This window comes from Paenarthrobacter sp. E2MeOHC11 (assembly GCF_058744955.1).
This window is the reverse complement of record NZ_CP196673.1, coordinates 1,326,051-1,383,721: the sequence shown is the minus strand read 5'-3', so window position 1 is coordinate 1,383,721 and position 57,671 is coordinate 1,326,051. Positions and strand designations below refer to the sequence as shown.

Below are 57,671 nucleotides of genomic sequence, written 5' to 3'. Positions count from 1 at the left end.
GCAAGGTGGCCGTCAGTTCGTTGACAATGGCAAGGAAGACCAGCGCTGCACCGCCTGCAGCGGCCGGGGCAGTAAGCCGCAACGTCACTTTGAAGAAGGACGCCAAAGGGGTCTTGCCCAAGGACTGCGCGGCCTCATCGAGTTCCTTGGGCGCCTGTGCCAGGCCTGCACGGATATTCACCAAAGCCCGTGGAAGGAACAGCAGGACGTACGCGGCAATCAGGACTCCCGCGGTCTGGTAAACCCCCGGTACGGCCCGGATGCTGACGGTGACGAACGCCAGGCCCACCACGATTCCCGGCAGTGAACTGGTGACATAGTTGGAGAGTTCCAGCATCTTGCTGAACCAGCTGGGGTGCCTGACGGCAAGGTAAGCCATGGGAAATGCCACCACCGTGGTGACGATCGCTCCGGCCGCCCCGTACATGAGGGTCTGAAGGAGCGCCGGGACGAACTCCTCGGCTGCCCACACTTCCGAACCGCCCGCCATGACCCACTTGAGGACAAACCAGAGTGGGAGCCCGAAAGCCAGGACCGTGAGGGCCAGGAGGGCCAACTGCGCAGGCAGCTGGTATCCCCCCAGGGGCAACCGAATGGCCCTCGCTTGCGCGCCGGAGCCGATCCGGGCGTAGCGGGCAGAGCCGCGGCTTTTGACCTCCGCCAGCAGCAGGAGCAGGCACAGGAACACCAACACGCTGGCCAGCATGTTGCCTGTGGTCCCGTTGAAGGTGGACTGGAACTGAACCATGATGGCCGTGGTGAACGTGTCAAAGCGGATCATCGCGAAGGCGCCATACTCGGCCAACAGGTGCAGCGCCACCAGCAGAGCACCGCCGGTCATGGCAATTCGCAGTTGCGGCAACACCACCCGGACGAAGACAGCCCAGGAGCCCAGGCCCAACGACGCTGCGGACTGTTCAATGGCTGGGTCCAGCCGGCCAAGGGTTGCAGCGGCCGGAATGTACACCAACGGGAAGTAGGACAGCGTGGCGATCAGAACCCCGGACCAGAGGCCCTCCAAGGAGGGAACCGCGGACACCCAGGAGTAGCTGTTGACGAACGCCGGAATAGCCAACGGGGCAGCCAGCGCCACGGCCCACCAACGGTGTCCGCGCAGTTGGGTTCGTTCCACCAGCCACGCGCCGCCCACTCCGAGCACCAGGCACAGCGGCACGGTGAACACCATCAGCAAAACGGTGTTCAGCAGGAGCTCGCCTACGCGTGGACGCACAATGAGATCAACGGCCGTGTCCCAGCCCGTCGCGGCCGTCATGTACAGCACGTAGCCCAGCGGAATCAGCGAAAACAGCGCTATCAGCACCGCCAGTAACGACACCGTGGAAACGCCGAAAGGCGGGCGGGGGCGCCTGCCCCGGCCCGCCGTCGTCGTGCTTCCCTCTGAACGTGGAACGTTGGGAGCCGATTGTTCGGTGGTCACAGAGTTACAGGAGTCCTGCCTTGGTCATCAATTCAGTGACCTTGGTGGAGTTCAGCTTGGCGGGGTCCACCGTGGGAGCCTGCAGGTCCTTGATGGGAACAAGCTTCTCGTTGGCATCAACCTGTGAGGCGATGGCGTATTCGAAGGACGTTCCGGTCTTGAGGATCTCCTGCCCGGCCTTGCCCGTGATGAACTTCAGGAACGCCTGCGCGTCGGCCGCCTTCTTGGACGACTTCAGGACGCCGCCACCCGAGACGGAAACGAACGCGCCCGGGTCCTGGTTCTTGAAGTAGAACGGCGTGACGTTCTTGGAATTCTCGCCGGTTTTGGCCTGGTCGCCATAGTAGTAGTAGTGGTAGATCAGTGCCGCGTCCACTTCTCCGGCGTTGACGGCCTTCATGGCAGTGCTGTTGCCCTTGTAGGCCTTGAAGTTCTCCTTCATGCCCTTGAGCCACTCTTCGGTTGCGGCCTCGCCCTTGAGCTCAAGCAGTGCCGAGACAATGGCTTGGAAGTCAGCGCCGGAGGGCGACGCTGCCCACTTTCCCTTCCATTCAGGGTTTGCCAGATCCAGCATTGACTTGGGCAGCTGGTCCTCGCTGATTTTGGTCTTGTCGTACACCAGGACGGTGGAGCGCGCAGCAATTCCGGTCCACTTCCCCGTGGAGGGGCGGAATTCCGCCGGGACCTGGTCGATGGTGGCTTTATCGACGTCGGCGAACAGCCCTGCGTTCTCCACCTGCGCCATTGCAGGGGAGTTCTCGGTGAGGAAGACGTCAGCCGGTGAGGCCGCGCCTTCCTGGACAATCTGGTTGGACATTTCGGTGTCCGAGCCCTGGCGCAGGGTGACCTTGATGCCGGTCTCCTTGGTGAAGGCGTCGATCCATTCCTTGGTCAGGCTCTCATGCTGGGCGTTGTAGACCGTGATGCCATCGCCCGCGGCCGACGAACCGGACGCGTCCGGCGAGGTGGTGGTGGAGCCGCAGGCGGAAAGGCCAAGAGCGGCGGTGGCGAGGAGTGCGATTCCGGCCAGAGCGTTTTTGGGGAGCTTCATGGGGCTACTTTCTGGGAACAGGCATGGAAGTCCACGGCAGTGGTGTTGTGTCCATGCTGGCGGGAAGGTTGGGGTCCGCCGTAAAAAGCGTAGGTTAGCCATACCTTTGTCCAAAAGCCGAAAGAGCTTTAAGTGACAGGGATCACGGTAATTACGGAAGTGTTGCGTATCGTAATTCGTTTTACATACTGGCCGCAGCCTCAAATGTCATCCACGCCTGCAACTGCGTGGAAAGTTCGACGGCGGCACCCGCCGGATACGTCCCGCTCGCCGGCCGCAGGGGATTGGGGGAGAAGATCAACGGCACGCCGCCCTTGCCCCGCATCAGCTCGGGTGCTTCCCTCCGGGTCAGCCAGAAAGCTTCAGCCGTGGCGTGCACCAGGGCCCGGGCAGTCCGCCTTGTGGTTTCCTGTAGGCGGTGGTCCCGCGCGGCCAGCGCCAGATACCTGACGAGGATCCCGGTGAAGAGGCCGCCGTCACCGGTTCCATCGCCGTGGACCACGCGAGTCCCGGGGACGGTCAGCTCGCGGGCCACCGACTCAACCAAATGCTCAGCCCGTTCCAGGTTTTCCTGGCCGCCAAGTTCCAGCAATGCACCCAGAATCGGGCCTTGGTTATAGGTGTAGATGGCCTCTTCCAGGACGGTTTCACCATTCTTGATCCTCAGCCCATCCTGGTAGACGCCCCGTTCCGCGTGGAAGAGCTTGCTGTTGAGCCAGTTCACCAGCGACTGCGCCCTCTCGCGGTGGTCCGTCCGTGCGAAGTACAGAGCCACGGGAGCTGTGGCCGGCGTGTTCTTGAAGTCCCGTTGGGTGCTCCAAAAGGTTCCGCCGCCCAGGTCCTCCGTCGAGGCCGAGTCGAACTGCAGCGTCAGCTTCCTGCGGACATAGGCATTGCGCCGACGGCCCGGGTTCCTGGTCTCCTCCGCCAGCCTTTCGAGCCTCAGGGTGGAGAGGGCCAGCCAGGCCATGTCGTCGTAGAAGTGGTTCTCAAACCTGAACAGGTTCCTCAACCGGATGGTGGTGACCAGTCGTGAAGCGAGCCTGCCCGCACTGGGGCGGGAGTCGCCGTCGAACTTTGTTTGGGTGGACAATTCACGACGACCGGCGTCCACCAAGCAATCGACGTAGTGCGCCTGCCACCAATAGTGCCAAGGGCCGAAGACGCTGCGGGCGGCTTTCGCGGGAATACTCACCGCACCTAAGTGGGTGCCGGGCAGGAAAAGAAGGCGCCGGCCGAAATTGCGGGTCACTGAGCGGGCCGCGTGGTCGGCGCGTTCTGCCCACTCTGTTCGTTCCGTGAAGGAGAGCGGCTGCTCGGCAGGGGAGGAATCGGCTGGCATGTCCCCAGCCTACCGAGGGTGCGCTGGCTCACAATTCCAGTTAACATGCATTAACGGATTTGAGTTCTGCATCAAGGAGGATGGATGGACATCAAGGGCACGGTCGCGCTGATCACAGGCGGCGCATCAGGGTTGGGGGCCGCTACCGCAAAGCGTTTGTTCGACGCGGGGGCTTCGGTGGTCCTTGTGGATCTGCCGCAGTCGGCGGGGGACGCTTACGCGGCGGAACTGAACACGGGCAGCCCACACAGCCCATCGGCTCCGCGGGCCGTATTTGTCCCCGCCGACGTCACCAACGAGGCCCAGGTACAGGCCGCCGTCGACGCCGCAGTTGCACTTGGGCCGCTCCGCATCGTCGTCAACTGTGCCGGCATCGCGACCCCGGGCAAAGTCCTGGGCCGTGACGGCGTGCTGCCCCTGGAAATTTTCAACAAGGTCATCCAGATCAACCTTGTGGGCACGTTCAACGTGATCCGCCTCGCCGCCGCAGCCATGGTGGAAACCGAGCCGGTTGCCACTGAACTTGGCGGGCCCGAGCGCGGCGTTGTCATCAACACCGCGTCCGTCGCCGCATTCGAAGGCCAGATCGGGCAGCCTGCCTACGCAGCATCGAAAGGTGCCGTAGCGGCCATGACCCTGCCGCTGGCGCGCGAGTTTGCCCGTTCGCTGATCCGGGTGGCCACCATCGCGCCCGGCATCTTCGAAACGCCCATGATGGCTGGTCTTCCGCAAGCCGCCCAGGATTCCCTGGGCCAGCAGGTGCCACATCCCGCCCGCCTCGGCCGCGCGGCGGAGTACGCCAACCTGGCCGCCCATATCGTGGAGAACGCCATGCTCAACGGGGAGACCATCCGGCTGGACGGCGCCATCCGCATGGGGCTCAAATGATGGGCGACTACAGCGGCGGTTCAGTGTCCTCTGGCTCGGCGGGCGCCGTTCCGCCATCCGTGGCGGACCTGCCCACTGCCGACTTCTTCGACTTCGAGTCTCTGCTGAGCGTCCAGGAACAGCGGAAACTCAACGAACTCCGGGCCTTCCTCGCCTCGGAGATAGCCCCTTATGCCGGGCAATGGTGGGAAAAAGCCGAGTTCCCGGAGCACATCCTGCCCAAGCTCGCAGCCCTGCGGCTCAGTGCTCCGGCACAGCGTGGATATACGCACCTTTTCGCCGGCCTGGTCATCGCCGAGATGACACGCGTTGATACTTCAATTGCCACGTTCTTCATGGTCCATCACGATCTCTTCGTGGAGTCACTGTACGACTTCGGCAGCGACTCCCAACAGGACCGCTACCTCGACGACGCGTCCAACCTCCGCACCACCGGAGCCTTCGCGCTGACCGAACCGGACCATGGGTCCGATGTTGCCGGAGGTATGGAAACCACCGCCCATCGCGTTGAGCGGGCAGACCTCGACGGCGGTGACTACTGGGTGATCAACGGCGCCAAACGCTGGATCGGCAACGGGACGTTCTGCGACTACATGCTGGTGTGGGCCAAGGACGAGGCGGACGGCGCCGTGCGCGCGTTCATCGTTGACGCCTCCCTGCCGGGCATCACCCGGAGCCGCATCGAGAACAAGATCGCCCTGCGGACCGTGCAGAACGCCGACATCGTTTTCGTGGATGTCGAAGTAGCTGAGGCAGATCGCTTCGCAGGCATCAGCAGCTTTGCCGACACCAACCACCTGCTGCGCGGATCCCGGATCATGGTCGCCTGGCAGGCCGTCGGCCAGCAACTGGCAGCGTTCGACGTAGCCCGGCAGTACGCCGTGGAACGGATGCAGTTCGGCAGGCCGCTCGCCAAATTCCAGCTCATCCAGCAACACTTGGTGGACATGTTGGGAAACTCCGTAGCCAGCATGGGGATGATGGTCAGGATCGCGCAATTGCAGGAAGACATCTACACCGACGCCCAAGGTGTGCGGCACGGCGGCGCAGACATGGCACAAGTGGCGCTCGCGAAAGCATACTGCAGTGCCCGGATGCGGGAGACGGTAGCCCTGGGGCGGTCCATTCTTGGCGGCAACGGAATCGTCACCGACTACCGGATCGCCAAGATCTTTGCTGACGCCGAGGCCATCTTCACGTACGAGGGCTCGTACGAAATCAACTCGCTCATCGTTGGCCGCGCTGTGACGGGAGTTTCGGCGATCGCCTAGTCCTGCTGGGGGAGCTTCTCGCCCGCTTCCACCCGCACGTCTATCGAATTGCCACGGACAGGCATGGGGCACGTTCCGTAGGGCGTGAAAGCGCTGGGGTAATTGATACTGCGGTTGAAATCGATCACCACGGAGCCATCGGGACGGGGGCGGGGGATGAATACCTTGCGCCACTCATCCGTGGTGTCTCCGTTGGTTTCATCGTGGAAGGTCACATTGAGGGCCCCCAGCTTCTCCTCTTCGGCGTGAAGACGGATCTCGTGCGGGACGCCCGGTACCCGGAAAACCACCTCGCCCACTGAGCGATGGACCCCGTCCACCAACGGGTTGGCTGTGCCGATGGGTACGTCCTGGGGCTCGGCATAGGCTTCGAAGCGGCCTCCGACAATCCAATCAGGGTTGAAATCGTACGCCGGTACGCCGCTGAACTCCGTCAGCACGGGAGAGCCATTGTCACGGGTGCGAACAGCGTACTTATCCGCACGCATGGCGAGTTCCACCACCACCTGTTTGCCATTGGGGCCGCCGTATTGAACCCACATCAGCGACTCTTCGTCTTCCAGCACGGCAGTGACCGTTCCTTCGACCTTCTCTCCAGTCTCAACGAAAGTGAGCCCGTCAGCTGCGCTCGCTGAAAGAGATGCCGCGGTGCCGTCGGTGGACCAGAGACCGGGAACGAGTTCCAGTTCGGAGGGTGCAGCCTCAAGCCACTGGAACGACGTCAGGGTCAACCAACCATGTTCGGTGGAGAGCGCTTCCTTTCGACCGGTGCGGAACCGTTGCCAACGGGCCAGCTGGGGGTCGGTTGCGGTGGTGGGCGAGCTCATGGGTCTCCTCGGCTGTGTTCACGTCAGTTCGCGGTGGTTGCACTTCCCTCAACTATGCGCCGGGCGTCGCCATTCCCGGAATCCATGGGCAGCGCCAACGGGTGTCACCACCACATTGGAACGGCCCGCGCTGGCCCCCAACTCATGCCAGCGCGAGCCGAGATTTCTGGACTGCATCGATGGGCCTAGTACCACGTACCCGGCCCATCGCTGCTGTCTTGCTCCTTCGTGGAGCTCCCTCGACGGTCTTCTCGCCCTACCGCGGGCTCCTACGATCGCCTGCTAGTGCGACCGCCGCCGGGACCACCTGGCACCTGCGAAGGCGAGCACGGAACCCACAGCCAGCAGTGCTGCCGCAACAAACACGAATGCTGCTCCTTGGGTGCCGGTATTGGCGAGTTGCTCAGAGGCGTCCTCTCGGGCAGGTTCGGACGGTTCCATCGTCGGCAGCACAGCAACCGGGCTTGTGGTGTTCGAGGTCGGGGCCGGTGTGGCGGTGGTTGTCGTGGGGGTGGGTGTGGGGCTGGGTGTGGGGGTTGGCGTGGGGGTGGTTGTGGTGGGGCTGGGCGTGGGGGTTGGTGTGGCGGTACCATCGCCCGTTCCACTTCCGCTGCTTCGACGGGTTTGCGCCACGACCGGAGTTTCCTGGCCCGAAATGATGACCGTTCCGTTGTTTTCGTAGGAAGCCAAGGACGCATCGGTCACCTTCGTTACGACGAAGAGTTCCACGTGCTCGCCTTCGGGAAGTCCCGTCCAGGTGACCGTCAGTTCATGGGGGCTGCATTCGATGCTCGCCGGGTACTCGTCATCGTCATAGGGAGTGACAATGTTGCCGGCGTTTCCCATATTTTGGCCGACCCGGGGCGTCACCCGGCTGCAGTCGATTTCCATGCCGCTCGCCGGAGTATCGGTAATCACAACATCGTTCGTCTCAGAGGACATGGGAGGCATAGAGAAGACTGATTCAAGTTCCGTCTGGCCAGGGTCCGACCACCACATGGACTTACCCACAGATGTCGGCACTCCCGGGACGCAGTCCGAAGGGCAGGGCTCAATAACCACGGGTACGCGGACCACGCTGGAGCCCACGGTGAACGTCAACTCTTGAGTTTCACCGTTCGCCGGTTTCGCCGAGTACTGGGTGGTGAAGGAACAGGTTCCCCCCACGTCAAGGGGATGTGTGCCGACAAAATCCGTGAGGGTAAAGACAACCAGGCCGGCGTCGTTGGCCACGGCCGTGGCAACGGTGTCGCCCGCCGAGTTATCCAGATCGAAGGAAGAGGCACCGAACCATCGCAGCTCCGACGGGAGCTGGATGCTGAAGGTGTCACCGGGCTGCGAGTTGTCCGGCACGGACCATGCGCATGTCAGATCTACTTGGTCCCATTGACTGGAAACAACTGATTCCGTACTTAGGGTGATTTCCGCGTCCGCCAGCTCTGCAGCGTGGGCTGGAAGTGCCGACATGCTGAGCCCCAGAACGGCCATGACAGCCGCTAAAAGCGCGGCCACCAATGACACGGTTTTTAGATGGATCTGATTTTTCATGAGCAGGGTGGTCCTTAGAATCCGTGGTGGAATGTTCCGTCACAGGATGAGTGTTCGGGCCAGTTGGTTCGTGACGGCGTGAAAAGGCGACCGCCTATTTCGATTCGAAGGCAGAGTCCTGCGCCGCTGCCGTGGTGGCCGGTGCGATCGAGGTCAGGGGATAAAACTTCATGTGCGCAGGGCTCAGTGCGCCATCGCCCAGAGCTTCCAAGGCAGCCCTGCACTCCGACAGCCGGCAGAGATTGCTTTCGCTGAAAGGGAAGAGAACGTGCACGGCGGAGTTTTGATACATGGCCATGGCTCCGGTCCCATGCAGATGCCCGGTGACCTCTTCCCCGAGCCGGGCAAGCAGTGTCCAGCGATGGCTCCGGCTGTCCCGGGGCCGTGCAACGGAGATGATGGCCATGACGTGCGCAGCCGGGCATCCCGGGCCGGATCCCAACGCTGAGACCTCGTGGATCCGTCGCTGGAAGTGGGCTTGGGTTGCCAGTCCTGTGTAGACATCGGTACACGAGATGGGAGGCGCGTTGTCGGCAACTTCGGCCCAACCCTCCGCCAACGATTGAAGCGCATCGACGTCGAGGGTCTGTTCTGCCGCCGCGAACAGGGCCCGGAAGTCAGTCATGGTTTCACTGATGCTGACCCCGTTCCTCGCACGGGCGGCACCCAGTGATTTGGCCGTGGGAGCTGGAACCAGTGCGTTCGTGGCGAGCGAAGTTACGACGGTACGGACTTCGGGCAGGAACCAATCCGCACGGAATCGCCAACCTGTCTGGTAGCTGGTGGTCTGCCATCTACGCAGCAAAAGGTGCCGCGAGAACGTGCACTCTGCGAATGATTTTGTCCGGAACGATGTCATATCCGAACAGTGCGGGCGAAAGCCGTTTCGTGACGAAACAGCACCGAGATTCATTGCTAAAGACCTTGTATAAACCGCGTCACGACTTGCCTCCTGCCACCACTCCTATATATGGGCAGGATTATTTACGGTTTGGGGGTGCCTTAGATGGCACACAGGTCACAATCGGGCAGCAACGTGGGCGTGGACGTCGAAAGCGACGGTCACCTCATTGAGTTGGTCCGCGGCGGAGAGGTGTCCGCCTTCAATGGACTCTATGAGCGCCACGTCTCCATTGCCTCCACGGTGGCAAGACGGAACGTGGACAACCCCAGCGACGTCGAGGATGTTGTGGCTGAGGCTTTTCAGTCCGTGTTGCAAAGCCTCGTGGCGGGGAAAGGGCCGGACACGTTCTTTCGGGCGTACCTGCTGTCCACGGTGACAAGGTTGTCCCACCAGCGGAATCGAAAGGCGGGCAAGGTCCTGCCAAGCGGGGACGATTCTGTTCTGGACCAAACTTTGACCGATTCGGATGCAGCCGTCAACGCTTTCGAATCCCATACGGTAGCCAAAGCGTTCAGGGCATTGCCGGAACGTTGGCAGGCGGTGCTCTGGTATCTGGACGTGGAGCGGATGAAGCCGGCGGTTGTGGCACCCATTTTGGGGCTGTCCGCCAATGCAGTTTCAGCCCTTGCTCTTCGCGCACGCGAGGGTTTACGACGCGAATACCTTCAGAGCCACATTGCGAACCAACCCGATAGCGGATGCGTCGAGTACGTATCCAAACTCGGCACCTTCCTTCGGGGCGGTCTCTCCAGTGCAGCGGAGCGCAAAGTCCGTAATCACCTCCACGGCTGCTCCAAGTGCACCGCCGCGCTCTCTGAACTAAAGGACGTTCAGGGAAGCATGAGGGCAGTGGTGCTCCCTTTGGTGACAGGCATACCTCTCGCAGCTTGGGCCGGCAAAGGTGCCGGGCTCGGAGTCCTGGGCGGAGTAGTGCCAGTGAAGGCTGCCTTGGTGGTCCCTACCTTGGCGCAGCCAGCCGTTATGGCCATCATCGCAGCGGCGGGGGTTGGCCTGGTCCTGGGCGCCGTGGGCATAGTGGACCAACTGACTCCCGACGCCTATATGGACCAGCGGGCCGTGGAGACCGTCGCCACGCAATTGCCACAGAACCCCGGGACCTTGACGCCGACGCCGACCCCGACACCATCGAGTCCGCCGGCCGAGGCACCGGCTACGCCGCCACCGGTCGCGGCTGCACCCCCCACGCCGTTGCCGGAGCCTTCCCAGGGGCCGGCGCAAACCCCTGATCCCCTTCCTTCGCCGGTTACTACTGCAGCCCCCACGCCCACGGCTGTTCCGTCGACGCCCGCCCCGACGGATATTTCCGGCTCGGTGCGGCGGGACCGGGACGGCCGCTCCAGTGGTACACCTCTGGAAATCGACTTCAAGGTCGCCGGCACCCGACCCTTGAGCAGCGGCAAGGCTGTGTTCTCAGTGAGTCAGAATGCCTGGCTCGTGGAGGACTCGGTTCGAGCCCCGGACGGATGGACCTGCGCCATGGAAAGCAGCAGCGTGCTTAGTTGCACCACTGAGTCAGTACAGCGTGATGACCTTCACTTCCACATCGAGGCTGGTCACAAGCGCAGTCGCGACGACCAGGTTCTGACCTACACCCTGAGCGGTCCCGGGATCGCTTCCAACGATTTTTCTTACAACTTCTGATGTCGATTCCCCGAACCGGACTGCGTCATGAAGTTCCGGGTGAGAGCACTCATCCATCAGTTGGGCCCGAAAGCGGGTGATACGAACTATCCATCAAGGGGAAAAATGAACTCGCCGACAGGCACCGCTACGGTGCATCCTTGGATCCCCGCCACTGCCAAAGGCACCTTCTGATGGCACGCGTGCTGGTGACGGGCATTTGCGGCCCGGCCGGGTCATCGCTGGCCCGCCAGCTCAAGTCCAGAGGGCATTGGGTGCTTGGAGCGGACGCACAGCGTGCCCGCCCCAGTGGGGTTGACGCCGCGGCCGTTGTTTCGCCGCCCCAAGCCCCGGGATATCTTTGGGAACTGCGGGGGCTGGTGGCGAATTACGGCATTGAAATCCTCATTCCCACCATCAGCGAAGAACTGGTGCTGATGTCCGAGGCACGCAACGATTTCGCGCCGGGAGTTGAAGTCCTCATCGCTGATCCGGCATCAGTCCGGACGGCAAATGACAGGTACCTCACCATGACCTGCCTTGGCAGCGCCGGAGTCGGGGTTCCCGGGTTCGGCCTACCGAGCGCCTTCGGTTCCGTGCAGGATGCCATGGACAAATTGGGCGGCCCGTTGGTGGTGAAGCCCCGTGTTTCCCTCGACGGACGCAATGTCCGGCTTCTGGAAAGAACGTCCGACGGCGGCGCCCGGGCGGAGGGAATCTGGGCTGGCTTGGATGATACGTGGCTTGTGCAGCGCTTCGCCCCAGGCACCGAATATGCTGTCGTGGTCCATCGCTGCGGATTGCTCGCTGATCCCGATGATCTGCTCGTGGGTTTGGAGAAAGAACCACCCCCAGCAGCATGGCGAGGGGGTTTCGCCAGAGTCCGGAAGGTGGAGACGAACGCAGAGCCGGATGTCGCCCGCTTGGCAGCGTCTGCGGCTGCCGCCTTGGGTCTGACCGGGGCCTTGGCCGTGGATGTCAGGCGCATGCGGGACGGCCGGCCAGTGGTGTTGGAGATCGAGGCACGGTTCAGCGCGTACAGTGCTTTCGTCCCGCAGCTCTTGGACAACGTCCTGATGCGGTGCTCTCAGGGCCTCCTTTCGAACTGATCACGCTGGGCTACGGCTTTCGTGGGGAGTACCCTGACCGCATGGGGATGGATGCAGTGGTTGCAATAGTGGTCAGTTCTGCCTTGATTCTTGGCTCCATTTGGGCCGGCACATGCCTCGTTCAGCGGGGGGTTTCACCGAAAGGTGCAACGGGCACGCTGGGAAGTGTCTTGTCCATGGTTGAGCCCGCGACCGGTGCACCTACCAGGGTGGAGGCGGCCGCTGCGATCGAAGAGATGCGACAGCGCAGGCACGAGAATCTCACCGCGGGCCCTGGCCCGGCACATGATGAGCTGATGAGCGGAAGAATGGTCCTGCCCGGACCTGCCCACCCAAAAAAGTGAAGTCAAAATCTGAGACGCATTCCATGGGGCGAGTTCGGTACGGGTAAGATCCCGTAGGAAACATTAGTAATCCGGCTCACAGTATCCAGCGCAGTGTACGGGCCAAACCAGATCCTGAAGGTATGCATCCATGGTTCACACTGCCCATCAAGACACCGATCTCGCTGCCGAACTGCGCGCTGACGTGCGACGCGTTTCCACCCTTCTGGGTGAATCGCTGGTTCGCCAGCACGGCCCGGAACTACTTGAACTCGTGGAGCAGGTCCGCCTGCTGACCAAGGAGTCCAAGGAGGCCGCTCGTGGCGGCGCGGACGCGACTGGTCCGTGGAGTGCGCACGACGTCGTTGCCCAGGTACGCGAACTGCTCGCCTCCCTGCCGCTGGACCAGGCGACGGACTTGGTGCGGGCCTTTGCGTTCTACTTCCACCTCACCAATGCGGCGGAACAGGTTCATCGTGTCCGTGGGCTCCGCACCCGCCAGGAAAAGGATGGCTGGCTGGCTAAGGCAGTTTCCGAGATTGCCGGCCAGGCAGGCCCACAGGTCCTGCAGGATGTGATCAATGAGCTCGACGTACGCCCCATATTTACAGCGCACCCCACCGAGGCTTCACGCCGTTCCGTGCTGGACAAAGTCCGTAAGCTCTCAGACGTCCTCGCCGAGCCCACCGCCGAAGGGACGTCCGCCCGGCGTCGCCAGGACCGGCAGCTGGCCGAAATCATCGACCAGATGTGGCAGACAGATGAACTGCGCCAGGTCCGCCCCACGCCCGTGGATGAGGCCCGAAACGCCATCTACTACCTGAACAGCATCCTGACCGATGCCATGCCTGAAATGCTGACGGACCTTTCGGAACTTCTGGCCGAGCACGGTGTCACTCTGCCGGCCGCCGCCGCACCCTTGCGGTTCGGTTCGTGGATTGGTGGTGACCGTGATGGCAACCCCAACGTCACCGCCGCCGTCACCCGCGAAATCCTGCAGCTGCAGAACCAGAACGCCGTGCGCATCAGCATTGCGTTGATCGATGAGCTCATCTCGGTCCTCTCCAACTCCACGGCACTTTTTGGGGCCGACCAGGTGTTGCTGGATTCCATCACCGAGGACCTGAAGAACCTTCCGGGCCTGGACAAGCGCATCCTTGAACTAAATGCGCAGGAGCCCTACAGGCTCAAGCTGACGTGCATCAAGGCCAAGCTCATCAATACCGGACGCCGCGTTTCTGCCTCGACCTATCACGAGCCGGGTCGCGACTACTCCACCACTTCCGAATTGCTGGCAGAGTTCGGGCTGCTCGAAGACTCGTTGCGCAACCACTCGGCAGCTCTGGTGGCAGACGGAGCCTTGGCCCGCGTTCGCCGGGCAATCGCCGCTTTTGGCCTGCATCTGGCAACGCTGGACATCCGCGAGCACGCCGATTACCACCACGATGCTGTTGGCCAGCTCGTGGACCGGCTCGGCACGGAGAAGCCATACAGCGAGCTCAGCCGTGAGGAGCGCTTCACGTTCCTCGGCGCAGAACTGGCCTCACACCGCCCCCTCTCAGGGCACCCGATCAAGCTTGATGGCACAGCAGACGGCACATACGACGTCTTCCGGAGCATCCGTCAGGCGCTGCATACTTATGGTCCGGACGTTGTGGAGACCTACATCATCTCCATGACCCGTGGTGCTGACGATGTCCTGGCAGCAGCGGTCCTGGCCCGCGAGGCCGGCTTGATTGACCTCTTCGGCGGCAAGCCACGCGCCAAGATCGGTTTCGCCCCGTTGCTTGAAACGGTGGAGGAACTCCGCGCCTCGGCGGAGATCGTGGACCAGTTGCTCTCTGATCCGTCCTACAGGGAACTTGTCCGGCTCCGCGGCGACGTCCAGGAGGTCATGCTGGGTTACTCGGATTCCAACAAGGAATCCGGAGTGATGACCAGCCAGTGGGAAATCCACAAAACCCAGCGCAAGCTGCGCGACGTAGCCGCCAAGCACGGGGTCCGCGTCCGCCTCTTCCACGGCCGTGGTGGCTCTGTGGGCCGCGGTGGCGGACCGACGTACGACGCCATCATGGCGCAGCCGAATGGTGTGCTCGAGGGCGAAATCAAGTTCACCGAACAGGGCGAGGTTATCTCGGACAAGTACTCCCTGCCCGAGCTTGCGCGCGAAAACCTCGAGCTGTCCTTGGCCGCGGTCATGCAGGGCTCGGCATTGCACCGGACTCCGCGCACGTCCGATGATGAGCGCGAGCGCTACGCCAACGTCATGGAGACCATCTCCGACGCAGCGTTCGACCGCTATCGCGCACTGATCGATGACCCCGAACTCCCGGCCTACTTCCTCGCCTCCACGCCGGTGGAGCAGCTGGGGTCGTTGAACATCGGCTCTCGCCCGTCCAAGCGTCCCGATTCGGGTGCGGGCCTTGGGGGTCTCCGCGCTATCCCGTGGGTCTTCGGCTGGACGCAGTCCCGGCAGATCGTTCCGGGCTGGTTCGGCGTGGGTTCCGGACTAAAGGCTGCCCGCGAGGCAGGCAACACGGATCAGCTCCTTGAAATGATGGACCGCTGGCACTTCTTCCGCTCAGTCATCTCCAACGTGGAAATGACGCTGGCAAAGACTGACATGGAGATTGCCGGACACTACGTTTCCTCGCTTGTTCCGCAGGAATTGCACCGGCTGTTCCACATGATCCGCGACGAGTACGAGCTCACCGTAGCCGAAATTGAACGGCTCACGGGAGAGATCGAACTCCTCGACGCCCAGCCCACGCTGAAGCGTTCCTTGGAAATCCGCGACCAATACCTGGACCCGATCAGCTACCTTCAGGTCGAGCTTCTCCGCCGCGTGCGGGAAGAATCCGTATCCGGGGCCGAGATCGACGAGCGGCTCCAGCGGGCCATGCTCATCACGGTCAACGGTGTAGCCGCTGGCCTCCGCAACACCGGCTAGCAAACGCTCGTTACCTTTTTCGTAGCCTGTTTCCTGGTGCAGGATATGGGTGTGCTGGCCTGCTGATCCCGGCATGATTGTGACGCTCTGTCAGTCGATGATCTTGAGAGTGTTGTCACCGGGGTTGGTAGGTGCCGGGAGACCGCTGATAGGGGCAGGACAGTTCGGGAACGTCGTGCGTAACGTGGGTGCCGGGTCCTGACACCGATGGTGGGCCAGTGGAGGTAGTTGACTACGACTGGAGGTGCCAGATGATCACGAACCACGACGGTGTCGAGGTGTTTATTGGGCTGGATGTTGGCAAGGGCGTCCATCATGCCGTTGCCGTGGATCGGGCCGGCAGGAAATTACTGGACCGGGCGCTGCCCAACGATGAAGCCAAAATCCGGGAAATCATCGCCGAACTTGTGGACGCCGGACGTGTGTTGCTGGTCGTTGACCAGCCAGCGACTATCGGCGCGTTGCCGGTAGCCGTTGCCCAGGCCGCCGGGGTGCTGGTCGGCTACCTGCCGGGGCTGGCGATGCGCCGGATCGCGGATCTTCACCCCGGAGAGGCGAAGACCGATGCCCGGGACGCGTTCATCATCGCCGAGGCCGCCAGGACCATGCCGCATGCCCTGCGCTCGGTTCAGTTGGTCGATGAGCAGCTCGCTGAGCTGAGCATGCTTTGCGGGTTCGACGAGGATCTGGCCAAGCAGGCCACGGCGACTTCGAACCGGATCCGCGGGCTGCTCACCCAGATCCACCCAGCTCTGGAAAGGGTGCTGGGACCCTACATGGACCACCCGGCGGTGCATGACCTGCTGCGGACCTGGCCTACCCCTAAAGCGCTCCGTCACGCGGGCCGGCGCCGGATCGGGACCCGGCTGAGCAAACTCGCGCCGCGGATGGGTGAACGTCTTGCCGATGACATCATCGAGGCCTTGGGCCGGCAAACAGTCACTGTCGTGGGAACGAACGCCGCGACCATCGTGCTGCCCCAGCTCGCGGCCATGCTCGCCGGGCTCCACGAAAGCCGCGCCACGGTCCTCACCCAGGTCGAAGCTCTCGTGGAGGCCCACCCTCTTCACCCGGTCCTGATGTCTCTGCCGGCCGTGGGCATCAGGACCGCCGCACGAATCCTCACCGAAGTCGCCGGGAAAGAGTTCCCCACCGCCGGGCACCTGGCCTCTTACGCCGGGCTGGCCCCCGTCACCTGGCGATCCGGGTCCTCCATCCGCGGCGACCATTCCTCAAGAAAAGGCAACAAAGTCCTCAAGCGAACCCTGTTCCTCTCCGCATTCGCTGCGCTCAAAGACCCGCCGTCCCGGGCATACTACGAACGCAAACGAGCCGAAGGAAAACGCCACAACCAAGCACTCATCGCCCTCGCACGACGACGCTGCGACACCCTCTACGCCATGCTCCGCGACGGCACCCTCTACCAACCCCCAACACCCAAAACCGCTTGACGAAAAACATAGGGACACTCTCACGTCACGCGGGGTTTTACGGATCCCTCTCTCATCCGGTGAGAGAGGGATCCGGCCACGGGTGCAGGTGGTGAGAGAGGGATCCGGCCACGGGTGCAGGTGGTGAGAGAGGGATCCGGCCACGGGTGCAGGTGGTGAGAGAGGGATCCGGCCACGGGTGCAGGAGGCGAGAGAGGGATTGGCTTTAGGGCTGCGCAGAACGGGCGCTAGGGTGGTGGGATGCCGTCGTTCCAGACCAAGTTAAAGATCACTGGCCTCAAACCGGGCAACGCACCCGAATCGGTGATGGCTGCAGCCGTGGAGGCGTTGGAAACCCGCCACCACGTCGAATCCAACCAGCTGGACATCGTGGGCGGCGTCCCCCAGATCAGCCTCCGGTTCACGGTGGGCGACCGCGACTATTCAGGTGAGAACGACGAAGCCCGGATGTCGGCAGCCATGATGCGGGACGCCGTCGAACGTGTAGCCATCACAGGGAGCTTGTACGTGTTGCGCCGCAACCGCGGGCGCTGGGCTCCGGTCTAAACCAGGGAAGCTACTCGGGCTGTGGCACGTCGCCGGGCTTGTCGGCGTCGTACGGTTCATCCACGGGTGAGCGGCTGCCACGCCGCCGCGTGACGATCAAGCCAACCACCACACCGATCACTAGGCCGACACCCACGCCGATCAGTGAGCTGGCCCAAAAGGGGAGCTTGGTGGCGGAGCCGGTGAAATAGCCCAAGCCGACTTGCCAGACCGCCCATAGAATCGCGCCCAGACCCGCACAAAGGCTGAACCCGCGTGCGGATACGTTGGCGATGCCCGCCGCAGATGATGTTGCCAGCCTGCCGCCGGGGATGAAGCGTGCGCCGATGATCGCGCCGTATGTTGAGGAACGGCCGGCTTTGGCAATTGCCTCGTGAATGCCTCGGTGAACCCGGCGGCCCCATGACCAGCGGTCCAGGACGTGGCTGATGCGCCGCTTGAACAAGAGAAAAACCAGTACGTCGCCCAGCCAGGAAGCGAAAGCCGCGAGGAAGAAGATCAGCCAGAAGTTGGCGTGGCCGTCGGCGGCGAGGGCACCGCCGGTGATCACCACCATTTCGGAGGGGATGGGTGGGAAGATGGCGTCGCCCAGCACAATGGGAACGATCCACAGGTAGATTGCGGATCCCCACGTCTCCGGGGCGGTGATGTCCATGGGCACAAGGTACCGCACTTGCCGCTCCTGCCGCTCCGGCGCGAGACTGGCGCCATGCGAATCGAAATTCTGCACGGTGACATCACCACGCGCACGGTGGAGGCGATCGTCAATGCCGCCAACTCGTCATTGCTCGGTGGAGGGGGAGTGGATGGTGCCATCCACAGGGCCGCTGGCCCGGAACTCCTTGAGGCATGTCGCGAGCTGAGGCGCACCGAAGTGCCGGATGGATTGCCGGTGGGCGCCGCCGTCGCGACCCCGGGCTTCCAGCTCCCCGCTCGGTGGGTGGTGCATACGGTAGGTCCCAACCGGCACGCCGGGCAGACGGATCCTGCGCTGCTCGCCTCGTGCTTCCACGAAAGCCTGAAGGTGGCGGCCAGGTTGGGAGCCCGGACCGTCGCCTTCCCCGCGATCAGCGCCGGAGTCTATGGATGGGACGCCCGTCAGGTGGCCGACGTAGCGTTCGACGCCGTGAGGTCGTTTTCGTCGTCGTCGGCCGGTGGCGCGTCCGGCAGTTCTCTGACGTTGGTGGAGTTCGTTTTGTTCTCGGAGGATACGACGGCGGTCTTCCGGTCTGCTTTTGGTTCCCCACCACAATGAAGGCCTCAGTGACCCAGGGGCTGGCCGCTCAGGCTGCCGCAGTCGTGCTGCCGGGCACGTTGACCGTGCGCCGGTGACCCAGGAATTTGCCTGCCTTGAAGTACCAATAGGGCCAGGCGATCCAAGCGGATGCCCCTCCGATGATGCCAAGGCCCATCACGGCAAATCGCAGCCACTCGGGCCCGGGAATCACGAAACCGAGGCCCGCAACGGGCAGCCCGATGACCAGCGCACCGCCAATGAACCGGCCTAGCTGGGCCAGTCCGAGCGGGTAGCCCTCCACAGTGCGCAGCTTGTTGTTTGCTGCGAGGAACCACACGGCCTGCATCGTGATCGCAGCAACGGACACTGCAGTGGATGGCTCGAATGCCAGGACCTTGAGCACCAACAATGCCGAACTCGTGGCGCCGGCTCCGCAGGCTGCCACGGTGACCCATTTCAGGGGTTCGGACCATGATGTTTTAGGAAGGCGTTTGTGGACCTGGAGGATCACGGGAATGACCAGCACGTTGAAGACGGCGCCGGCAGCATCGTTGATGGTGCCGAAAACGAACGGGCCACCCTTGGGCACTTCCACGGCGTACATGGCAGCGAGGGTCGCGACGCCGGCTATGCCCACCGCGGCAGCAGAGTAGGCGAAGACCGAAGCGGTCCCGTCGCCCGGAAACTCAACCGATTTGTCCATCACACGCTCCCGGAAACTACCCCAGGATCTTCATGGTAGTCCTGCCCTGGGACGCGCGAAATGGGCGGGTCGCGGCTCCCAAAGATTTTTAGGTGCAGGCTTCGCTGAGCTTCAACCGGCTGCGGTATTCCACCGGTTGCTTGCTGATGGGATCCACAAACCGGATGCCGCGGGCCAGGAGTTGGAGCGGTTTGCTGTAGTCATCCGGCGCCTTGTCCAGCAGGTCCGGGTAGAAGGCATCGTTGATGATCCCCAGCCCCAACGAGGCCATGTGCACGCGAAGTTGATGGGTTTTTCCAGTGTGGGGTTCCAGCCGGTACAGCGCGCGCTGGTGAGTGCCGGCGTCGAACGTTGTTGTTTGTTCGATGCGCGTTTCCGCGTTGGGTTCGCCGTCGATCACTTCGGCCAGCAGGTAACTGCGGGACTTGGTCATGCGGTTGCGGACCACGGCCGGGAACTCGACGGCGGGATAGCCTGCGGCGGGCGTCGCGGCGGACACACACTCGTATTCCTTGTGGACCTGGCGTTTCTCGAAGAGAACCTGGTATTTGCCGCGCGTCTCCGGGTTGGTGGAGAGCAGCAGCAGTCCGGCGGTCATGCGGTCCAGGCGGTGCATGGGGATGAGGTCCGGGAGGTCCAGCAGGTTCCGCAGCCGGACCAGCGCGGATTCCTGGATGTACGTGCCGCCGGGGGTGGTGGGGAGGAAGTGCGGCTTGTCCACCACCAGGATGTGCTCGTCCTGGTGCAGGATGTTGATCTCGACGGGCAGGCGCGTCTCTGGTGGGAGGGTCCGGTAGTACCAAATGAAGGTGTGGTCCTCCAGTTTGGTGCTGCGATCAAGGGGTACTCCGCCCTCGCCCACGATCTCGCCGGCGTCGAAACGATCCTCGATGCCTTGGGGGTCGATGTGTCCCCAGCGGTGCATCATGTAGTCCATTGCGGTGGTCCACGGGCCCTCGTCCGGCAGGCGGAGGCGGGTCGCGTTCACGCCGTCGCGCACGGGGAGGGGGGATTGCATCACCGGACAATTCTACCGGGGCCTCGTTGCGGGGCCTCGCAACGGGGCGTCGCAACGACAGTACCGACGAGAAAAAAGTTCTTGACAATAAAAGTTGTCGGTAAGCATACTGGAGGCATGTTGGACATCGAAGTGATCGAGGACCCGGCCGCGGCGGAAGCGTCGCTGGACCCGATCCGCACGCGCATCCTGCGGGAGCTGTCCGAGCCGGCGTCCGCCACACAGTTGGCCGCCAGGGTCGGGTTGCCGCGGCAGAAGGTGAACTACCACCTCAAGGCCCTGGAACGTCATGGCTTGGTGGAGCTGGTGGAAGAGCGCAGGAAAGGCAACGTTACCGAGCGCGTACTGCGTGCGACGGCGGCGTCGTACCTGATCTCCCCGGCCGCCCTGGCATCTGTGGCGCCGGATCCTCGTCGTTTCGCCGATCGCTTCTCCGCTTTCTGGCTTCTCTCCCTTGCCTCGCGAACCGTGCAGGAGATGGGCAAGCTCATCGCCGGTGCTGCCGTGGCTAAGAAGAAGCTGGCCAGCTTCGCGATCGACGGGGAGATCACCTTCCGCTCTGCCGCGGAACGCGCAGCGTTCGCGGAAGAGCTCGGCGTGGCGGTGACCCAACTCGTGGATAAGTACCACGACGGCGGTGCTGCCGCGGTGGCGGGCGGGGCGCGCAAGCACCGGCTCGTCGTCGTACTTCACCCCGCACTTAAGACCCCTTCAACGGACCAAGACTCCTCGGAGCAAGCAGCAGAAAAGGACCAAAGCAATGACTGATAACCGGAAATTCGAAATCGAAGCGGACGTCGAACTGCCAGGCACTCCCGAGCGGGTGTGGCAGGCGGTCACCAAGGACACTCCGGCGTGGATGTTCCCCACGGATCAGTGGCCGGACGTGAAAACGGTCGAGGAATACCCGCGCCACCTGGTGTCCCGCATGGACGGTCCGGACGGGTGGTTCAACCAGCTGGAACACGTCCTGGAGCCTGTGGAGGGCGGCCGCGCCAAGCTGCATTACGTCCACAGCGGGATCTTCGCTGACAACTGGGATGAACAGTATGACGGCGCAAGCAAGCACACCGAGTTCTACCTGCACACCCTGGGCCAGTACTTGCAACACTTCGACGGCAAACCGGTGGTGTTCACGGACATCCAGGCTCCCGGCTCCTCGCAGACGCCTGAGGGTTTCGTGCAGCTGAAGCGGGCCTTGGGCGTGGAGGGTGTCGCTGCTGGTTCTACTTTCGAGGCGGACGTCGACGGCGTGGGGCAGCTCAGCGGGGAGGTCGACTTCTCCAACGAGAACTTCCTTGGGCTGCGGACCGGGGATACTCTCTACCGGTTCTTTGGGCGCAATGCCTTCGGCGCCCCGGTGGGCATGACGGTGCACGAGTTCAGTGGCTCGGGCGATTCCGAACTCACGGCCAAGGCCTGGGGCGGATTCCTGGAGAGAGTGTACGGGTAGGTTCGTCGGGGCCTACGGCGCCCAGGCCCGGGCTACGGATTCCAGGGCCGCCTCGTAGATTCCGGCCCAGTCCGTCGCGGGATCGTTCATTTGTGCCAGCTCGAGGCTGACCAGTCCGTGGACTTGTCCCCAGATGGCCATCGCCACCACCGCGGGGTTCTGGGTCCGGACCTTCCCTCCTGACTGCGCCGCGATGACTGCGTCCACCAGGGGGAGCATCGAGTCGGAGGCGACCTCCGGCGTCGGACTGCATTCGACGTAGGCGGCCATCGCGCCGCCGAACATGAGGCGGTAGAGGGCCGGGTGCTCCAGCGCCCACGCGCGGTAGGCCCGGCCAAGCCCCAGCAGCCCGTCCTTGGCGGCGTGACGTTGGGATTCGCCGAAGGATCGGAAACCGTCGTCGACGGCGGCCGTCAACAGTTGCGCCTTACCGCCGAAGAGCGAGTAGATCGCGGATGTGGACGTGTCTGCCGCGGCGGCCACATCCCTGAGGGTCACGCGGGCGGGCCCCTCACGGTCCACGAGTTCGGCGGTAACCGCCAGAAGCCTCTGCTGGACGTGCTGATCATGAACGATGGGTCTTGCCATGCCTTCAAGTGTTTCATAACATTGTTTCATAACGATGTTACGAAACCTGGCTTCAGGAACTTCGCGGTTCCCCGACTGAAGGATTCACATGGCACAGGAGATTTTCCCCGGCCGCTTCACTGCGGACATTGGGCGCGGGACCGTGACCGTCTTCCTCATTGGGATGCGGGCCAACAAGTGGTGGAAGACGGGCCGCGTAGCGAAGGTCGCGTCCGCCATGCCCACCATGATGCGGCACCTGGCTGCCAACCCGGAGGCTGGCCTGCTGGGAAGCGAGCAGTGGTTTGGGCGGACCACCATCCTGCTTAGCTACTGGGAAAGCCCCGAGCATCTGAGGCGCTTTGCTGCGGACCGCGATTCGCCTCATCTGGGTCCATGGCGGAAATTCATGAAGGAGATCGCCGGCAGCGGGGACGTCGGCGTGTGGCACGAGACCTACCAGGTGCCGGCATCTGGCATTGAGGTGGTGTACAACGGCATGCCACTGTTCGGATTAGCCAAAGCAACCTCGCACGTACCCGTCGGTCCCGGCAGCAACACGGCGAAGCAGCGCATGGGCACAGCAGGCCGGCCGGCCCATTAAGCGACCGCGACGGCGTCGGTCCGCTCGGACTTGAGGGTCCGGCGGAGGTGGGGCGAGGCGTCGAGCTTGTCCTGGGCGGCGCGAAGCGCGCGGACGGCGGACTCCAACTGCTCCGGCGGCAAGGTGTAGGGGACGCGCAGGTACTGTTCAAAGGCGCCACCCGCCCCGAAGCGGGGCCCGGCTGCCAAGCGGAGCCCGAAGTCCGGTGCCAGAACGGTCAGCGCCGTGCTGCATGGAGAGGGGAGGCGGCACCAGACGGTCAGCCCGCCCCGGGGGCGCTCGGCCTCCCATTCCGGCAGGTGCTCCGCAAGCAGTCCCAGCAACGAATCCCGGTTGTGGCGGAGCTCCTCAAGGCGGGCGTCCAACGGCTCGGCGAACGATCTGACCAGCCGGGCGGCGGCCAACTGCTCAACCACAGGCCCGCCGAGGTCCATGACGGTCCTCGTCGCCACAAAGCGGGCAATCAAGGCTTCATCAGCGCGGATCCATCCGGTCCGCAAACCCGCCCAGTGGGATTTGCTGAGCGAGCCAATAGACACCACGGCGGGACTGAAGGCCGACATCGGCGCGGTGCGGACGTCGTCGAGGTTCAACCCGCGAAGCGTCTCATCCACCACCAGCACAGTCCCGGACGACGTGGCCGCGCGCACGAGTCGCCGCCGCTGCAGATCGGACATGATGCGACCCGTGGGGTTGTGGAAGTCGGGGACGAGGTAGGCCATCGCGGGCCTCTGCTGGTTCATGGTGGCCACCATCGCATCGATGTCCCAGGCGGGTGAGGTGCCGGCTGGCAAAGCGACCGGAACCGGCTTGCATCCGGCAGAGCGGATGGCGTCCAGTGCGTTGGGGTAGGTGGGGTGCTCCACCAGGACGCGGTCCTGCTTCGCAGCCAAGGTCCGCAGCACGATGTTGAGGGCGTGCTGCGCACCGGAAGTGACCAGGATCTGGCCGGCGGATGTGGGCACGCCCTCGGCTGTGTACTTTTCCGCGATGGCTTCACGCAGGGCCGGCACTCCGACGGCGTCGTACCCAAAACCCGGGAGAAGTGCGGGAAGTTCGGTCAGCGCGTCAGCGAACGCCCGATGCACCACCTCGCCTGCTGCTGGCAGTGAGGCGTAGGCAAGGTCCAACAGTCCGTCCGGAACCGCGAGCCCGGGCGCGCTGACTGGTACCGTCCGGTGCGGGATGCAGGTCCTGCCGCGGCTGCCCTGCCCGGCGGTGAGGAAGCCCTGCTCGCGCAGGCTCGCATACGCGGCCGTAACGGTGGTGCGGCTGAGGCCAAGTGTCTGCGCCAGCGCGCGTTCGCTGGGCAGTGCGACGTCCAGCGGGATGCGCCCGTCCATCACCAGCAAACGTACGACGTCGGCCAGCTCGCGGTAGGCGGGCAGGGCGCCGGAGTTCCATTTGCCCATGAGGCGGGCGAGGGCAGTGGGATTCAATGAGCCGGACATAAGACCAGTATTCCAAACTGGCTATGGAATACAAGGCCAGTTTCCTTGGAAGATGTATTCCATGATGACCCGAAGAATCACACAACTCCTGATCGGCCTCGCGATGTATGGCATCTCCCTGGCCATGTTCATCCGGGCGGGCCTTGGCTTGGACCCCTGGGACGTGTTCCACCAAGGCGTGTCCCAGAAGACCGGCTTCAGCATCGGCGTCGTGGTTATCGCGGTCAGCTTCCTCGTCCTGCTGCTCTGGATTCCGTTGCGGCAAATGCCCGGAATCGGAACCATCGCCAATGCTGTCCTGGTGGGGCTCTTTGCCGACCTTGGGCTATGGCTCATCCCGGCGTTCTCCCATCTCGGCGGACAGATCGCCATGCTCGCCGGAGCCGTGATCCTCAATGGCATCGCATCGGCCTGCTACATCGGCGCCAGGCTCGGCCCCGGTGCCCGCGATGGCCTGATGACCGGCCTGGTCCGCCGCACGGGATGGTCCGTCAGGCTGGTCCGCACCGGCATCGAAGTGGTGGTCCTGGCTGTGGGCTTCCTGCTGGGAGGCTCGGTTGGTGTTGGAACCGTTGTGTATGCCCTCGCCATTGGCCCGATCGTGCAGGTATTGCTGCCGAAATTCATGGTGCCGGAAAAGACCGAGGCAACGGCCCCCACGGAAGCCGTGGAGGCCGCTCCCGCCGCTTGACCGCCGGATGGCGTAAAGGGACCGACGGCGGCAAGCAACTGTTCGCGGACCGTTGGAAAACTTTGGGCGGCTGGGTGATTACGGGGCCGGCTGGCAGCGCGGGCAGAAGTAGATATCCCGTTCCTCAGTTCCGTCCGGGCCAGCCAAGAGACCGCGCCGGACGGTGGTCCCGCAGCGCCTGCAGGGTTGGCGTTCCCTGCCGTAAACCCAGTACCCGGGCCTCATCGCGCGCGGTCCAAGAGTGGTCCGTCGTCCTGGACCCAGGTTTTCGCCGAGGAGGCGTTTGGCATCGTTGACCGTCTTGGCCAGATCGGGAACTTCTCCGAGGGGCAAGGCGGGATGGATGCCGGAGAGGAAGCACGCTTCGCAGCGGTAGATGTTGCCGATCCCGGCAAGCTTCCGCTGGTCCAATAAGGCGAACCCTACGGTGATGTCCGGTTCGGCCCGGAGCCTGCGCAGTGCTTCCACTTCGTCCCAGTCCGGGCCGAGCAGGTCCGGACCCAGGTGACCGACGATCTTTTCTTCCTCAGCTGTGGGGACCACTTCCAGGATACCCAGCGAGAATCCGACGGCGTCCGCCGAGGCCGTGCGGAGCACGCACCGCGCCGTGTGGCCCGGTTTGGTCCAGCGACCACCCGGCGGATAGATCATCCAGTTGCCCTCCATCTTCAGATGGGAGTGGATGGTCAGGGCCCGGGGTTTCCTGCTGGCGCCGGGTTCCCCGTCAACCGGGCCGGTGAGGCGCATCAGCAGGTGCTTGCCCCGCGGGACCACTTCGGTCATGGTCCACCCCGCCAGGTTCAGGGTGGCGAAACGGGGCACACGGAAGTCGGAGGCAGTAATGGTTTGCCCGGCCAAGGCCTCGTTCAGATGCGAGGCGGCGCGCCAAATGGAATCGCCTTCAGGCACGGATCCGGAGTCCCTTCGGAGTGGAGTAGGCGCCGGCGGCCGCGAGGGCAACGGCAATAGGGGTTTCGAGGAGGTCGTGTCCGTTGACCTTCTCCATGAAGAGCTTGTCCACGGCACCGCGGCGCACCACATCCACCAAGGCTTGGGCCGCAAGTGCCAGTACGGCATCGTCCTGGCTGAAGGTGAGCAGCGTCTTGCCGCCGCGTTCGACGTAAAGGACCAACACGCCGTCGACCATCACCACCAGGGCTCCGGCCTTCCGCCCCGGGCGGTGCCCGGACCCGGCGTCGACTGACAAGGCAGGCCAAGGCAGGGCGGCGCCGTAGGGGTTGGCCGGATCTGTTGCGGCCAGCGCCAAGGCCGAAGGCTCTGCCTTGGAAATACGGGCATCCTCCGTGAACGATCTCAGCCTGTCCACCGTCGCGGGGACAGCGAATTGGGCAGCCCCCAAATGCTCGATGAAGTAGCCGCGGCGGCACCGGCCAGCCTCCTCCAACCGGGCAAGCACTTTGTACATGAGCCCGAAGCCGCCAATGATGTTCTCGGCCATGACCGAGCCCCGGGTCACCACGCCGTACCTGTCCAGCAGCAGCTCAGCCGTGCCGCGGGCATGGATGGTGGGGTCCAGTTCCGGCGCGGGCAAAGCGGACCAGCGGCCTACAGCCGAAGGCGGCGCCGGCGCGATACCACTTGAGACCGAACCGTAGCGGCCTCCGGTGAGTCCGGGAGAGCCCAGGAGGCCTGTTCCATGGGAGCGGCCCAACCTGCTCAGGCGCGGAGCCCGCGCCCTCGGTGCCTTGGCCACCTGCCGATGTGCGGTCTTGCCGCCGGCGATCATGGCACGCACGGGAGCAAAAGTGTCTCCCGTAACCCGGCCGGCCCACACAAGGTCCCACAGGGCAGAAACCACGGCGTCGTCGCTCAACACCGAATCCATGCCGCCTGCCACTTCCGTGAGTTGCCGGAAGAAATAGCCACCGCCCGCGCTGAAGTGTTCCAGAAGCCGCTGTTGGGCATCGCCGGGTTCGAACTCCGGGGACGGGTTGAGGGTCAGCTCAGCGGAATCGGCCACATGAAGGCTGATCCAGCCGTCGTTCCCGGGCAACGACCCGGCGCCGGACCAGAGAAGCTCGCCTGCGGCCATCAGTTCGTCGAGCATGGCCGGTTTGTAGTCCGCCACCCGGCTCGCCAGTACCAAGGGCTCCCAGGCTGATGCGGGGATTGGCACGCCGGACAGTTGGTCCACGGCCGTGATGATGCCGTCCAATCCACGCAACGCCTGGCTTCTGGACTTGCCGGGCGCGGTGACGTTTTGCCAGGCCGGCAGGAACCGGCCGTAGGCGGCTGTGTCCACAGGCTCCACTTCGGCCCGGAGTGCAGCAAGGGAACGACGCCGGAGCTTCCTCAAGACCTCGGCATCGCACCACTCGCTGGACGGCGGGGCATCCGACGTCATGAACTCGGGATCTGCTCCCTCCGCTGTGGCCTTGGGGGCGACAACGTGCGGACGGAACTCACCTTCCACCACGCGACCATCCCCGGCAAGGCGTTTCAGCGCAGTATTAACGACAGCGACGCCAAGGCCAAGCCGGGCTGCAGCTTCCGATGCAGTGAAGGGCCCGTGCGTGCGGGCATACCGCGAAACGAGGTCACCCAAAGGATCATGGACCGGCTCGATAAAGGCCAGCGGCACACCCATAGGCAAGGGAACGCCGATTGCGTCGCGAAGTCTCGCGGCATCCTCCACTGCAGAGAAGCGTTCGACGCCGCCAATGGTCACCTTGAGCGCACGGTTGGCTTTCTGCAGGGCAGCGAGGTGGGATCCGGCATCGGTGACCGTGCCTGGTGGCGCGGCCGGCGGCGTTTCCTTGAGTTCTTCTACGCCCTCAACTTCAGCTGGTTCCACTCCTTCAAGCCGTTCCGCCACTTCTTCAACGCTGAGCGGACCAAGCAACCGTAGGAGATCTGCGACGCCCTCCATCCCACGCACGCGCCGGTCAGGAGCCAGCCGCTGCAACTCCATTTCCGTGGAATCGATGACTGCCGCGTCCAGGAGCTCGCGCAATTCCACGCGGCCAAGGAGCTCGTTGAGGAGCGTGGAGTCCAAGGCAAGGGCAGCAGCCCGGCGTTCCGCCAATGGGGAGTCGCCCTCGTAGAGGAACTGGGCCACATAGCCGAAGAGCAGCGATTTCGCGAAGGGGGAGGGTTGCTGTGTTGTGGTCTCCACGATCCGGAGTTCACGGCGCTCCACGGAAGCCGCAATGTCCTTCAGCGCGGGGAGGTCGTAAACATCCTGCAGGCATTCACGCACCGTTTCGAGCACGATGGGGAATGAAGGGTATTTTCGGGCGACGTCCAGCAATTGGGCTGAGCGTTGCCGTTGTTGCCACAGCGGTTGGCGCTTTGCGGGATTCTGACGGGGCAACAGCAAGGCCCGGGCAGCGCACTCACGGAACCGTGAGGCGAACAGTGCGCTGCCGCCGACTTCTGCGGTGACGATCTGTTCCAGTTCCTCAGGGTCGAACAGGAACAGCTCCGCGCCGGGAGGCTCGTCTTCCATCATGGGCACGCGGAGGACGATGCCATCGTCAGCTGCCATCGCAGAGCCGTCCAGACCGTACCGCTGCTGGAGCCGTTGGCCCACGGCCAGGGCCCACGGCGCGTGGACAGGCATTCCGAAGGGGCTGTGCAGGACTACGCGCCAGTCGCCAAGCTCGTCGTGGAACCGTTCCACCACCAGCGTTCTGTCGCTGGGCACTATCTCCGTAGCGTCCTTCTGTTCCCTGAGGTACTGGAGGAGGTTGCTGGCAGCGAAGGCATCCAATCCGCTGGCCTGGCAGCGCTCCATGGCAGGCGCCTCATCGGCCGCGGAGAGTTCGCGGATGAAGGCACCGAGCGCCCGTCCGAGGTCGACCGGACGGCCCAGGGAATCGCCCTTCCAGAAGGGGAGTTTGCCGGGCTGGCCAAAGGCAGGGGAGACCAGTACGCGGTCGTGGGTGATGTCCTCGATCTTCCAACTGGTGGCTCCAAGGGCGAAGACATCGCCCACCCTGGACTCGTACACCATCTCTTCATCGAGCTCGCCAACGCGGCGTCCGCCCTTGGCTGCGCGAGCCGAAGCTGTGGGTTCACTTCCGTCTGTGCCGCCGGGGGAGGACGATCCCTCAACTTCCGTACCGATGATGTACACGCCGAACAGCCCGCGGTCCGGGATGGTTCCACCCGACGTAACAGCCAAGCGTTGGGCGCCGGGCCTGCCCTCGATGGTCCCTGCGTGTCGATCCCAGATGATCCGGGGCCGTAGCTCAGCGAATTCGTCGGAAGGATACCTGCCCGCCAACAGGTCCAGCGTGGCCTCAAACGCGGAGCGGGGCAGGCTCGCGAACGGCGCTGATCGCCGAACCGTGCTGAACCAGTCCTCGACGTCGATACTTCCCAACGCGGTTGCCGCGACTGTCTGCTGGGCAAGGATGTCCAAGGGATTGGTGGGGATGCTCAAGCGTTCAATCTGCCCGCTCAGCATGCGTTCCACTGTGACACTGGTGTGCAGGAGATCAGCTCTGTGCTTGGGGAACAATACGCCCTCGGAAATCTCGCCCACCTGGTGGCCGGCACGCCCCACGCGTTGGAGGCCACTGGCCACCGACGGCGGAGACTCCACTTGGATGACCAGGTCCACGGCACCCATATCGATGCCGAGTTCCAGTGACGAGGTTGCCACGACGCAGCGCAGTCTGCCGGATTTGAGGTCGTCCTCGATCATGGCGCGCTGGTCCTTGGAAACGGAGCCGTGGTGTGCGCGCGCCAGCACGGGATCTGCGCCGGTAGTGCTCCCCGCCTGCGCCATCATATGGGCCGGGGTGGCGGTGGACGCCGGAACGCCGGGGTTCGTCCCGGAGCCAGCCCAATCTCCACCGCCAACCGCCATCAACTGGCGTTCGGCGTAGATTTCATTGAGCCGTGCCGTCAGGCGCTCGGAAAGGCGCCGGGAGTTGGCGAAGACAATGGTGGATTGCTTGGACAGGACCAGGTCAACGATCTGTTCCTCCACGTGGGGCCAGATGGAGGCCTGCGGCTGCAGGCCAGACGCGGGGCCGGAATCGAACGCTCCGGCCGCCCCCTGCAGGTCCGACATGTCCTCTACAGGAACTGTGACAGTAAGGTTCCAGTTCTTCTTGGACGGGGGTGCCACGATCTCCACTGGTGCTTGGCCCGCCAGGAACTGGGCCACCAATTCACGCGGTTGGACGGTAGCTGAGAGTCCGATGCGCTGAGCAGGTTTAGGCAGCAGGGCATCGAGGCGCTCCAAGGAAACGGCAAGATGTGCCCCGCGCTTGGTGCCGGCCACAGCGTGCACTTCGTCGATGATGATGGTGTCCACTTCGCTGAGCGTCTCCCGGGCACGGGAGGTCAGCATCAGGAACAGGGACTCCGGTGTGGTGATGAGGATGTCCGGAGGGTTGGTCAACAGCGTGCGGCGATCCGCCGCCGTCGTATCTCCTGAACGGACGCCGACGGTGACCAGCGGAGCGGGCAGCCCCAAACGCTTGGCGGTCTGCGTGATGCCGATCAGAGGTGCGCGCAGGTTGCGTTCGACGTCTACGCCCAGCGCCTTGAGCGGTGAAATATAGAGGACGCGTGTTTTCGTTTTGGGGCGCCTGGCGCGACCCTTGCCGTTCGCTGGGACGGATTCCAACCCCGGTAGTGCATCTGACGGCGTGGAATGCAGCCGGTCCAGGGCCCACAGGAAAGCCGCGAGGGTTTTACCGGAACCGGTGGGGGCTACTACCAGTGCATGCGAGCCTGATGAAATCGCGTTCCAGGCCCCGTCCTGCGCGGGCGTGGGCTCGGAAAAAGCGCCGAGGAACCATTCCCTGGTTGCCTGGCTGAAACGGCTGATGGCGCCATCCGACGCCTGCGGCTGCTGCATTCCTCCATCATGCCCCACGGCCCCGACAGAATAAGCCGGAGCCGTAGGGACAAGGTCAGACTGCCTGGAACGCGGTGATGGTCAGGAGCTTGATGCCGGCGTTGCTGCACGCATCGTGCGGCTCGGCGACGAACAGCGATGCGGTGTCGTTCGGCGGGTAGATACGGAAGCCGGCCGCTGGGACCTTGGTGCAATCGCCGTAGTTACCGGCCTGCGTGTAACGGATTTCAGCCCACGCCGACTTGCCCGGCGCCAGTTCGATCTTGGTGACCGGGGTGGTGGTTTCACGGGTTGCCGGTTCGCCGATCGGTTCACCACTGGCATTGGCGGTCAGGGAGACACCCGCGAAGCCTTCCAGGATGCAGCTGGTGCTCCCGGAGTTCGTCAAGATCAACTTTTCGTAGATGCTGCCCGCCGCTCCGCCGCCGGTGGAGTCAGTGGCCGCAGTCAATGACGCAGCTTTGCACAGGGTGGAGTCTGCTGACGTGGCAGTGGCCGACGACGATGGCGTCGTTGTAGCCGTTGCAGAAGGTGAACTGGGCGTCGCCGAGGCCGACGGAGTCGAAGTGGTGGGCGGGGCACTACTTGTTCCCGCCGGGCTGGGGCTGGGCCCACAGCCGGCCAGGAGCAGCAGCGAAGCGGCCGCCGTCGTCGTCACAAGTCCTGTTTTAATGCGCTGAGTCCACATGGGCACCAGCCTTGCGTTGGCCGTGACACGAGTCAATTGAGCCACGGCCAAGTGCATGGATTGGCGCCCGGATCGTGATCTTCCGGACGCCAATCCAGCGTCAATTACTTCGAGGAATCAGCCTTGGCCACTGCGGGCTTGGCCGCGCGGCTGCGGAAGAAGGCCGCACCGCCCAGACCCAGGCCAGCGATGCCGGCGATCAGGCCGGCCCAGCTGCGTGCCTGCGAGCCGTCGTCGGTGACCGCGGAGGCCTGCTCGGTGGAGACTGCTGTGGCAGCGTGGTGGTCGCCTTCCGCGGCAGCGGCGGTGATGGTGACCGACGGTGCCGGGGCCTTGAGCTCGTGCTCATCCTGCCCCTCCTTGGCGATCTCGGACCAGTCAGTCTGCCCCTGCTCGCAGGTCTGCAAAGTGGGGAAGTAAATGGTCTTGCCCGCTGCATCCGGCAGCTTGACTGACAGGACCAGTGCATCGCGCAGGTGCGGATCCAGCGGTGCCTTGGCCGTGTACACGATCTGGCTGGTCCTCTTGGTGATGGTGGTGCCGTCATCCAGCTTCTTGGGTTCGGCGAGGGTCTCTGTCACCTTCTCAACGGTCCAGTTCGGGTTGACAGTCGGCTGGGCGTCGTTCAATTCCTCGGGCAGTGAGATGGCGACTTTGGTGGTGCCGAAGGTGTCGCAACCGTGGGGTATGCCGAAGGTGACCAGCGCGTAGGAGTTTGCAGCAGTCTTGTTGGGATCTGCCCCAACATGCGCTGAGGCTCCGGCCAGGCCGGCCATCATCAGGGCGGCAGTTCCACCGGCGACAGCGGTGGCGGAAAGGGTGCGACGGAGGGCGGACTTGTTCATGGGATTGCCTTTCGGGGGCGCCGGCGGAAGCGGCGCGGGGGTACGGGTTTGGGGCCCGTCACCATGCAAAGGCTTTGCGTTTGCGGCGCGCTGTTGCGACGCCGTGGTGCCGGGCGGAACTAAGGAAGTACGACGACGGCGGGCGGGCCGCGTCGGCTGTCTTGCCTGAGGTTCCGCCAAGGGCGGGGGATGAAGACATCGGGCGTGCCCGGTGCGACAGGCGAGGCGCCGGCGTCGGGCCTGAACACCAAGGTGGGCAGCGCCAGCAAGGGCCGGAGCCAGGCTGCGAGCTGCCAGAGGGCGTCCTCGCCCTTGGTCAGAATGACGGCAGAAGCAAAGGTAGCCAGGACGTGGCCCACCAGCATTATGGCGCCAAAAGCTGTCCCGAGCTCATGGGTGTGCGTCGCTGCGATGTCCACCCCGGGGCTCAAGGATTCGCCGCCGAGGTGGTGGTTTGCCCCCGGACCGATGGCCGTGATGGGGCTCAACGCGGTGAAGGCCTCGTGAAGTGCCAATTGTCCCGCGCCCAGGAGGCCTGCCATGGTAACGAGGTTCAACTTGAAACGGGTAGCCAGCGTGGCAACCAGGGCTGTCAGCGCTACGAGCGCCAGCAGGACCGGAGCTGTGGGCAGCGTTCCGCCGCCCGCAACGTGCGCCCCTGCAGCGAGAAGAACCACCACAAGCGAGATGACGCCCGACCGCAACGCATGGAAGGGAGCCCTGGTCCGCGATGAGCGCACGTGGTCCTCCCTGATCTCTTTGGCTGCTTGATTGTCGGCGTCTTGATTCTATCGGGAGTTCGGCGCCGAACAGGCCTCGGATGGGTGGCTATGTGGATACCTGCGCCGAGGGGCGGGATCTCGGGGCTTTGGAAGAGCCAAAGGGGCGGGAGCTAACCCCTCGCGCGCCGGACGAACGTGGGTTTCGGCGGTTCAGGCACCCTGGCTCCTGGCATGGAACGTCGACGGCGGAGCTCCAGTTTGAGGCTTTCCTCGCCGCGCGCCATGGCCCAGTGGTGATTGGCAGAGAAGGCGGGTTTGAGAAGCCAGCTCAGCCGACGGAGCAGTGGTTTGGCTGCGCTGACCCGCCAATCGTAGGTGATGACGACTTCAGGTCCATCCGTCTCGAACCGCCAGCGGCCCGTTCCGTTAAGGTCCCCTGTTGCCGTGAGGGCAAAGCCGTCGAGGGTCACAGGTTCGGTAACGGTGAGCCGCCAGCGCAGGGTGTATGGGAGCCAGCCCTTGGTGTGGAGGTCGAAGCTGGCGCCAACGCCGTCAGGTCCGCCGTCGGCGACATTAGTGACCGTGAGATAAACGGAGGGCCACCATTGCTTGAGCGTCGCTGCGTTGCCGAGGACGCTCACCACTTCCTCGCGTGTGCCGGCCACGCGCCACACGGTGACGAACGCGTAGTCGGTGCTTTTGCTTGTGTTAGTGGTCCCGGCCATGATTGCCTCCGCGGTCCGCAGATTCCGAGTGTGTCTGATGGCATCCGCGATTAATCTACTCTTGGCTGCGCCGAAGGGTTAGATCCCATGCCTTGGGAAGTGCTGAGATCTAACTCCTCGGCGGTGGGGGCTACTCGCCCGAGTTCTCCCGGGAGGTAATGCCGAAGGGCGCGGACTGGAGTTCGGTGAAGTTTCCCACGCTGGCCCGGACCGTGCACTGTGGCGTGATCTGCAGAGCGGTGACGGTGAGTCCTGAGCTGTCCACTGCCAAAGCACCGCCACAACCGTCGGCGAACCGCACCCCCTTTTCACCGCCGGTCACCGCCGCGAGCATTTGCGATGGCTTACCTGAAGCCGGGCTCACGTAGAGCGGATTGAGTTCATCGGCACCGCCCGCCCACACCGGAACCAGCGTTATTTTCAGGGGGCTGGGCGTGACAACGCGGGCAGGCGTGCGGACCTCCACACCCTTGAGCCGTTGTACCGGGTAGGCCGTGCCTTTGACCGCGGGGTTCTGCGTGGCGGCCGTGGTCGCGGCCGACCCGCTGCGGAGCCAGGCATCCATTGCCTTCTGGTCCGCGGGCGCCACCGGCACCTTGGCGGTCAGCTGCACGGATCCTCCGGCGGGGATCTCCACGCCGGACATCTTCCAGCCGCAGGCAACGTCCAAACCGGTGATGGAAGCCTGGTTACGGCTCACTGTGCCACCATCCCACGTCACAGCCGGGCAGGCATCGCCATCGGCAAGTCCGGGGATGACCTCCAGGAATTCACCGGACAACGGCGCTTTCTGCGCCGAGTAGGACACCATTAAACGGACCCGACCGGAGGAAGGTTCATACGTGGCGCTTCGTGAAATGGTGAGCCCGGTCGGCAGGGCAGGGTCCTGCAACTGCGCCGACAACTGTTGTCCAGGCGGAGTGGGAGCTGCCTGCGGGCCGGCGGGGGACAGGAGAACGAAGCCCACCACCATGGCCACGATCAGTAAGACCGCGCCACCGGCAAGGAGAAGCGCTTTGCGGGTCCGCCAGAACGGGGGCGCGTCTTTTTCCTTTGCCCGTTCCTCCGCCTGTGGGCGGACTTCACGGCGCGGCATGGGGCGGGCAATCGTACCGCTGCCGGCCTGCCCCAGGTCCGGAGCCACAGCATCGACGCCGGCAGGTGGGGCCGCTGCGAAGGCTGCAAGTTCGTCATCGGTAAAGGCGCCGCGGACGACGGTAGCGGGACGTTCGACGTCGTCGAACTCTTCAGGCGCTGTCCCCCGGAGAAGAGCGGCCTTGCCCGCAAGCCCGGGCGCAAGGCGTCGGAGCGTCGACGCAGCCTCACCGGCCGTCGGTCGCTGGTCGGGGTCTTTGGACAACAGCCGATCCAGGACGCCCCACAAGGCATCGTCCACCGGAATACGGGGCGGGCGCGAAGAGACATGGCGGTAAGCCACGCTGAAGTCCGTGCCCGGACCGGCGAAGGGAGTGCGCCCGGCAAGGAGTTCGTACAGCAGGACGCCTGTGGAATAGACATCTCCGGCGGGGCCTGACCGCCCCTGGCTGATGAGTTCGGGTGGCATGTACTGAGGAGTGCCGATCAGGCCCGTCGTCTGGCGGATTTTCTCGCCCACGACGTCGGAAATGCCGAAGTCGGACACGCGTATGTCGCCGCTTTCACACTCGGACCAGGGGCGGGTGAGGAGCACATTGTCCGGCTTGATGTCGCGGTGCGTCACGCCCCGTGAGTGGGCAAACGCGAGGGCATCGAAGATTTCGGCGGCAACTTTCACGGCGTCTTCGGACGGCAACGGGCCTTCAACCTTGACGACGTCGCGCAGCGAGCCGCCCGCGATGTAGTCCATGACGATGGCCAGCCGTGCACCCTCCACCACCATGTCCCGCACGGTGACGATGTGGGAGTCCTGCAGTCCCAACAGCACGGATCGCTCGCGGACGAACCTCTCCACCAAGGACGGATCATCGGCATGCTCCGGACGCAGCACTTTGGCCGCCAACGTCCGGCCGTCCGTCGAAGTGACGGTCCAGACCTCGCCAACAGCACCGGAACCCACCCGTTCGCCGAAGCGGTAAGACGCTCCGAGCGCCTGCCCCGTCTGTGCCAATTGCATGTCCGTACTCTCCAAAGCTGTCGATCAGTTCTCTCCAAGGCCACCCAGCGCAAGGCGCCTACTGCCCGTCGGCTCAGCTCCCGGGGCTGACCGACTGGATGAGCGACATTTGCCCGCCCACCCCTATGTACCCGCGTCCGGCGGTCAGCGCCACGGGTGCCTTCCGCGGAAGTGTGGCACCCAGCAGTTCGCCGTCGTAATTCACGTCCGGCTGAAGAAGAACGCCCAGGCGCGATTTGCGGACAGTCTTGGTCCAGTGGCTGTACAGCCCACGCAGATCAGCGGCTCGCCCGGCCGCGATGATGCACAGCCCCGGAGGCCCGGAGGCCACGATCCCAGCAATGGACTGGTCCGTGTCCTCGAAGCGTTCGGCGTCGTCGATCAGCAGGAACACCGGTCCGCGCTCGATCCGCAGGGAAGCGAGCAGCGCCGGCACCTCGTCCGTGCCGATGGCCACCCTGTCCAGAGTGGCCGTGGCCAAAGGCGAGCGGCGGTCGCAGATGCCCCAGACCTGGGCCGGACCCCGGGAGGTGGCTACACCAGTAACGGCTTCGGCCAAGGCCAGCAGCAAGGTGGACTTGCCCGAACGGGCCGGCCCGGCGATCAGGGCGTGCTCGCCCTCGTAGATTTCCAGGAAGGCCGGGGCGAGGTCCGTCTCGCGGATCCCCACGGGGATGTGCCACGGCTCGGTTTCCAGTTGCGGCTTCACGCCCAAATCCGCCATGGTGACGTCGGTGGGCAGGCTCCGGATCGCGGTGGTCTTCGCAGGTGCTTCGGCCCAACTGTGCCGGACGCGATCCACAGCGGCCTCCAACCCGATTCCGGGTGTGGCAACGTGCATTTGCAGGGAGGTGCGAGGGTCTACGCAGCGCCCGGGGAGTGCCGCGGGGACATTCTTGGCCCGCACGCCCAGCGAGGAGTAGTCGTAGTTATCGGCGAGCCGGAAGAGCCACTTCTGGAGCGTTACTTCATTCATGACCGAAGGAACCGCTTTGGCGCGGGTGGTGGTCACGGCGAAGGACAGGCCAAGCGCCGGGCCGTCGGCGTATGCGCGGTACAGCAGGCCCAGAAGTTGCTGCCCTTCAAAGTCCTGGAATTCGTCACGGAGGGATGCCAGGCCGTCAAGCAGCACCACCATGCGACGATGCGTACCCGGTGCCGCGCGGCGACTCTCCAGCTCAGTGCTCAAATGGCGCAGGAATCGGGCCTGCTGCTCCTTGGCGCCGGCACCCGTACCTACGTAGGCCACGGTGTGCGGCAGGCGTTTCAGCATCTCAAGGTCCCCGGAGCCCATGTCCAGAATCATCAGATCCAGTTCGGTGGGATCTGCCTCCCTGGCAAGCGCCAACGCGATGGACGCCAGAGTGGTGCTTGTGCCGGAGCCTGCCACACCCATCAGCATCAGGTTGCCCACGGACATGTCCCATCCGGCTGCGGACTGACGCTGCAACTCGGGCTCGTCCAGCAGGGTCACCATAACGGTCGACCCGTGGACGCGGCCCACTGTCGGAAGCCTTGGGGTAGAGGCGTGCACCGGAGAAGCCTCCGCCATAAAGCCGTCCAGCTCCACGCGTTCGCCCAGCGCTTCTGGCCAGACCTGCCGCGGAGGGGCGAAGCCAGCCTCTGTATTGGCATCGACAACGGCGTCGATGAGGAGATCCAGATCGTTCTCGTCCACTGCCGCGGACCGTGGAAGTACAGGCGCGGGGGCGGGGACACCGAACTGCCGGATGTCGCGAACATCGACGGCGGGACCGCCGTCGAGCTGTGCCTGTCCGGTGACCAGCGCGGTCTGGACGGGCGTGATGTCGTCCTGGCCGAGCTTCACAAAGGCGCGGCCCATCTGGGCCCTGCCGATGGCCGAGGCAGCTGGGACGCCAATAACGTTGTTGGAGTCGTCGCGGCTCTGGACGCGCAGCGCCACGCGCAGGTTGGTGTTGGCGAGGATGTCGTCGCTCACCACACCTGCCGGGCGCTGCGTCGCCAGGATCATGTGCACTCCCAAGGTGCGGCCCACGGCGCCAATGCTGACGAGGGCTGTGAGCACGTCCGGGAAATCCTTGGCCAGCATGGCGAACTCATCCACCACCAGGAGCAAGCGTGGCATCGGCTCGGCCGGGTTCGTTGCCAAATAGGCGTTGAGGTTGTCGATGCCCTCGCCTGCCTCGGCGAAAATCCGCTGGCGTCGCTCCATCTCTGCTTCCAAAGCGATCAGGGCGCGGTCTGCCAACTGTTCGTCCAGGTTGGAGATGGTTCCGATGGTGTGCGGCAGGCGTTCACAGGCCTTGAAGGCAGCACCCCCCTTGAAGTCCACCAGAATGAAGTTCAAACAGGTCGGATCGTTGCGGGCAGCGAGGCCGGCTACGAGGGAGCGCAGGAATTCAGACTTTCCGGAGCCGGTGGTGCCGCCCACCAGCCCGTGGGGACCGTCCTTGACCAAGTCCAGGGTGAGTGGCCCGTTTTCGCCGGTACCTATAGGTGTGGAAACGCCGGTGGGGGCCTGCCACATCCGGCGGATCGTCGCCGCGTCGGGGCGCTCGTAGCCGAGCATGCCCGGCATCCGCACCAAGGAGGGCAAGGAAGCCCCGGGAACGCTGAGCTCGGGATCATCGAAGTGTGCCAAGCGTGTGGCGCAGCGCAGGGCTTCTTCCTGGTCGAGACCTGCCAGGATGACGTCCTCCACCCGGGTCAGGTCCTCCGGCTGGTCCACGGTGGCTGCAGCGTCGGTCCCAACCCTGATGATGGTGGTGCAGGACGCGGGAAGTTGCTCCTCGGACGTCGCTATGACGATGCCCGCCACGCGGGGTGGGCGCTGCTGCGGGTTGATATGGCCGCCTGGCACGGAACGGCCCATGCCGAGCAAGGCGCGGGCCGGGGCGTCCCTGCCTTCCGTGAGTACGTCGGAATCGAGGACCACCATGAGCGCCGGGGTGGGCAGTTCCTCTACTGAGTCCTTGAGCATGCGCAGCATGGCCAAGCTGGTTTCACGATGCGCGGACATCCACCGCTCGCCCGAGCTGCTGCCCGTTTGGCGTGTATGCGGCAGCCACGAGGCCCATTCCCATTCATCGGCCCGGCCGGCGTCGCAGAAAACGCCGATCGTCAGATCTGCCGGACCAACATGCACCGCGGCCTGGGCGACAAGGGAGCGGGCCAACGCCAAAGCGCCGTCCCGTGAGCCAACGATGCCCACCACGCCGGCGTCGGTCAGGTCCACCAGAACGGGTGCGGCCAAGAGACGGGCTGCCGTGAGGGATTCCTTGACTTTTTCGTCCGGACGCGAGCCCGCAGCCCGGTCCACCTCTGGCTGCCACGGCACATCACCGGTGCCGGCATGCAGGGCCAGGAAGTCGTCCGAGTCCGCACGGCGCTGCCACAGTGAGGTAGCCGGAAGCGCAGGACGACGAACAACCGTGGCGGGATCGGGGACCATCCGGTGCCTCCGGGCTGTTTCCACCTCTGCGGCCGTACGGATCTGCTGTTCGAACTCCATGAGCGCCCCGTCGAAGCGCTCTGCCTCTTCCTTGAGGCCGCGGGCATGGCGGCGCTTCTGCTCGAACCACATGCCCACCGCCATCACGGGACTGAGCATGGCGAACATGGCGAAGCGCATGTCCCTCAGGATCATCACCATCGCAACCGCCATGACCAGCGGTGCCAGTACCGTGATGTAACTGAACTTGTTGGCCGGCGGTACGTCCTTGCGACTCGGAGGAACCAGTGGATCGCCGGCCGGGGCGCGGCCGGGACGCGGTGGCCTGTTGAAGGGAGCGGTGGAGGCCGGCGTCAGGTTATGCAGGCTCCCCGGAGCGGGAGCGGGGGTCTCCTCCAGGGTTGGTCGTAGGAGAAGGACCGTGCCGCCCGCCGTGATGGTGGCTGTCTGAGTGACCAGGACTCCGTCCTCGCCCACGGGCTCGCCGTTGACCAAGGTGCCGTTGGTGGAGCCTCCATCCACCACCCGCAGTCCGTCCTCTTCGCGGCGAAGGCGGAAGTGATCCCACGACGCACTTTCGGTGGGAAGGCTGAGATCAGCATGGGGCGACCTGCCGATGAGCATGTCACGCCCCTGCGGAACATTCACGACACCACCGGTGCGCTGGCCGCCGGCCAGCGTGAGGCTCCACCCACGCACGCGGTCCGGAACCGGCCAGGGCGCGCGTGAGATGCGGCTGCCTTCCAGCAGAATCAGCTCGGAGAGCGGCGTGGCACCCCGGACCTCTGTCTCATTGACAAACACCGGCTCGTCAGGCGAAACCCTGGGTCCGCCGGCGGCTTCCACTAAGTCGGACAGCGTGGTGGCGGGCGCAGCATGGGCAACCTCGCACTCAAAACGACGATCGTCCAAGTCGATCAGCACACGCACCGGGGCGCTCCTCCTGTAGTGGATCTGTTCCCTTCAGGCCGGGACAGAATGGTTGGTTAGGGGCTGGCTGGCGCCGGTACCCAGACGAGCCGTGGCGCGTTTTCGTCCGCCGGACGGAGACCAAGGTCCTGGGAGGATGCGTAGACCGGGGTTGGTTCAGCGGTGAGCGCTTGGGATTGCGAGAAGTCCAGCGCTGGTCCGGCGAGTCCTTCTCCGGGACCGAACGACATGGTGCGAAGCGACGCTCCGACCTTCGCGGGGTCGTTGCTCCCGGCCAGGGCAGCCGCGCGGACCAAGGCCACCACTGCGTCATGGCTGCGTGCGTCCGCGGCCCACGCGTCCGACGAGAACGGGGTATCGTCCGTCAGGTTCTTGATCTCCGGATTCCCGGTAGCCAGCCTGATGCCGGCGAGGAATGCGGACATTCCCCGCCCTTGGGCGTCCTGCTGGAGCGCGACAGCGTCGCCGGTTGCCGGCGCAATGCTGACCAGTTGTCCTGACGCAGTGCCGTCCAACTCCGAAAGCGAGGACGCGAACGCGGGGGTGGTGGCGCCGTCGGGAAGTATCAGCGGTACAGACACGTCGCGTGACTGGAGGGCTTGGACAAGCCGCGCCAGGCGCTGCGGGGTTGCCGCCGACACCACAACAGCGTCTGCGGGGTTGGCAATCCGTGTGCCCTCAGCGTCAGCCGGCGCATCCTTGGACGGCGGCCGAAGCTGGTCGCCTGTGCGGATGGCAGCTTCCTGGGCCAAGCCGGACACGTCGGACAAGCCATCCAGCGTCAGTGTGTCAGCGGGAGTGACGGATGCCGGGACCTGACCGCCGTCGCTGACCAGCAGCACGCGGCTCTTGCCGGCAAGTGCGGTCCCCAGGCCGGCCTGGACAGAGGCTGCCGTTGGTCCAGTGGTCCACGTGGTGTGAGTCGGTTCCGACGCCTCGCTGTAAGGCAGGATAACCGGGAGGTCCCGCTCCTCAGCTGCCTTCGCTGCTGCTCGGGCTTGCGGCCCTGTGCTGGCTACGACAACGCCGGACACACCTTGCTCGGCGAGTGTTGCGACGGCGGCACGGGCTCCGTCTTCAGTGCCTTGGTCGTTCTGGGTGGGCAGGGTGACTGTCGCCCCGCCTTGGGCGAAACGCTGTGCCGCCACTACAGCACCCTGTGCTGCACGGTTGTATTCGGTACCGGGCTCCCCGGACTGGCCGAACGTCATGACGACGCCGATCGAAAAGTCCGCCGGGAGGCCGTCAGCCTTCAGGGCGACAGGAACTGTTGCGGCCACAGGATCGGGCCGGGGAGCTTCCGTGGGGCGGTTCAGTGTCATGGTCAGGACCACGGCAGCAGCAATCACGACGGCGGCTCCCGCAGCGATCAGGACGAAGAGACGGTTTCGGGGGTTCACGCGGTGCCGCCGATCTTCAGTGTGTAGAGCGTCTGTGACGTCGCACCTGCAGGGACCTCGAGTTGGAACGGCGGCAGTTCATCCACTGCAGTGAGCGAGGCCTTGAACTGGGCCTGGCGCAGGAGAAGTCCTGCAACGTCGCGGGAGCGTATGTTGGCGTAGCCTTCCGCATTCTGGGAGGCCAGGGCCAACTGGAAGTCCGCGGTGTCCGCTTTTGCCGCGCTGGTGGCCATGGAGCCGAGCAGGCCCGAGCCGTTGACCGCGCGGTCACCGAGATCCAGCATCACTTTGTTGAGGCTGGAAGCGAGAAGGGCGCTGGCACCTTCGACGTCGCGGGTGGAGCCGGACGTGCTGGACGCGATGGTGTCCAGCGAGGACTGTGTGCTCTTGGACAGGGCGGCTGTGAGGTCACCGCTCTGGCCCAACAGCTCGTCCCGCTGTTTGTTGACCGTTCCCTCGGCGTCCTTCACAACGTCGTCCGAGGTGGACTTCAGCCCGGAAATGGACCGGTTGAAAGCCGTGGTCACGGCTTCAGAGCTGGCATCGCCGATGTCGGCAACCTGACGCACTTGTTCGCCCACGGTTTTGTAGACCTCGGCAGCGGTTTCGGCGGAAACGTCGCGGAGGGATTCCTTGATCTTTTCGCCAAGTCCGTCCTGCTGCTCCTTCAACTTCGCGAGTGCGGTCGTCACGGTGCCGGATGAGTCAATCGCGCCAGCGAGTGCAGCATCCAGCGCCTCAAGTCCCCGTTTGGTGCCGTTGACGTTTCCTGTTGCGGCGCCGTCGAGCGTCTTGGCGGCCGCCTTGATGGCTTCCAGTTTGGTATCGGCGTCGTCGAAGGTGGTCTCCAGTGCCGAGAACGCCTGGCCGATTGCCTGGTCGGCAGCGGTGGTGTCGGTGGCTGCAAGGACCTCGTCCCAGGCAGTTGACTGGCCTTCAAGCCGTACGTCCAAAGGCTCTTTGAAGCCCGGGGGCGGATTCAGCCCGGGTGAGGGGTTGCCGTCCTCATCAGTCGGTTCGCACGGCACTGACGTCAGATAGGAACGCAGCCGCTCAACGTCCTTCGTGGACAGCTTGCCCTTGCCGGGGATGAGGCTGTCATCGGACAGCTTGCACAGCTCGTCCGCCACCTTCTGGTTCTGCTGCAGCATGGAGCCGTTCAGCCAGGTTCCCTGACCGAGTTCGCCCTTGGCTGCCTTGGCATTGGTGGCGATTGCGAGCAGTTTCTGCCGGAGGGCGTCAACGCTGGTCTGAGCTGCGGTGGCTGCTTTCCGCGTCGCGGCTGCAGAGTCGGCGGCGGACTTGATGGCCGTGTCCAGTGCAGCCAGTGCCTTGCTGTAATCCTCGGACGTTCCAGAGCCGTCAAGCATCGCATCGAGGTCGGTGCGCACTTTTTCAAGTGCGACGGCGGAAGTCGCCTGGTCTTTGATCGCGCCTTCGACGACCTGCGGCTGGAGACCGGAGACGAGTTCGTCGCCCTTTTGCACCAGACCCAGAAGCGCTCCGGTAACCGTTACGGCCGAACCATAAAGAGAGCAGGTCATGGAACCCTGCTCAGCGCATTCGGCAGCGGACGGGTTTTCGGGTCCCATTGTGGCTTTGAGGGCGCCGGCAACGGTGTCCCGGCAGCTTGCGCTGACTTTCGCGTAGGCATCCAGCTGTGAGGACATCGTGAGGACGCTGGAGTACACGGTGGCCGCCGGCGCCGCTTTGGCAACCTCCGCGGTGCAACCGTCACCAGTGATGGGAGCGACCGGGGGTGTGGCGGAAGTGTCGCCCAGCATCGCGTCCACGGCGGAGACCGTCAGCTTCAACTGGGACATGGTGGTGGATTGGGTGGCGGTGGTTGAAGACTCCAGATCAGTGCCCAGAACCTTCAGTTGCTGCTTCAGGTCCGACATGGTCGCAGCCAGTGCCTGGGAGTTATCGCGCAGTTCACCGGCTGTCTTGGCGCCGAGGGTCTGCGACGTTGCCTGCAGGTTCCGGCGAACCTCGGTGATGGTGGACCCGGCCTTGGCCAGGACCGTGTTGACGTCCGATACCAGCGAGATTGTCCGGCGCTGCAGCTCCATTTCCGAACCTGTCCCGGACGAGAAGGCGCTGGAGAGCACTCCGTTGGCACTGAGGTCCGTATTGAGGCCAGGCTGAACAGCGACGTCGAATTCGGGAACCTGGAAGTCCTTCACGTCTGCGGCGAGACGCAGCGTCGTGCTCGCTCCGGAACGTGGGGGAGCCAGGACCGTGGCCCATTGGACAACTGTGGCGCCGTCTTCGGTACTGCTCAGGACTCCGTTGGTACCTGTGACGCCGTCGGCTGAGCCAGGTGTTACGTCGTCCGCCCGGATGCCGGGTAGTTTGGTCGACGCGGCGATTGTCAGCGGGGCGCCTACCAAAGCGGTGTCGGAGCGGGCCTGGCCGGCGGCGTCGTACTGGATGTTCTGGGGTTTGACCGTGAGGTTCTCGAGAGTCAGGTTGATCTCCACCGGCCCGGTGTGGCCCTTAAGGTCAGCGAGGTCGGAGCCCGACTTTTCCCCGGCGCGGTACTGCAGGCTCACGCGCACCGGGAGTTCGCCCACTACCTTGGCGGTGTCGTACGTGGTGTTTTCCGCGGACGAGTCACCCGCAGCGGATACGGAAATGGTGGTGCCTTCGATCGTCTGGACTCCGGCGGCAGGGGACAAGCCCACGCGCACGCTCTGAAGGAGCTTGACGGGGTTGGTTACTGGCTCCGGCTCGGGAGTCTGGGTGCAGGACGTCGTCGCGATCAATCCCAGGGCGACCAAGGCGATGCCGAGAGCGCGGCCCGGGGGGATGCGACGCCCCGGGTGGTGCTGGTTAAAACTAGCCTGCCTGGGCATGGATCGTCCCCTCATTCGTTCACGGTGCCTTGAGTATCATACGGGGTTGCGCTCACGAATGGACTAATCCTGCCTCGCAAGGATCCCGCAGGTCACAGCCGGAAATACGAAGCAATAGTTATTTCTCTGTTTGTTGGATTTATTGGGTGGTGTTGGTAGTTTAGGGGGCGTCTGGTCGCCTGGGTTTGTTTGGCTTGGGTGTTGCGATTGTTCTTATTGGGAGGAAAGTTCTATGTCGCGTGTGTTGTCTACTGAGCAAGCCAAGGCTGCAATTGGTCAGGTGCAGTCGATTATTACTGGTGGGTTTACGGATCAGATTTCGGCGTTGGATGCGCAGGGTCGTGTGTTGTCGGATCCGAATGTGTGGGATGGTCCGTTGGCTGCTGAGTTCCGTGGTTCGACGTGGCCGGAGACAAAGGCTGCGTTGGATAAGGCGCGGGAGGAGTTGGAGCAGTTGCGGGGTCAGTTGCAGAAGATTTCGCAGGATATTTTCTCTGCTGGTGGCGGGGCCTGATTCTTTTTTTGGTGTGAGTGTGGGGGCCGGGTGATCGTGCCGCGCTGATGCGTGGTGTGGTTGCCCGGCCGTTGCGCTGTGTTGTTGTTGCACCGGCTCTTGTGGTTGTGGTGCTGGTGGTCTTGTGGTGCCGGGTTTGTGTGGGTTGTTGGTTTTGTTCGCGTTCTTGTGCTGTGGGGGGCTGTGGTTGTGACCGAGTTCGTTGAGATGCCGTTGTTGCCGGATTCCGATGATGGCCGGTTTGTGTATGGGGTTGCCGAGTCGGTGAAGGGTGCTTTTGAGTCCGCAGCGTCGCGGGTCCAGGAGCATTCGGGGTCGCGGACGCCGTTGGTGACCGGGGCGGGGGAGGATTTCCGGGGGCATTTCTCGGAGGTGTTCGCGGCGAACGCGGCTACGGCGTCCCGGGATGCGGAGTCCCTGGCCGCGGCGTTACGGACGGTGGCCGGGTATGTGGGGACCATGATTTCCGAGGCGCGGGAAGAGGATGACCGGCGCCGGGAGAACAACGAGTGGGTGCGGCGGCATAACAACCGCAACTGGCTCGAGCAGTTTGGTGACAACCTTTGGGGTGAGGAGGCCCGTCCGAATATGGAGCCCGGCAGTGCGCCGTCGTTCCCTTCGGAGTCTCCGGTGTCGGGGTCGCGGGAGACCCCTGGCCCGGGTGGCGGGTTTGGGGGCGGGGTCTCCTCGGCCCGTCCGGAGTCGTTGCGGACTTTCGCGGCTGGTTCGCGTGGCCTGGATGAGGGTGTTGCGTCGGTGCCGGGGTCTTTGGAGTCGGAGTTGTCTTCGTTCGCGGACCGGTGCGGGTGGGGCCGGATCGACGCCGCGGGTGTGGTGACCGCGTTCCGGCAGTATCTGGCGGCTAACGAGGCGGACGCGGCGTGGGCTGTGGTGGTCGCGGACGCGTTCGCTGCCGCCGGCAGCGAGGGCGCGGTTTCGACCCTCTCGGACGCGGCGGTGAACGAGGCACTGGCCGCGGCCGGGGTTTCGGGGACCCGGACCGGGTTGGTCATTGACCCGCCCACCGCGGCCGGGGCGATGCCCTCGTCCGGGTACGCGAACGATCCGGTGAACACGGCCACGGGGAACTTCATTGAACCCGAAACCGATCTCGGGTTCGCCGGGGCGGCCGCGGACCTGGCGGTCACAAGGATGTATAACTCCCTCGGCTCGGGCCTGGACACTGTTGGGGTGTTTGGTCCGGGCTGGGCCTCGGTCCTGGACCAGCACCTGGTTATGTCCGATGAGGGCTGCCGTTGGGTGATGGCCGACGGCCGGGCGGTGGACTTCCCCCGCGAAGGGGCCGGCTGGGCCCGCGCCGTCGGGGAGAACTACTGGCTCACCCGCGAAGATGCCGGCACACCGTTCCTGGCGGAGCTGACCTCGGTCCCTACAGGTGTTACTGAGGTGTTGGTCGTGACCGATAACCAGGGCGGTTGGTGGGCTTACACCACTGCCGGGGTGTGGCTCGGGACCGGGGCAGGGCCCGGCCGGACCATCTCCGCCCACCGCGAAGCAGCGGCTTCGCCGGATGCGGAGGCAGCGGTCGACGGCGGTGGGCCGGGTGTGGTTGACCGGTTGGTGCATGTGCGGGGCCGGTTCGTGGAGATCGATTACGTTGACGGTGTTGTCGGGGTGGTCCGTTCATCGGATGGGCGCCGGGTTGAGTACGGTTACGACGCCGAGGGCCGGCTGACCAGTGTGGGCACGGAGACCGGTACGAGGGTGTATCGGTGGAACGAGCAGGGCCTGATCGGTTCGGTGGTCTCGGCCGCGGGTGTGGTGGAAGCCGAAAACACGTATGACGAGGCCGGCCGTGTCATCATGCAGGTCACGCAGCATGGGCGGCGGACGAGGTTCGCGTACTTACCGGGCCGGGTCACTGTGGTCTCCGATGAGGACGGGTCCCGGTCCAACTCCTGGGTCGCCGATGGCAAGGGCCGCCTGGTGGGGGTGTTGGATGCGGAGGACCGGCGCCAGTCCATGTCTTATGACGGGCATTCGAATCTGGTGTCTTTGACCGAGCGTGACGGTGCTGTCACGGTCCACGGTTACGACGCCCGCGGCCGGAAGATCCGGACCGTGACCCCGGAAGGCGCAGACCTGACGTATGGGTGGGACGAGCAGGACCGCATCACCACCCTGGTCACCGCGTCCGGTGCGACCGTGACGTATGAGTACGCCGATGAGGTCTCCCGGGACCCGTCCGTGGTGGTGGACCCGTTGGGTGGCCGGACCGAGCTGGTATGGCGGGACGGGCTCCTGACCCAGGTCACGGACCCGGTCGGGGTCACTATCGGTTTTGAGTACGACGAGTTCGGGGACCTGACCGGAACGTCCAACGCCGCAGGTGACACCGCGAGGATTGTGCGGGACCGGGCGGGCCGTCCGGTCACGGCGTTGAGCCCGTCGGGGGCTGAGACCCGGTTCAGTTACGACGCTGCCGGGGTGCTGACACGTCGGGTGGACCCGGATGGGGCGGTGTGGGCTTTTGAGCACGACACCGCGGGCCGGACCACCGCAATGGTTGCCCCTGACGGGGGAAGGACGGTGTTCGAGTACGCCCCCAACGGGGAACTGTTCCGCACCACCGACCCGCTCGGGCGCAGTATCGAGCGGGTGGTTGATGAGCTCGGGAACCTCACCGCGGCGGTGTTGCCGGACGGGGCGTCGTGGGGGTTCACCCACGACAACCTCTCCCGGCTCGTGGGGATCACGGACCCGGGCGGGCATGACTGGGTGCGGGAGTACGACACAGTCGGCGCCCTCACCGCCGTCGTGGATCCGACCGGTGTCCGCACCGGAGCCGTCACCGACCGGACCAGCGGCACCGCGTCCCTGACCGACGCGTTCGCCACGAATACCTACAGTTTTGATGAGTACGGCCGCCCCACCAAGACGGAAGCCGCGGACGGGTCCGCGGAGCTGGTCTCTTATGACGCGGCGGGGAACCCGGTCGAGTTGGTCGATGGTGAGGGCGGGTTGACGGTCCTGGGCCGCGACGCTGCGGGGAAGATCACCTCGATCACCTCCCCGACGGGGGCGGTGACCCGGTTCGAATACGACCACTGCGGCCGCCCGTTCCGCAGTTTTGACCCGGTCGGGGCGGTCACGGAACTGTCCTACGACCCGGACCAGCGCCTCACCGCGAGGAGACTGCCCACCGGGGAGATCGAAACCTTCGCCTACGACGCGTGTGGCCGGTTGACCGCGAGGCATACCCCGGGGGAGGGGACGGCCCGGTACGGGTACGACAAGGTCGGGCGGCTGAGCTTCGCCCAGGATTCCTGGTACGGGACCCGCCGCTTCGAATACAACACCGCCGGGGAACTGACCGGGACCATCAACGGGGTAGGGGGCAGGACCCGGTTCGAGTACGACACCCGCGGCCGCCTCACCCGCATCACCGACCCCACCGGTGGGGTCACGACCCGCACCTACACGGCCACGGACCAAGTCGCTAGTGTCACGGACCCGCTCGGCCGTGTCACCACCGCCACGTATGACCCGGCCGGCCGGCAACTCTCGCAGACGGACCCGGACGGGCACACCACCACCTGGGCCTACGACGCCGCGGGCCGGGAAGCGTCCACCTCGGTGGACGGTGCACTGATCGCCGCCATCACCCGTGACCTTGCCGGCCGCAGGGTGGTCATCACCGACCACACCGGCGGGCCCGGGTATGCGGTGGAGCACGAACTGTGCTTTGACCGACGCGGACTCCTCACCCGAAAGTCCAACGGCAACGGGAACGGGACCGGGACGCTGGGGTGGGAGTACGACGGTGACGGGAACCGGACCGGGTTCACCGACCCCACCGGCACCATCACCCGCTACACCCACGACCCCGCAGGCCGGGTCGTGAAGGTTTCGAACCCGTTGCTCGGGGACGCGGCCTTCACCCACGACGCCTCCGGGCGGATCACCACCGCCACAGCAGGGGACCTGGTGCAGGAGTGGGTGTATCGGGGAGGGAGCCTGGTCGAGCACACCCGCACCACCACCGCCGACAACGGCACCAAACCTCCGGGCACTGCTGATGTGACGTTGATCGGTCGTGAGGACGGCGGCCGGATCACCAGCCTGGCCCGGAACGGGGCAGTGACCCGGTACGGGTACGACACTGCCGGGCAAATGATCTCCGCCACCACCACCACCGTGACTGACTCGGAGGCGTCCGGTTCGGTGGTGGGGTGGGAGTACGACGCCGGTGGGCGGCTGCTCCGCGAAACCACCCCCACCGGGGCCCGCACCTATGAGTACGACGCCGCAGGGCAGCTCCTAACTGTCACGGAACCTGACACTGTCACGGAACCTGACGGGGCCCGGACTGAGTACGTGTATGACGGGTTGGGTCGGCGGGTGCGGGTGATCAACCCGGGCGGGTCCTGGACCGAATACGCCTGGGGCCCCACCGGCTACCTCACCGGCGTCATCGGGCGGGACCGGGACGGGGGAGAGGTGTCCAGGCATCGGCTCCACGTCGACGCGCTCGGTGAACTCGCCACCGTGGACGGCACACAGTTGTGGTGGGACACCGCATCGCCCGTGCCGACCCTCGCCGGTGCCAACACCACCCAGGTGTTGTCCCTGCCCGGCGGGGTCACCGGCATCGGCGACGCCTTCACCGCGCCCGGGTGGCGTGCCGCCCGCCCCACCGACCAGCACGATCCCTGGGCCGTCCTCGGCACCCCCACCACCCCACACCCGGGCAGCCCCGCAAGAACCAGTACAGGGGTGGGTTCCGCTGCTGGGTTCGGTGGTGCGTTGCCCGCCGGGATCGGCCTGACCGCTGGTGGCGGGATCGACATCGCCGGGCTCGAATGGCTCGGCAAACGCGCCTACGACCCGGCCACCCGGGGCTTCCTCTCCACCGACCCCCTAGCCCCCGTCCTGGGCGCGGGCTGGGACGGCAACCCCTACTCCTACGCCGGAAACAACCCCCTCAACACCTCTGACCCCACCGGCCTGCGACCCCTGACCGACGCTGACCTGAAAGCCTACGACGGCTCCTCCCGCGGCGCCCTCGCAGCAGCAGGAGACTGGCTCGGAGACAACTGGGAGTATTTGGCTGGTGGTGCGATGGTGATCGCTGGTGGTGTGTTGATGGCTACCGGTGTTGGTGGGCCGGTTGGTTTGGCCTTGATCGGTGCGGGTGCTGACACGATCATCCAGAAAGCAACCACCGGTTCGGTCAATTGGGGGCAGGTGGCTTTGACGGGTGCCGTTGGCGTGGTTGCAGGGCCGTTGGCTGGGAAGGTCAGCAGCGTTGTGACGGCAGGGCTCGGTCGGGCTGGTACGGCGGTGAGTACGCAGTTGCTTCCTGCGATGGGCCGTGCGGGCTCCGTGGTTGCGTCGGGTGCGGCCAGGGCAGGATCTGCTGTGTCGGCTGTGGGTTCGCGTGTTGGGACTGCGGTCACTGCGGGAGTGTCCCGTGTCAGTGCCGGTGCGGGGAGTTACTTGTCGCAGTTGTCGGCCCAGCAGATGGGCCGGGCGGCACTGACGAATGGGATATCGGGGGGACTAGGCAACACAGGCATGTACCTTGTACAGCGATCACCGAACGAGTGGAAACCCGAGGGCGTCCTTGGAGCTGCAGGTGGCGGTATCGTCAGTGGAGCCATTGGCTCCCAAGCGGGCTATTTAGCCCAACCGCTGACAGGTCGGTTCTCGTCATTCGTTCAATACGGTGTCGGCGCGGGAGGATCACTCGCTGGCGGCTCCGTTGATCATGCGATTCGTGGTGAGGGCTACGGAGCCGCGGAGATGGTCTATGACGGACTGGGAGGGGGGGTGCTTACACGCTTCCCAGGGGCCGCGGAACTGAGTCCCAATCCAGGCTGGATGACTCACAGCATGGCAGCCTACGGCGGAGCGCATGCCGGGGCTATCGTTGAAAGCGTGAAATTTGTGGGCAATGAAGTTGTAAAGCAAGGAACAGGGGCGCCACTGTGGTAGATGATGAGAATGGTGCAAAGGGGAATTCGGGGGCAAAGGATGATTTCACGGACGAAGATCTGCGATTGGGAAGGAAAGCCTGTAGATATATAGACATACTTTGCGTGATTGTCGCATTGCTTTGTATAGGTATTGCAGTGTTTGTTTTCACTCACGTCCCTTGGGATACGCGAATGCCCTACGACGGGAGGTTTGATCGCTCTGGCAATGGGATTCCAATGCAGATGGCCATGCTCATTGTGTTTCTTGTGCTCTTCCTCTTTTGGCGGTCCGGTAGAAAGCCTGATGCGCACCGGATGCGAAAGGGATCTCGCGTCGGGACCTACATTCTAGGAACAGCCATGATCATGGCATGTCTTGCTGGCCAGTGGGTTATGGGTCAGTCCATCCTTACTGCAGGCGGTTACTTCGGAACTTAGTATTTCTTTCCGTTCTGTGGTGGCGTGAATTTTCCGGTCTTGGGTGGAGGCGACATCTCGTTGAGGTCGCTTTCCGGGTTTGGCATGGGGCGCGCTGCTGAGTCTGCCTCTATTGCTACGCCGGGAACAATCCCCTCAACACTCCTGACCCGACCGGGTTGCGGGCCCCTGAACGACGCGGACCTGAAAGCAACGACGGCTCATCCCGCGGCGGCCTCGCCGCAGCAGGATGAGTGCTGAAGTATTGAAGGAGCGAGGGGTTTGAGCACAAATGCCGTTGTTGACGAGTCGTGGAAGTGAACTAAATTAGTGTCGAAGAAAAAGGCGTATGTGCCAACGAAACGGGTAGCCCCCGAATGGTACTACTGGTTGGGGGTTCTATTTCCAGGTGTTCTGGTTCTAATTACATGTATTAGAAGAGCGCCGGAGTTTGGGCTTTCCGTCTGGGTGGCAAACATTGTGGTTTCTGCGGTCGCCGTATTATGTGTGGGCGGGTTGACTTACTTGAAATCAAATTTTGTTTCCGCGGTTGCTTTTGGGGTTGTAATCATAGGAGGAAGCTTGGCTGTCGCCGGACTCTCCCATGTTGTGCCGGTCATCGTAGTCGCTTACGGTTCGTTATGGGCGGGTGCAGCAGCCGGTCTATTGATTGGCCTGACACTGACTGTCGGCGAACGTCGTTAGCATTGAGTTGGTGACTGTGATTTGTGTTGAATGCCCCAAGTTGCTTGAGCTGCCGTAAAGTGCAGCGTTCGCGGGGAGGTCTAATGGAAGAAAGTATTCGATTCTGGGTGCGTGAGGTTTCGACTTCTGATCAGTGTTTTTTTCGTTTTGCTCATGCATATTATCTTCTATGGATGAGATTATTGCGGCGCAGAACGATTGCGTTTGGAAGATAGTTGTTTGTTGGTTTCTATAGATGGTTTCTGGGAAGGACATGAAGACAGATGGATATGAAGACTGTTGAACCTGCAGGCGGAGGCGTTGCGGAGGTTACGGGTTCGGACGAGCTGGCTGGTCCTCTATATGGAGCATCGTTTGGTAAGTCGGTGAAGCGGTTCTTTGCCAAGTATGCGAAGTTCGCTGGTCGCGCCTCGCGGAGTGAGTTCTGGTGGAGTCAGCTTTTCGTTTTCCTGGTCATGGTGGTCCCATACCTCGTGATGACGATCGGGTTCGTGGCCAGTACTGCCTGGGCTCAGCAGAACCCTAATGTGCAGTCCATGGGTTTCGATCCGGCCACCGGGAAAGAAGTGTTCTATGAGGCCGCTCCTGGTATTGTGAACGCCCCGACTGGAAGTCTCATGGTGGTAGGTTTCATTCTCGTCGTTGTTCTGGGGCTGGCCATTGTGGTGCCGCAGCTGTCGTTGCTTTGGCGGCGTTTGCATGATGCAAATCTTGCGGGTCCGCTTGCGTTCGTTGGGCTTGTTCCGATGGTCGGTGGACTGGCTGTTTTGATTTTGGCGCTTATGCCGTCCAAGACGGAAGGTCGGCGCTTCGACCCCCGGTGACGGGCGGGGCATCAGAGGGGGGCTGGTGGAAGTCGGGGCGCTCCTTGCGGGCCTGGTGGCGGATGCCCAGCGGGCGGCTAAAGAGGGTCTGCACGCGCTGGATGGGACTGAGCGTGTGCGGGGCCATGTACTGGGCTGCGGGAAGTCGACTTTGGAGGGCAGCTAGTGGACAACCATCGTCAACGGCGACCGAATAGTGCTAGCGCGCTTCGTGAGTTTTGGCTGAGGATGCTAATCCCAGCGGTCCTGCTAACGGTTTTGGTTGCGGTGTTAATCGGATACCGGCCCCACCAAGAGATGGCATCGTCCTTTCTGGTTGTGGGGCTGGGCTTGCTGGCGAGTGCCGCTGTGGGCGTCCTGAGCGGCGTCAAAGGTCCATCGTGGGCCATATATGTACTGATTGTGCTGGAAGTGGGGCTACTCCTCTTGTTGCCCGCCCCGTGGCAGGGCCTCGCTCTGGTAAGCGTCCCTGTGTCGGCCATCGGATTCATGATGGGTAGGGAGATCGCTTTCCTCCGCATCAACAGGACGCAAGGGGTTCCGCCGACCACCTGAGATGTGGCGCGTGAGCTGATCGCTGATTATCGGGACGTCTCCACCGTGCAGGTCGTCACTCGGGTACCGCATGAGGACCTGGAAGTCTCGGTGCTTCGATACAGACATAAGAAAAGGCCCCGCCTCCCTAATAAACAAAGGGAAGCAGGGCCTTTCTCATTGGCGGTGACGGTGGGATTTGAACCCACGTTGGCTTTTACACCAAACAACATTTCGAGTGTTGCACCTTCGGCCGCTCGGACACGTCACCAACTGAAATAGGCTACCCGAGATTGGCCCGGTTCCCCAAAACGAGCCCCTCTGGACCCGCCCAAAAAGCGGGCGGCGCACCCATCAATCCACGCCAACTTCCGTCCGCAGCGCCCCAGCGATAGATTCGTAAGTATCATGACGATTTCGCAGGAACACGACCGAGAACACGAAGCCCACGCCTATTGGGTCACGGAGACGGGCGATGGTGAGCTGCGCTCCGAAACCATCGAGACGCCGAAAGAAGGCGAAGCCCTAGTCAGGACCCTGTACTCAGGCGTCAGTCGGGGCACGGAGCGCGTGGTCCACGAAGGCCGCGTCCCGGAACGCGTCGCAGATCTGATGCAGGCCCCAAATCAGGAAGGCGACTTCCCGGGCCCGGTCAAGTACGGCTACCTGAGCGTCGGGGTAGTGGAACAAGGACCAGATGAATGGCGGGGAAAGACTGTGTTCAGCCTGCATCCCCACCAGGACTTCTACGTCGTCTCCACGAGCCAGCTCACGGCAATCCCGGAGGATGTCCCTGCCCGTCGCGCCGTGCTCACGGGCATCGTCGAAGTCGCCATCAACGCCCTCTGGGAAGCCGGACCGAGGCTGGGTGACCGTGTCGCCGTCGTTGGTGGTGGTCTGGTGGGTGGCGTCCTGGCGACGCTTCTGCGGAAGTATCCGCTCGGTCGACTGCAGCTGGTGGATGCGGACCCGGAGAAGCACAAACTGGCGAAAACCATCGACGTGGATTTCGCCCTGCCCCACAACGCGAACAGCGACAACGACATCGTCTTCCACTGCTCCGCCTCCGACGACGGCCTCAAGCTGAGCCTGCAATTGGCCGGAGACGACTCCGACGTCATCGAGCTCTCATGGTTTGCAGACAAGGAAGTCACCCTGCCACTCGGCGAAGACTTCCACGCTCGCAGGCTCAACATCCGCTCCAGCCAGGTCGGCGCAGTCGCCCTTCCGCGAAGGCACCGGCGCAGCAACGCCCAGCGCCTGCAGGAAGCGGCGAACCAGTTGAAAGACCCACTGTTCGACACGTTCCTGACCAGCGAATGCCAGTTCCAGAACCTGCCCACCACACTTGTTAAATTGTTCGAACGGCCCGGCGGTTTCTGCCACGTGGTCGCCTATCCCACCCCGGAGGATTAGTACATGTTCAGCCTGACCGTCCGACGCCACTTCATGGTCGCCCACAGCCTTCCCCGCGAAGCCTTCGGCCCAGCGCAGGGCCTCCACGGGGCCACGTTCGTTGCCGAAGTCAGCTTCCGCCGTCCGGATATCAATGACGACGCAATCGTTCTGGACATTGGCGCAGCGGGCGGCATCCTTGAGGAAATCCTGGAGGACCTGAACTACAAGAACCTCGATGAGCACCCGGCATTCAAGGGCAAGCTCTCCACCACGGAGGCCCTCGCCAAGCACATCGCCGACGCCATGGCCACCCGGATCCAGGACACCGCCGACGGACCGGCACTCAGCGGCATCGACGTCATCCTCCGCGAAAACCCCGACGCGTGGGCTGGCTACTCGCTGGAGCTTCCGGTCAAGTAAGTGCAGATCCGCTTCCTGGTCCCGGGGAACGTCCGGCACGGCTCCGGCGGCAACAAGTACAACGCCAAGCTTGCCGAGCATCTGACCGCCTTGGGTGCCACCGTTGAGACAGTAACAGTCGACGGCGATTGGCCGGTTGGCAGCCCAGCGGATCGGCAGCGGTTCTCTGACATGCTCGACGGCGGTGCAACCGTGATTGCTGACGGTCTGGTTGCGAGCGGGGCACCGGAGGAGATCGCCGCCGCGGTCAATGCCGGGACCAACGTGTGGATCCTGTCGCACATGGCTTTGGCGTACCACCATGACCTTGAGGCCAAGGCGTTGGTTGCAGCTACGGGAGTCATCTCCCCGAGTGCCCACGCCGCAGCTGAGCTGGAGGTGAGGCACGGCACGCAGAACATCGTCATTGCCACGCCTGGTGCGGAGAAAGCGGACGTCTCGGCAGGTTCAGAACCGAAGCACATCGTGGCCGTCGCGGCGTTGCTGCCCAATAAGAGCCAGGAACTTCTGGTGCACGCACTGGCCACCCTGCAAGACGTTGAGTGGACCGCCGCCCTCATCGGCTCGGAACACGCTGACCCGGCGTACGCCGCCGAGGTGAGGGCCGCCGTCGAGCATTACGGGCTGGAGAACCGCATCCACGTGACGGGGGAACTGACTGGGCGGGCCCTGGAGGATCAGTGGCAGAGGGCGGACCTCAGTGTCCTCCTGTCGCGCTCCGAATCCTTCGGCATGGTGGTCACTGAATCGCTGGCGCATGGCGTTCCGGTTCTTGTCCGGCAGGGGACAGGGGCCGTTGAAGCCCTCGGCAGTGCGGACGCGGGTTTGGTGCTGGACCTGGGAGACCCCAACAACCTGGCCGACACCCTCAAGAACTGGCTTACTACCCCCGTCTTCCAAGAGCGCTGGCGCAACAACGCCCTCCAAGCCCGCCAGCATCTACAAGGCTGGGACACCACTGCCGCCACTGTCCTCAGCGCGCTGGGGACTAAACCACAAAGTTTGCTGTAGCACTGGTCGAGCAGGCAGAGGGATCGAACGGCGGATCCCACTCCAACTTGGCGGTCGTCTTCGCAAGGGGCGTGGTGGAGCCCGTGAGGTAGACCGTTACTTCCATGGTTTTTGTTCCGGCGGCGATCCATAGGGGGTTGTCGGCTACAGCGGCGTGGCGCTCGGTGTCAGAGTCCGGCGTGTACACACATGCTTCCTGCCCCGGACAGTTGACGGTGTACTCCAAGGTTTCCCACGACGCGCCAAGCCGGGAAAAATCGATACTCACGTCAGTGCGCCGAAGCATCGAATCGCATGCCTGTTGTCCGCATGCCGTCATAGTTCCGGCGACCACCACAGCAGCAAGACAAAAAGCTCCCCACGTCTTTTCGAGCATGGGCTAGTCTAAGCTCAACCGTCGGCCGCGCGGGCAAAACGGTCAGAGTCAGCCCGAACCGTACGGCCGCGTGATCGCCTCAAGGAAATGCCCGTCGGGGTCGCAGAAGAAGATTCCACGGCCGCCGTCGTTGTGGTTGATCTGGTTTGCTCGGGAACGGGCAGGGTCCGCCCAATAGGGAATGTGCTCCGCGGTGATTCGCAGGAAGATCTGGTCGAATTCCTCTTCGCTCACCAGAAAGGCGTAGTGCTGCGGGGCGATGGCACCGCTCGCCTCAAGGAAGTCCAACGTGACACCGTTGTCCAACGCCACCGTGACGAAGGACCACATGGGTTGCGGCTTCGGAAGGCCGAAGATACGGGCGAGGAACTCCGCCGAGCGGTGCTTATCCGTGGCGTAGACGATGGTGTGGTTGAAACTGACAGGCATGGCTTGCTCCCGAAATGTTCGGCTACGTCAGGCGGGTGGGCGGTGCTCCGGTGCCGGCACCCGGTGCGAGGCGAAGAAGTCCCTTAGCAGGACCGCGCACTCTTCCTCGCGGACCCCGGCGTAGACCTCCACCCAGTGGTTAAGGCGGCGCTCGCGGAGGATGTCGAACACAGATCCCGCGGCTCCCGCCTTCTCGTCCCACGCACCGAACACGACGCGCGGAATCCTGGCCAGGACGATAGCCCCGGCACACATGGCACACGGCTCAAGCGTGACCACAAGAGTGCAATCCTCAAGCCGCCAACCGTCTCCGTCCTCGCCCACTTCGAGTGCGTGCCGTTGCAACGCAGCGGCAGCTTCGCGGATGGCGACGACCTCTGCATGGGCGGTCGGGTCCCCGTGCGCCTCCCGTTCGTTGCGTCCCGAACCCAGCACACCGCCGTCGGGCCCCAAGACGACAGCGCCAATGGGGACGTCGTCAGTTTTCAGCGCCAACCGGGCCTCGTCCAGGGCAAGGCCCATCCAGGCCATGTGGTCT

At 64.1% G+C, this 57,671-nt stretch carries 44 protein-coding genes and 1 tRNA gene (2 of these 45 cut by a window edge); 20 read left to right on the top strand and 25 right to left on the bottom strand.

Annotated features, from left to right (window positions below; genetic code table 11):
• The 3 genes from ACSSVG_RS06300 to ACSSVG_RS06290 form a co-directional block, all read right to left on the bottom strand.
• Positions 1 to 1,438: the 5' portion of an ABC transporter permease gene (locus tag ACSSVG_RS06300; RefSeq protein WP_492417941.1), read on the bottom strand. 164 nt of this gene lie to the left of the window's left edge; the window shows 1,438 of its 1,602 coding nt (coding positions 1-1,438); its start codon is at positions 1,436 to 1,438; its stop codon lies off the left edge, out of view.
• A 4-nt stretch (positions 1,439 to 1,442) separates the two neighbouring features.
• Positions 1,443 to 2,489: an iron ABC transporter substrate-binding protein gene (locus tag ACSSVG_RS06295; RefSeq protein ID WP_231340593.1), complete on the bottom strand. Its 1,047-nt coding sequence runs from the start codon at positions 2,487 to 2,489 to the stop codon at positions 1,443 to 1,445.
• Positions 2,490 to 2,670: 181 nt separating this feature from the next.
• Positions 2,671 to 3,831, bottom strand: a complete 1,161-nt coding sequence (locus ACSSVG_RS06290; RefSeq protein ID WP_492417939.1) for a glycoside hydrolase family 76 protein — start codon at positions 3,829 to 3,831, stop codon at positions 2,671 to 2,673.
• Between the two features lie 84 nt (positions 3,832 to 3,915).
• Here ACSSVG_RS06290 and ACSSVG_RS06285 point away from each other — a divergent pair, with 84 nt between their 5' ends.
• Complete coding sequence (locus tag ACSSVG_RS06285; RefSeq protein ID WP_492417937.1) at positions 3,916 to 4,719, top strand: SDR family NAD(P)-dependent oxidoreductase; 804 nt, start codon at positions 3,916 to 3,918, stop codon at positions 4,717 to 4,719.
• The gene (locus ACSSVG_RS06280; protein WP_492419160.1) at positions 4,719 to 5,990 is read left to right on the top strand and encodes an acyl-CoA dehydrogenase family protein; all 1,272 of its coding nucleotides are present in this window, start codon (positions 4,719 to 4,721) and stop codon (positions 5,988 to 5,990) included. The genes ACSSVG_RS06285 and ACSSVG_RS06280 overlap by 1 nt, the downstream gene beginning before the upstream one ends.
• Here the strand turns inward: ACSSVG_RS06280 and ACSSVG_RS06275 are convergent.
• The 3 genes from ACSSVG_RS06275 to ACSSVG_RS06265 all read right to left on the bottom strand — a co-directional run bounded on the left by ACSSVG_RS06275 (position 5,987) and on the right by ACSSVG_RS06265 (position 9,224).
• Positions 5,987 to 6,817: a DUF1684 domain-containing protein gene (locus tag ACSSVG_RS06275; RefSeq protein WP_492417935.1), complete on the bottom strand. Its 831-nt coding sequence runs from the start codon at positions 6,815 to 6,817 to the stop codon at positions 5,987 to 5,989. The two genes, ACSSVG_RS06280 and ACSSVG_RS06275, sit on opposite strands and share 4 nt — an antisense overlap.
• A gap of 282 nt (positions 6,818 to 7,099) precedes the next feature.
• Positions 7,100 to 8,365, bottom strand: coding sequence for an Ig-like domain-containing protein (locus ACSSVG_RS06270; protein ID WP_492417934.1), 1,266 nt, complete (start codon positions 8,363 to 8,365; stop codon positions 7,100 to 7,102).
• A 94-nt stretch (positions 8,366 to 8,459) separates the two neighbouring features.
• Entirely contained in the window at positions 8,460 to 9,224 is a 765-nt protein-coding gene (locus tag ACSSVG_RS06265) for a hypothetical protein (RefSeq protein ID WP_231341255.1), read from the bottom strand.
• A 147-nt stretch (positions 9,225 to 9,371) separates the two neighbouring features.
• On the opposite strand from ACSSVG_RS06265, the gene ACSSVG_RS06260 reads away from it, so the two are divergent.
• The 5 genes from ACSSVG_RS06260 to ACSSVG_RS06240 all read left to right on the top strand — a co-directional run bounded on the left by ACSSVG_RS06260 (position 9,372) and on the right by ACSSVG_RS06240 (position 17,289).
• Positions 9,372 to 10,931, top strand: coding sequence for a sigma-70 family RNA polymerase sigma factor (locus ACSSVG_RS06260; protein WP_492417932.1), 1,560 nt, complete (start codon positions 9,372 to 9,374; stop codon positions 10,929 to 10,931).
• A 173-nt stretch (positions 10,932 to 11,104) separates the two neighbouring features.
• Positions 11,105 to 12,019: an ATP-grasp domain-containing protein gene (locus ACSSVG_RS06255; protein WP_492417930.1), complete on the top strand. Its 915-nt coding sequence runs from the start codon at positions 11,105 to 11,107 to the stop codon at positions 12,017 to 12,019.
• A gap of 474 nt (positions 12,020 to 12,493) precedes the next feature.
• Positions 12,494 to 15,292, top strand: coding sequence for a phosphoenolpyruvate carboxylase (gene ppc / locus ACSSVG_RS06250; protein ID WP_492417928.1), 2,799 nt, complete (start codon positions 12,494 to 12,496; stop codon positions 15,290 to 15,292).
• A 251-nt stretch (positions 15,293 to 15,543) separates the two neighbouring features.
• Positions 15,544 to 16,743, top strand: a complete 1,200-nt coding sequence (locus ACSSVG_RS06245) for an IS110 family RNA-guided transposase (protein ID WP_492415046.1) — start codon at positions 15,544 to 15,546, stop codon at positions 16,741 to 16,743.
• 240 nt (positions 16,744 to 16,983) lie between these two features.
• On the top strand, positions 16,984 to 17,289 hold the full coding sequence (locus tag ACSSVG_RS06240) for a hypothetical protein (RefSeq protein WP_231341259.1): 306 nt from the start codon (positions 16,984 to 16,986) through the stop codon (positions 17,287 to 17,289).
• A gap of 10 nt (positions 17,290 to 17,299) precedes the next feature.
• Here ACSSVG_RS06240 and ACSSVG_RS06235 read toward each other — a convergent pair whose 3' ends face one another.
• Complete coding sequence (locus tag ACSSVG_RS06235) at positions 17,300 to 17,944, bottom strand: DedA family protein (protein WP_231341260.1); 645 nt, start codon at positions 17,942 to 17,944, stop codon at positions 17,300 to 17,302.
• A 54-nt stretch (positions 17,945 to 17,998) separates the two neighbouring features.
• Here ACSSVG_RS06235 and ACSSVG_RS06230 point away from each other — a divergent pair, with 54 nt between their 5' ends.
• Positions 17,999 to 18,544: an O-acetyl-ADP-ribose deacetylase gene (locus ACSSVG_RS06230; RefSeq protein ID WP_492417927.1), complete on the top strand. Its 546-nt coding sequence runs from the start codon at positions 17,999 to 18,001 to the stop codon at positions 18,542 to 18,544.
• Positions 18,545 to 18,572: 28 nt separating this feature from the next.
• Here the strand turns inward: ACSSVG_RS06230 and ACSSVG_RS06225 are convergent, their stop codons facing one another.
• Together ACSSVG_RS06225 and ACSSVG_RS06220 are read right to left on the bottom strand one after the other, a co-directional pair.
• Complete coding sequence (locus ACSSVG_RS06225) at positions 18,573 to 19,229, bottom strand: hypothetical protein (RefSeq protein WP_492417925.1); 657 nt, start codon at positions 19,227 to 19,229, stop codon at positions 18,573 to 18,575.
• A gap of 88 nt (positions 19,230 to 19,317) precedes the next feature.
• Positions 19,318 to 20,247, bottom strand: a complete 930-nt coding sequence (locus ACSSVG_RS06220; protein WP_231341279.1) for an RluA family pseudouridine synthase — start codon at positions 20,245 to 20,247, stop codon at positions 19,318 to 19,320.
• Positions 20,248 to 20,364: 117 nt separating this feature from the next.
• Between ACSSVG_RS06220 and ACSSVG_RS06215 the strand changes: the two genes are divergently transcribed.
• Together ACSSVG_RS06215 and ACSSVG_RS06210 are read left to right on the top strand one after the other, a co-directional pair.
• Complete coding sequence (locus tag ACSSVG_RS06215; protein ID WP_492417923.1) at positions 20,365 to 21,015, top strand: ArsR/SmtB family transcription factor; 651 nt, start codon at positions 20,365 to 20,367, stop codon at positions 21,013 to 21,015.
• Entirely contained in the window at positions 21,008 to 21,700 is a 693-nt protein-coding gene (locus ACSSVG_RS06210) for an SRPBCC family protein (RefSeq protein ID WP_492417921.1), read from the top strand. The genes ACSSVG_RS06215 and ACSSVG_RS06210 overlap by 8 nt, the downstream gene beginning before the upstream one ends.
• A 12-nt stretch (positions 21,701 to 21,712) precedes the next feature.
• Here ACSSVG_RS06210 and ACSSVG_RS06205 read toward each other — a convergent pair whose 3' ends face one another.
• Positions 21,713 to 22,288: a TetR-like C-terminal domain-containing protein gene (locus ACSSVG_RS06205; protein ID WP_492417920.1), complete on the bottom strand. Its 576-nt coding sequence runs from the start codon at positions 22,286 to 22,288 to the stop codon at positions 21,713 to 21,715.
• 88 nt (positions 22,289 to 22,376) lie between these two features.
• On the opposite strand from ACSSVG_RS06205, the gene ACSSVG_RS06200 reads away from it, so the two are divergent.
• On the top strand, positions 22,377 to 22,871 hold the full coding sequence (locus ACSSVG_RS06200) for a DUF4188 domain-containing protein (RefSeq protein WP_231341266.1): 495 nt from the start codon (positions 22,377 to 22,379) through the stop codon (positions 22,869 to 22,871).
• Here ACSSVG_RS06200 and yczR read toward each other — a convergent pair.
• Positions 22,868 to 24,322, bottom strand: a complete 1,455-nt coding sequence (yczR, locus tag ACSSVG_RS06195; RefSeq protein ID WP_492417918.1) for a MocR-like transcription factor YczR — start codon at positions 24,320 to 24,322, stop codon at positions 22,868 to 22,870. The genes ACSSVG_RS06200 and yczR overlap by 4 nt on opposite strands.
• A gap of 61 nt (positions 24,323 to 24,383) precedes the next feature.
• Between yczR and yczE the strand changes: the two genes are divergently transcribed.
• Positions 24,384 to 25,013, top strand: a complete 630-nt coding sequence (gene yczE, locus ACSSVG_RS06190; RefSeq protein ID WP_231341268.1) for a membrane protein YczE — start codon at positions 24,384 to 24,386, stop codon at positions 25,011 to 25,013.
• Between the two features lie 78 nt (positions 25,014 to 25,091).
• Here yczE and ACSSVG_RS06185 read toward each other — a convergent pair whose 3' ends face one another.
• From ACSSVG_RS06185 to ACSSVG_RS06140, 10 genes are all read right to left on the bottom strand, one after another.
• Positions 25,092 to 25,922 (bottom strand): DNA-formamidopyrimidine glycosylase family protein, encoded by an 831-nt coding sequence (locus tag ACSSVG_RS06185; protein ID WP_492417916.1) that lies wholly within the window; start codon positions 25,920 to 25,922, stop codon positions 25,092 to 25,094.
• The gene (locus ACSSVG_RS06180) at positions 25,915 to 30,852 is read right to left on the bottom strand and encodes an ATP-dependent helicase (protein ID WP_492417914.1); all 4,938 of its coding nucleotides are present in this window, start codon (positions 30,850 to 30,852) and stop codon (positions 25,915 to 25,917) included. Before ACSSVG_RS06180 ends, ACSSVG_RS06185 begins: the two co-directional genes overlap by 8 nt.
• Positions 30,853 to 30,907: 55 nt before the next feature.
• Entirely contained in the window at positions 30,908 to 31,540 is a 633-nt protein-coding gene (locus tag ACSSVG_RS06175; RefSeq protein ID WP_492419157.1) for a DUF4232 domain-containing protein, read from the bottom strand.
• A 104-nt stretch (positions 31,541 to 31,644) separates the two neighbouring features.
• Positions 31,645 to 32,385, bottom strand: coding sequence for a YcnI family copper-binding membrane protein (locus ACSSVG_RS06170; protein ID WP_231341271.1), 741 nt, complete (start codon positions 32,383 to 32,385; stop codon positions 31,645 to 31,647).
• A gap of 119 nt (positions 32,386 to 32,504) precedes the next feature.
• Positions 32,505 to 33,125, bottom strand: coding sequence for a hypothetical protein (locus tag ACSSVG_RS06165; RefSeq protein WP_492417912.1), 621 nt, complete (start codon positions 33,123 to 33,125; stop codon positions 32,505 to 32,507).
• A gap of 152 nt (positions 33,126 to 33,277) precedes the next feature.
• Positions 33,278 to 33,832: an SRPBCC family protein gene (locus ACSSVG_RS06160; RefSeq protein ID WP_492417910.1), complete on the bottom strand. Its 555-nt coding sequence runs from the start codon at positions 33,830 to 33,832 to the stop codon at positions 33,278 to 33,280.
• A 130-nt stretch (positions 33,833 to 33,962) separates the two neighbouring features.
• Positions 33,963 to 35,945: a serine/threonine-protein kinase gene (locus ACSSVG_RS06155; protein ID WP_492417908.1), complete on the bottom strand. Its 1,983-nt coding sequence runs from the start codon at positions 35,943 to 35,945 to the stop codon at positions 33,963 to 33,965.
• A 73-nt stretch (positions 35,946 to 36,018) separates the two neighbouring features.
• Positions 36,019 to 40,308, bottom strand: a complete 4,290-nt coding sequence (locus ACSSVG_RS06150) for a type VII secretion EssC family protein (RefSeq protein ID WP_492417907.1) — start codon at positions 40,306 to 40,308, stop codon at positions 36,019 to 36,021.
• A 56-nt stretch (positions 40,309 to 40,364) separates the two neighbouring features.
• A complete protein-coding gene (locus ACSSVG_RS06145; RefSeq protein ID WP_492417905.1) occupies positions 40,365 to 41,708 on the bottom strand; it encodes a hypothetical protein in 1,344 nt (447 codons plus the stop codon).
• Positions 41,705 to 44,566 carry a hypothetical protein gene (locus tag ACSSVG_RS06140; RefSeq protein ID WP_492417903.1) on the bottom strand — a complete coding sequence of 954 codons (2,862 nt, stop codon included), beginning with the start codon at positions 44,564 to 44,566 and terminating at the stop codon, positions 41,705 to 41,707. Before ACSSVG_RS06140 ends, ACSSVG_RS06145 begins: the two co-directional genes overlap by 4 nt.
• Positions 44,567 to 44,798: 232 nt before the next feature.
• Between ACSSVG_RS06140 and ACSSVG_RS06135 the strand changes: the two genes are divergently transcribed.
• The 5 genes from ACSSVG_RS06135 (at position 44,799) to ACSSVG_RS06115 (ending at position 53,520) form a co-directional block, all read left to right on the top strand.
• Positions 44,799 to 45,080 (top strand): pyrophosphorylase, encoded by a 282-nt coding sequence (locus tag ACSSVG_RS06135; protein WP_144653423.1) that lies wholly within the window; start codon positions 44,799 to 44,801, stop codon positions 45,078 to 45,080.
• Positions 45,081 to 45,269: 189 nt separating this feature from the next.
• Positions 45,270 to 51,038: a DUF6531 domain-containing protein gene (locus ACSSVG_RS06130; RefSeq protein ID WP_492417902.1), complete on the top strand. Its 5,769-nt coding sequence runs from the start codon at positions 45,270 to 45,272 to the stop codon at positions 51,036 to 51,038.
• A 980-nt stretch (positions 51,039 to 52,018) separates the two neighbouring features.
• Positions 52,019 to 52,141, top strand: a complete 123-nt coding sequence (locus ACSSVG_RS06125; RefSeq protein ID WP_492417900.1) for a hypothetical protein — start codon at positions 52,019 to 52,021, stop codon at positions 52,139 to 52,141.
• Positions 52,142 to 52,410: 269 nt separating this feature from the next.
• Entirely contained in the window at positions 52,411 to 52,965 is a 555-nt protein-coding gene (locus tag ACSSVG_RS06120; RefSeq protein WP_492417898.1) for a DUF805 domain-containing protein, read from the top strand.
• 297 nt (positions 52,966 to 53,262) lie between these two features.
• Positions 53,263 to 53,520, top strand: coding sequence for a hypothetical protein (locus ACSSVG_RS06115; RefSeq protein ID WP_231343308.1), 258 nt, complete (start codon positions 53,263 to 53,265; stop codon positions 53,518 to 53,520).
• 160 nt (positions 53,521 to 53,680) lie between these two features.
• Here the strand turns inward: ACSSVG_RS06115 and ACSSVG_RS06110 are convergent.
• Positions 53,681 to 53,770: transfer RNA gene (locus tag ACSSVG_RS06110), tRNA-Ser, on the bottom strand.
• A gap of 137 nt (positions 53,771 to 53,907) precedes the next feature.
• Here ACSSVG_RS06110 and ACSSVG_RS06105 point away from each other — a divergent pair.
• Genes ACSSVG_RS06105 through ACSSVG_RS06095 form a run of 3 tightly spaced genes read left to right on the top strand, consistent with a single transcriptional unit; the run spans position 53,908 to position 56,328 of the window.
• A complete protein-coding gene (locus ACSSVG_RS06105) occupies positions 53,908 to 54,915 on the top strand; it encodes a zinc-dependent alcohol dehydrogenase (protein ID WP_492417896.1) in 1,008 nt (335 codons plus the stop codon).
• Positions 54,916 to 54,918: 3 nt separating this feature from the next.
• Positions 54,919 to 55,317: a 6-pyruvoyl trahydropterin synthase family protein gene (locus ACSSVG_RS06100; RefSeq protein ID WP_492417894.1), complete on the top strand. Its 399-nt coding sequence runs from the start codon at positions 54,919 to 54,921 to the stop codon at positions 55,315 to 55,317.
• The gene (locus ACSSVG_RS06095) at positions 55,318 to 56,328 is read left to right on the top strand and encodes a glycosyltransferase family 4 protein (RefSeq protein WP_492417892.1); all 1,011 of its coding nucleotides are present in this window, start codon (positions 55,318 to 55,320) and stop codon (positions 56,326 to 56,328) included.
• On the opposite strand, the gene ACSSVG_RS06090 is transcribed toward ACSSVG_RS06095, so the two are convergent.
• The 3 genes from ACSSVG_RS06090 to ACSSVG_RS06080 form a co-directional block, all read right to left on the bottom strand.
• Entirely contained in the window at positions 56,306 to 56,596 is a 291-nt protein-coding gene (locus ACSSVG_RS06090; RefSeq protein WP_261611438.1) for a hypothetical protein, read from the bottom strand. The two genes, ACSSVG_RS06095 and ACSSVG_RS06090, sit on opposite strands and share 23 nt — an antisense overlap.
• Positions 56,597 to 56,752: 156 nt before the next feature.
• On the bottom strand, positions 56,753 to 57,133 hold the full coding sequence (locus ACSSVG_RS06085) for a VOC family protein (protein WP_492417891.1): 381 nt from the start codon (positions 57,131 to 57,133) through the stop codon (positions 56,753 to 56,755).
• Positions 57,134 to 57,160: 27 nt separating this feature from the next.
• A protein-coding gene (locus ACSSVG_RS06080) for a nucleoside deaminase (protein ID WP_231343302.1) crosses the window boundary here: on the bottom strand, positions 57,161 to 57,671 show its 3' portion. Its footprint extends 26 nt past the window's final position; the window shows 511 of its 537 coding nt (coding positions 27-537); the start codon falls outside the window, past its right edge; the stop codon is at positions 57,161 to 57,163.

Excerpts from the sequence above, each read along its gene's own strand:
- ACSSVG_RS06270 (WP_492417934.1), bottom strand. The coding sequence starts at position 8,365 with ATGAAAAATCAGATCCATCTAAAAACCGTGTCATTGGTGGCCGCGCTT.
- ACSSVG_RS06180 (WP_492417914.1), bottom strand. The coding sequence starts at position 30,852 with ATGCAGCAGCCGCAGGCGTCGGATGGCGCCATCAGCCGTTTCAGCCAG.
- ACSSVG_RS06175 (WP_492419157.1), bottom strand. The coding sequence starts at position 31,540 with ATGTGGACTCAGCGCATTAAAACAGGACTTGTGACGACGACGGCGGCC.
- yczR (WP_492417918.1), bottom strand. The coding sequence starts at position 24,322 with ATGTCCGGCTCATTGAATCCCACTGCCCTCGCCCGCCTCATGGGCAAA.
- ACSSVG_RS06245 (WP_492415046.1), top strand. The coding sequence starts at position 15,544 with ATGATCACGAACCACGACGGTGTCGAGGTGTTTATTGGGCTGGATGTT.
- ACSSVG_RS06280 (WP_492419160.1), top strand. The coding sequence starts at position 4,719 with ATGGGCGACTACAGCGGCGGTTCAGTGTCCTCTGGCTCGGCGGGCGCC.
- ACSSVG_RS06170 (WP_231341271.1), bottom strand. The coding sequence starts at position 32,385 with ATGAACAAGTCCGCCCTCCGTCGCACCCTTTCCGCCACCGCTGTCGCC.
- ACSSVG_RS06085 (WP_492417891.1), bottom strand. The coding sequence starts at position 57,133 with ATGCCTGTCAGTTTCAACCACACCATCGTCTACGCCACGGATAAGCAC.
- ACSSVG_RS06265 (WP_231341255.1), bottom strand. The coding sequence starts at position 9,224 with ATGACATCGTTCCGGACAAAATCATTCGCAGAGTGCACGTTCTCGCGG.
- ACSSVG_RS06295 (WP_231340593.1), bottom strand. The coding sequence starts at position 2,489 with ATGAAGCTCCCCAAAAACGCTCTGGCCGGAATCGCACTCCTCGCCACC.
- ACSSVG_RS06205 (WP_492417920.1), bottom strand. The coding sequence starts at position 22,288 with ATGGCAAGACCCATCGTTCATGATCAGCACGTCCAGCAGAGGCTTCTG.
- ACSSVG_RS06155 (WP_492417908.1), bottom strand. The coding sequence starts at position 35,945 with ATGCAATTGGCACAGACGGGGCAGGCGCTCGGAGCGTCTTACCGCTTC.
- ACSSVG_RS06230 (WP_492417927.1), top strand. The coding sequence starts at position 17,999 with ATGCGAATCGAAATTCTGCACGGTGACATCACCACGCGCACGGTGGAG.
- ACSSVG_RS06285 (WP_492417937.1), top strand. The coding sequence starts at position 3,916 with ATGGACATCAAGGGCACGGTCGCGCTGATCACAGGCGGCGCATCAGGG.
- ACSSVG_RS06100 (WP_492417894.1), top strand. The coding sequence starts at position 54,919 with ATGTTCAGCCTGACCGTCCGACGCCACTTCATGGTCGCCCACAGCCTT.
- ACSSVG_RS06210 (WP_492417921.1), top strand. The coding sequence starts at position 21,008 with ATGACTGATAACCGGAAATTCGAAATCGAAGCGGACGTCGAACTGCCA.
- ACSSVG_RS06225 (WP_492417925.1), bottom strand. The coding sequence starts at position 19,229 with ATGGACAAATCGGTTGAGTTTCCGGGCGACGGGACCGCTTCGGTCTTC.
- ACSSVG_RS06120 (WP_492417898.1), top strand. The coding sequence starts at position 52,411 with ATGAAGACTGTTGAACCTGCAGGCGGAGGCGTTGCGGAGGTTACGGGT.
- ACSSVG_RS06160 (WP_492417910.1), bottom strand. The coding sequence starts at position 33,832 with ATGGCCGGGACCACTAACACAAGCAAAAGCACCGACTACGCGTTCGTC.
- ACSSVG_RS06235 (WP_231341260.1), bottom strand. The coding sequence starts at position 17,944 with ATGGACATCACCGCCCCGGAGACGTGGGGATCCGCAATCTACCTGTGG.
- yczE (WP_231341268.1), top strand. The coding sequence starts at position 24,384 with ATGATGACCCGAAGAATCACACAACTCCTGATCGGCCTCGCGATGTAT.
- ppc (WP_492417928.1), top strand. The coding sequence starts at position 12,494 with ATGGTTCACACTGCCCATCAAGACACCGATCTCGCTGCCGAACTGCGC.
- ACSSVG_RS06200 (WP_231341266.1), top strand. The coding sequence starts at position 22,377 with ATGGCACAGGAGATTTTCCCCGGCCGCTTCACTGCGGACATTGGGCGC.
- ACSSVG_RS06260 (WP_492417932.1), top strand. The coding sequence starts at position 9,372 with ATGGCACACAGGTCACAATCGGGCAGCAACGTGGGCGTGGACGTCGAA.
- ACSSVG_RS06290 (WP_492417939.1), bottom strand. The coding sequence starts at position 3,831 with ATGCCAGCCGATTCCTCCCCTGCCGAGCAGCCGCTCTCCTTCACGGAA.
- ACSSVG_RS06275 (WP_492417935.1), bottom strand. The coding sequence starts at position 6,817 with ATGAGCTCGCCCACCACCGCAACCGACCCCCAGCTGGCCCGTTGGCAA.
- ACSSVG_RS06140 (WP_492417903.1), bottom strand. The coding sequence starts at position 44,566 with ATGCCCAGGCAGGCTAGTTTTAACCAGCACCACCCGGGGCGTCGCATC.
- ACSSVG_RS06135 (WP_144653423.1), top strand. The coding sequence starts at position 44,799 with ATGTCGCGTGTGTTGTCTACTGAGCAAGCCAAGGCTGCAATTGGTCAG.
- ACSSVG_RS06220 (WP_231341279.1), bottom strand. The coding sequence starts at position 20,247 with ATGCAATCCCCCCTCCCCGTGCGCGACGGCGTGAACGCGACCCGCCTC.
- ACSSVG_RS06215 (WP_492417923.1), top strand. The coding sequence starts at position 20,365 with ATGTTGGACATCGAAGTGATCGAGGACCCGGCCGCGGCGGAAGCGTCG.
- ACSSVG_RS06105 (WP_492417896.1), top strand. The coding sequence starts at position 53,908 with ATGACGATTTCGCAGGAACACGACCGAGAACACGAAGCCCACGCCTAT.
- ACSSVG_RS06115 (WP_231343308.1), top strand. The coding sequence starts at position 53,263 with ATGGCATCGTCCTTTCTGGTTGTGGGGCTGGGCTTGCTGGCGAGTGCC.
- ACSSVG_RS06255 (WP_492417930.1), top strand. The coding sequence starts at position 11,105 with ATGGCACGCGTGCTGGTGACGGGCATTTGCGGCCCGGCCGGGTCATCG.
- ACSSVG_RS06240 (WP_231341259.1), top strand. The coding sequence starts at position 16,984 with ATGCCGTCGTTCCAGACCAAGTTAAAGATCACTGGCCTCAAACCGGGC.